A 55390-nucleotide genomic window follows, 5' to 3' on the forward strand; every position below is an offset into this window, starting at 1 on the left:
GGCCCAGCCGGGCCTTGGTGAACACGCCGACCGCCCCGGCGGCCAGGGCCTGGAGGTTGAGGTCGGTGCCGGCTTCGGTGAGGGTCGAGCAGATGATCGTCGGCGTGGGGCGCTCGGCCATGATCTGGCGCAGAAAGGTCAGGCCGTCCATGCGCGGCATCTCGATGTCCAGCACCAGCACATCGGGCCAGTCACGGCGCATCTTCTCGATGGCATACAGCGGGTCGGCGGCCATGCCGATCACGCGGATGCGCGGGTGGTCGTTCAGGCACTGGTTGAGCACCTGGCGCACCAGCGCCGAGTCGTCGACGATGAACACCCGCACCGGCGCCGCCGCACGCTCGGTCATACGCGCTCGAACACCGAGGGGTGCACCAGCCTGAGCGGCAGCTCGAAGCCGTGGATGCTTTCGGCGTGCCCGATGAACAGCAGCCCGCCGGGGCGCAGCTGGTTGACCAGGCGCTGCACGATCAGCTGTTTCTGCGGGGTGTCGAAGTAGATCAGGATGTTGCGCAGGAATATCACGTCGAACGGCCCCAGGCCTTCGGGCAGCGGCTGCACCAGGTTGATCTCGCGCAGGCTCACCCGCGCTCGCAGGTGCGCCTGCACGCGCAGGCGCCCGTGCATGTCGCCGACCCCGCACAAGCAGTGGCGCTGCATCCAGCCATCGGGAAAGTAGCGCGCCTGGGCGATGTCGTAGATGCCTTGCTCGGCCAGCGTCAGCATGCTCTGGCTGAGGTCGCTGGCCAGGATCGACCAGTCGCTGCCGGTGGCGTGCTCGGCCACGGTCATGGCCAGGCTGTAGGGCTCCTCGCCCGACGAGCAGGCCGCGCTCCACAGCCGCAGCGGCCCCTTGCGCCGGCCCAGCCACTGGCCAAGGAATTCGAAGTGCGGGAACTCGCGAAAGAAGTAGGTCTCGTTGGTGGTCAGCAGGTCGATCACCAGGCGCCGCTCGCGGCTGTGGGTCGGGCGCTCGATCAGGTGCAGGTAGTCGCGGTAGTTGTCCAGGTGGTAGTGACGCAGGCGTTTCATCAGGCGCCCGGCCACCAGCGAGCGCTTGTTGCTGGCCAGGTGGATGCCCGAGGCGCTGCTCATCAGCGTCTGCAGGCGGCTGAACTCCTGTTCGCCCAGCACCGGCAGTTTGAAGGTCGAGGGCATTCAGGAGCCCTTCGCCGCCTGGCTGAGGTAGCGGATATCTTCCAGCGACAGCACCTGGGGCATGTTCAGGATGATCAAAAAGCCCTGCTCCTGCTGGGCCATGCCGGCAATGAAGTCGGCACGGATGCCGGTGCCGAACGGCGGCGCCGGCACCACCCCGTGCGGGTCGATGTCGAGTACCGCGTCCACCGCATCCACCACCAGGCCGATGCGCTGCACGCCGTCCTCGAGGGGCAGGGCGATGATCACGATGCAGGTGCGCTTGCCGGCCTCGGTCAGTTCCATGCCGAAGCGTGCTGCCAGGTCCAGTACCGGCACCACGTTGCCGCGCAGGTTGAGCACGCCGTGAATGTAGGCGGGCATCATCGGCACGCGGGTGATCTCGGCGTACTCGATGATCTCGCGCACCAGTTCGATGGGCAGTGCATAGCCGGCCTCGCGCACGCGAAAGGTCAGGTGCTGGACACTGGTGGGCAGGTGCGGCGCGGGCGCCGCAGACTCTAGGGTGTGCATGGGGACGCCTCGGTCAAGTGAAGCTGACGAACTGGCCTTCATCGATCAGCGCCTTGTGGGTGGGCTTGTAGGCGCCGACTTGCGGTTCGCCCACCCGGGGCAGGGCACGCGCAGTGCTGCCGGCCTCGAAGCGGAAGAAGCCGATCAGCTCCTGCAACTGGCCGGCCTGGGCGTTCATCTCTTCGGCGGTGGCGGCCAGCTCTTCGGAAGCCGAGGCGTTCTGCTGGGTGATCTGGTTCATCTGGCCCATGGCGATGTTGATCTGCCCGGCGGCGCTGCTCTGCTCCTGCGAGGCGGCGGTGATTTCCTGCACCAGGTCCGAGGTCTTCTGGATGTTGGGCACGATCTCGCTGAGCAGGCTGCCGGCCTGTTCGGCCAGTTGCACGCTGCTGGAGGCCACCTGGCCGATTTCCTGCGCTGCCACCTGGCTGCGTTCGGCCAGCTTGCGCACCTCGGCGGCCACCACGGCAAAGCCCTTGCCGTGATCGCCGGCACGGGCGGCCTCGATGGCGGCGTTGAGCGCCAGCAGGTTGGTCTGGTAGGCAATGTCGTCGATGATGCCGATCTTCTCGGCGATCTGCTTCATCGCCAGCACCGTGTCGCCCACTGCGCCGCCGCCCTGCACCGCGTCGTTGGCCGCCTTGCCGGCGATGCCGTCGGTGACCTTGGCGCTTTCGGTGTTCTGCGCGATCGAGGCCGACATCTGCTCGACCGAAGCGCTGGTCTGCTCGACGCTGGCGGCTTGCTCGTTGGCCGCCTGGCTCAGCGATTGCGAGGTCGAACTGACCTGTTCGGAGGCCGACGACAGCGCATCGGCGGCGCTGCGCACATCGCCCAGGATGCTGCGCAGGCGCAGGGTCATGTTCTGCATCGAGCCCAGCAACTGCCCGGTCTCGTCCTTGTGGGTCACTACCAGGTCCTGGCTCAGATCGCCGGCGGCCATGCGGTCGGCGGCCTGCACTGCGCCTGCCAGCGGCCGGGTGATGCTGCGGGTGACCAGCACGCCGATCAGCATGCCGATCAGGGTTGCGGCGGCGACCAGGGCGATCATCTGCACCCGCGAGCGTTCGTAGATGACGCTGATCTCGGCGTTCGCCTCGCCGGCGCGCGCCTGCTTGGCAGCGCTGGCCTCACCCAGCAACTGGTCGACCACGTTGGCCGCCGCGACGTTCTGCGGCATCAGCGCCAGCGCTTCGGAAGCAATCTGCAGGTCGCCCGACTGCTGGTGCACCCCCAGCAACTGGTTGGCCACGCTGATGTAGGCCTGCAGCGGCGCGTCGATTCTTTCCACCTGGGCGCGGCCTTCCTTGGTGATGAAGTGCTCGCGCGCCTTGATCAGCAGTTCGCGGGTCTTTTCCATCGCCGCGCGGGCGGTGGCGGCCGACTGGTCGCGCTCCTGGGCGGTGGTGGAGAGCAGGCTCTGGCGCACGGCGCGGTTGGCCATCAGCAGCTGGATGTTGGCTTGCTGCAAGGTGCTCAGGCCGGCCACGTCCAACTCGTACATGCGGTCCGACAGGCCGTTGACCTGCTCCAGGTTGCGCAGGCCGATGACGCCGATGAGCGCGGTCAGCGCCACCACCAGCAGAAAGCCCAGGGTCAGGCGCACGCCTATCTTCATATTGCTGATCAACTGCATGTCTATTCTCCGGAAGGGCTTGGCAACAGGTGCGGCGTCTCGCCTTCGGCGCGTTGCTGCGACTGGCGGAACAGGCTGGGGATATCGAGTATCAGCGCCACCTGGCCAGAGCCGAGGATGGTCGAGCCGCTGATGCCACTGAGGTGTTGGAACAGTTGCCCCAAGGGCTTGATCACGGTCTGCAGCTCGCCGTGCAACTGGTCGACGATCAGCCCGGCATGCTGCCGGCCCTGGCTGACCACCACGATGTTGCGGCGCACGCAGGCGCTGCGCGGCAGGCCGAAATGCGGTTGCAGGTCGATGCACGGCAGCGGCCGCCCGCGCAGGTTCAGGTGGCCCTGCTCGGCCTGGTTGGCGGGGGCCTCCATGCATTCGGTGACCATGTCCAGCGGGATCACGAAGTGCTCCTCGCCCACGCTCACCAGAAACCCGTCGATGATCGCCAGGGTCAGCGGCAGGCGGATGCGGAAGGTGCAGCCATGGCCGGCCCTGGAGTCGATCTCGATGACCCCGCGCAACTGGTCGATGGCGCTGCGCACCACGTCCATGCCCACCCCGCGTCCGGACAGGTTGGACACCTGCTCGGCGGTGGAAAAACCCGCTTCGAAGATCAGCAGGTGGATGTCCTGTTCGCTCATCGGCGAATCGCTGTCGAGCATGCCGCGGGCGATGGCCTTCTCGCGGATCTTCGCGGTGTTCAGGCCGCGCCCGTCATCCTGGATCTCGAGCACGATCATGCCCGAGTCGTGGTAGGCGTTCAGGCGCAGCTGACCCTGCTCGGGCTTGCCGGCGGCGCGGCGCTCGGCAGGGGCCTCGATGCCGTGGTCGATGGCGTTGCGCACCAGGTGCACCAGCGGGTCGGCGATGCGGTCGATCAGGGTCTTGTCCAGCTCGGTGTCGCCGCCGCTGATGGTCAGCGCAATCTGCTTGTCCAGCGCCTGACTCACATCGCGCACCACGCGGTGGAAGCGGTTGAAGGTCTCGCCCACTTCGACCATGCGCAGTTTCAGCGCCCGCTCGCGGATCTGCTCCACATGCTGCTGCACCGCCTGCACGCTTTCGATGCAGGCGGCGTGGGCACTGCGCAGGGCCTGCATCTGGGCGCCGGCGGTGGCGATGACCAGCTCGCCGACCAGGTTGATCAGCTCGTCGAGCTTTTGCGCAGCCACCTTGACCTGGCTGCTGGAGGCAGTGCGCGGCTCGCCAGCGGGCATCGATGGCAAGGGTGTGGCGGTTGCAGGCGCCAACGTTTGCGCCGGCGCGCGGGGTTCGGCCGGCAAGGCGGTATCGGTCGGCTCCTGGGCCTGCAGGCGCAGGGTGCAGAAGTCCTGCACCAGGGCGAACACGTCTTCGAGCTGTTCGCGGCTGGCGTCGCTGTGCAGGCTCACTTCGAAGCCCAGGTAGCAGGCCTCCGGGTCGAGGCTGTCGAGCTCCGGCACGGCCCAGGTGAGGGTCTGCAGGCTGAGGATGTCGCCCAGCCGCGCCAGGTAGCGGATGAACGCCGCCGGGTCGAAGCCGTTGCTCAGCAGCTCGCTGGCAAAGCGGATCGACAGGTGCCAGGTACGCAAGCGGGGCGCACCGTGCGGGGCTGCCAGCGGGTTGTCCACGGACGCGGGCAGCTCGCCCTGATGCGCCTGCAATGCCGCCAGCAGGGCGGCCTGGCGTGGCGTGTGCGCTGGCATGCTGACCTGCTGCGGGTCGATGCTGTCGAGCATCACCCCCAGTTCGTCCATGCACTGCAGCATCAACGAGGTGAGCGGAGCGTCCAGCACCCGCGCACCGTCGCGTACCCCCATCAGCAGGTTTTCCAGCTGGTGCGCCAGCGCCACCAGTGGGTCGAGGGAGAAGATCCCCGCCGAGCCCTTGAGCGTGTGCACGGCGCGAAACAGCGCGTTGATCGCCGCGTCGTCATCGGGGCGGGTTTCCAGGCGCAGCAGGCTGTCTTCGGCTTCCTTGAGCAGGTCGCGGGCCTCTTCGAGAAAGCCCTGCAGCAGCTGGCTCCATTGCTCGGCGTCGAACATGCTCACTCCTCGCACGGCACGGGGGTACCGGCCGGGCACAATGCGGGCAGGCGCAGCAGCTCCAGCAACGCCCGGGCGTTGCCCGGCAGGGCGATCACCTCGGCGTCGTGGCCATTTGCGCAGAGGGTCTTGTGCAGGCTCAGCAGCAGTTGCACGCCGGCACTGTCGAGCTCGTCCAGGCCGCCCAGGTCCAGTTGCCAGGGCACTGGCTGAGCGGGCAACAGGGCCAGCAACTGCTCGCGTGCGGCGCGCACCTCATAGATGGTCAGGTCGCCGTCCAGGCGTAGCCGTGCGGGGGTGTCGGCGGTGGCTGCGGCGAGTGTGAACATGCGCGTCAGCCAATCAGCTTTTCGACAGCCGCCAGCAACTGCTGGGGCTGGAACGGCTTGACGATCCAGGCCCGCGCTCCGGCGGCCTGGCCCTCGGCCTTCTTGGCCTGCTCGCTTTCGGTGGTGAGCATCATGATCGGGGTGAAGCGGTATTCGTTGCGCGCCTTGAGCGCCTTGACCAGGCCGATGCCGTCCAGGTTGGGCATGTTCACGTCGCTGATCACCAGGTTGATCTTCTGCCCGGTGAGCTTGTTCAGCGCGTCGCGCCCATCACAGGCTTCGATGACCTGGTGGCCGGCGCTGGCCAGGCTGATTTTCACGAGTTGGCGCATCGAGGCGGAGTCGTCCACGATCAGGATGGTCTTGGCCATGTTCAGGGCTTCCGGAGTTAGAAAAAGGTCACGTCGCTGCTGGATGCCGACTGGCTGTGGCCAGCCCGTTCCTCGCTGGTGGTGAAGCGCTGGCGCAATTGCTGCAGCCAGCCTTGCGGGTCGTGCAGGCGCGGGTCGTCGTGGGCCAGGGCATCGAGCAGTTGCAGCAGGTCGGCCTGCAGGTGGTCGAGCATCTGGTCGGCGCGATCCTGGAACTGCAGGCTGACCATGATCGCGTGGATATCTGCCTGGGTGGCGCGGGCATCCTGTTGCAGCGCCCGCGAGGCGCCGCCGAGGGCGTCGAGGTTACCGCCCAGGTCGCTGATCACCTCGTCGAGCACCTGCTCCAGCTCGCGCAGGTTGGCCTGCTCTTCGCTGCCCAGCGCGGTGGCGGCATCGATGCTGGACTGGATCGACTGGTTGATCTCGCCCACCTTGGCGTCCATCGACTGGCCGGTCTCGGCCGACAGGCTGGAGAGCTTGCGCACCTCGTCGGCGACCACCGAGAAGCCGCGGCCGAACTCGCCGGCGCGGGCAGCCTCGATGGCGGCATTGAGCGCCAGCAGGTTGGTCTGGCTGGCAACTTCCTGCACGCGCTTGGCCATCTGCTGGAGCTGGCCGGCGTAGCTGCCCAGATGATTGATGGTGGTCAGAAATTCATGCTGGCGCTGGCTGCTGGCGGCGAAGCTTTCGGTGACCCGGCGCAGACGCTGGTTGGCCTCGCGCAGGTTCTCGCCCACGCCGCCATTGGCCAGCACGTTGTCGGCGTCGTTGAGGCTGTGTTCCAGGCGCTGGTTGATGGCGCCGAAGCGTTCGAGCAACTGGCTGATGTTGTCGCCCAGCAGGGTTCGGCTCTGTTGGAGGCTGTCGATCCAGCTGGGCGTCACCACCGGCAGCAGGGTGTGCAGTGGCGGCTGTTCGAGCACGATGGGCGCGTCGCTGACCGCAGCCACCTGTGCCACGGGGCGCGGGCGCAGCAAGGTGCTGGCAAGCAGCACCAGCGACAGCCCGGCCAGGCCCAGGGGCAGCAGGTCGAGCAGCAGGCCGCAGGCGCCGAGGGCCGTGCCGATCCATATTCCCAGGTACATCCGCATTCCGTGCGCCCACTGCGTCGCTTAAGGTGGGGCGGATCATAGCGATTGCTATTTGACGTCAAAATCGGGACGCCCCTTAAGCCGACCCATCAGTCACAAAACAGTCGACGCAAACAGGCCCCTGCCGATGTTGATCGGACAGTCAATATAAAAGGCTGGAAAGCTGGCCGAACAACAGGCTCGAAGGTTTTCGCACAGGGGCCGGGGCGGGGAAAGGCTTAGGTGAATGGCTTAAGCCAATGGCGTGATGGCACATGGCTTGATTGCTACGTTTGCGGGTACAACTGCGGCGCTGCCGGCGCGGGGCCGGCAGCGTCGATGGAATTCAGCGGTGACGCCAGCGTTTGTCGTGCTTGCGATGGCCGTAGTGGTGGCCGCGATCGCGGTAGTGGCGGCGGTCGTCGTAGCCGCGGCCGCGGTTGTTGTAGCGGCGGTCTTCGTCGTCGCTCTTGTTGCCCATGTAGTTGCCCAGTGCACCGCCCGCACCGCCGCCGGCTGCGGCGCCGATCAGGCTGCCGGTGTTGCCGCCCACGCTGCGGCCCACCACGTTGCCGCCGGCCGCACCCAGTGCGCCACCGATGGCCGCCTCGCCGCGGCTGCGCTTGTCGGCACCTACCGCGCTACCGGCTGCACCGCCCAGGCCGGCGCCGATGGCCGAACCGGTGCTGCCACCGATCGACTGGCCAACCACCGAACCCAATACCCCGCCCAATGCGCCGCCGATACCGGCTTCGGTGGAGCCACCTGCCGAGGCAACGCCACTGAGCAGGCCGAGAGACAACAGCAGAATCGAGGAGTACTTCATAAGGGAGCCTCAAAGGGATGACGAGGCGATCCTGAGGCTCTGCAACACGCGCTGGCAACGCAAATCCGACGATTGGCACGACGTGTATACAATTTTATAAGTTACTGTTTTTACAGTGAAACTTAATGCGTTTTTGCGGGTCTGAGCTTACTTGGGACGAAGGCCCTGGCAGTGATACCAGGGCCTTTTTCTTGCCCGCAGTTATGCGCTGAACGAACTGGCCTCTTCGCTGGCAAGCCAGCTCCCACAGCGTTCTGCATGCGCCGCAAGACCCTGTGGGAGCCGGCGTTGCCGGCGAAGGGGCCTAGATGATCCTGGCCGTGGCGCTGGCCGCCTCGATCCTGATAGCCACGAACTTCGACGTCGGCGTATGGCTGCCATCGCCCACGCTTTCCAGCGGCACCAGCGGGTTCACCTCGGGGTAGTAGGCTGCCGCCTGCCCCGCCGGAATGTCGAACGCCAGCAAGGTGAAGCCCTTGACCCGGCGCTCGCGGCCATCGCCCCACAACGACACGATATCGGCCTTGTCACCGGGGTTGAAACCCAGCCGGATGATATCCGCCTCGTTGGCGAACAGCACGTCGCGCTGCCCCTTGACCCCACGGTAACGGTCATCCAACCCGTAGATGGTGGTGTTGTACTGATCGTGGGAACGCATCGACTGCATGATCAGGTCCGGCACCTGGCCGCTGGCGCGCACGCTCTCGTGCAGCAGGTCGTCGGGCAACGCATTGGCCTTGAAGTTGGCCCGCCCGCTGGGCGTCTTCCACTGGCGCTGGCCGGCGCTGTTGCCCAGGTAGAAGCCACCGGGGTGCTGCAGGCGCTGGTTGAACCCCTCGAACCCTGGAATGGTGTCGGCGATCAGTTCGCGAATGCGCCCATAGTCGGCCACCAGCCAGTGCCAGTCCACCGGTTTGCTGCCCAGGGTGGCGGCAGCGATTCCGGCGATCACCGCCGGCTCCGAGCGCATCTGGCGCGACAGCGGTTTGAGCTGGCCGTTGGAGGCATGCACCATGCTGAACGAGTCTTCCACCGTCACTGCCTGCGGGCCTTCGCCCTGCAGGTCGATATCGGTGCGTCCCAGGCAGGGCAGAATCAGCGCCTGCTGCCCGTGGATCAGGTGGCTGCGGTTGAGCTTGGTGCTGATCTGCACCGTCAGCTCGCAGTTGCGCAGCGCCTGTGCAGTGCGCTCGGTGTCGGGGGTGGCCTGGGCGAAGTTGCCGCCCAGCCCGATGAACACCCGCGCCTTGCCATCGAGCATGGCGCGAATCGCCTCCACCGTGTTGTGGCCGTTGTGGCGCGGCACGGCAAAGCCGAAGCGGCGCTCCAGTGCATCCAGCAGCGCCACCGGCGGGCGTTCGTTGATGCCCATGGTACGGTCGCCCTGCACGTTGCTGTGGCCGCGCACGGGGCATAGCCCGGCCCCTGGCACCCCAAGGTTGCCGCGCAGCAGCATCAGGTTGGCGATTTCCTGGATGGTCGGCACCGAGTGACGGTGCTGGGTGATGCCCATGGCCCAGCACATGATGACTTTTTCGGCCCGCGCATACATGCGTGCGGCCTGCTCGATATCGGCCAGGCCCAGGCCCGACTGCTGCACGATCTGCTCCCAGCTGCTGGCCTCGACCACTTCAAGGTAGGCCTCCACGGCCGCAGTGTGCTCGGCGATGAAGGCATGGTCGAACACCGCTGGCGCACCTGTTGCCTGCGCCTCGCGCTCCCACTGCAGGAGGAACTTGGCCATGCCGCGCAGCAGCGCCATGTCGCCGCCCAGGGCGGGGCGAAAATAGGCGGTGTTGGTCGGACGATCACCGTTGGTGAGCATCTCCAGCGGGTGCTGCGGGTGCTGGAAGCGCTCCAGGCCGCGCTCCTTGAGCGGGTTCACGCACACCACCTGGGCACCGCGCTTGACCGCTTCGCGCAGCGGTTCAAGCATGCGCGGGTGGTTGGTACCAGGGTTCTGGCCCCACACGAAGATCGCGTCGGCGTGCTCGAAATCGTCGAAGGTCACCGTACCCTTGCCGACCCCGACGCTCTGGCCCAGGGCCACGCCGCTGGCCTCGTGGCACATGTTCGAACAGTCCGGGAAGTTGTTGGTGCCGTAGGCGCGCACGAACAGCTGGTAGAGGTAGGCCGCCTCGTTGCTGGCCCTGCCCGAGGTATAGAACTCCGCCTGGTCGGGGCTGGTAAGGCCGTTGAGGTGGCGCGCGATCAGGGCGAAGGCGTTGTCCCAGCTGATCGGCTGGTAACGGTCGTTGGAGGGGTTGTACACCATCGGCTCGGTGAGCCGGCCCTGGTACTCCAGCCAGTAGTCGCTCTGGCCCAGCAGCGAGGTGACGCTGTGGCGGGCGAAGAAGGCCGCATCGACCCGGCGCTTGGTGGCCTCCCAGTTGACCGCCTTGGCGCCGTTCTCGCAGAACTTGACCATGCCGCTTTCCGGCGAGTCGCCCCAGGCGCAGCCCGGGCAGTCGAAGCCGCCGTTCTGGTTGGTCTTGAGCAGGGCGCGGATGTTCTTCAGCGCGTTGTCGCTGCCGATCCAGGCCTGCGCCACACTGCGCAGCGCGCCCCAGCCGCCGGCGGCGCCGTGGTAGGGCTTGTAGCGGGGGACCGGCTTCTGGTCGGCTTGATGATGCAGGCTCACGGGCGACTCTCCTGCGCCGGGCTGTAGACCCTTGGCGCACTGTGGTGCGGCAGGTGGATAAGGTTGAGCTGGTGGCGGCGCGCCCATTGCAGCGCCAGGCCGGTGGGCGCAGACAGGCTCACCAGGGTCTGGATGCCGGCGCGCAGCACCTTCTGGATCAGCTCCAGGCTGCAGCGGCTGGTGACTACCGCCAGTCCGCCGTCGAGGGCGATGTGCTGACGCACCAGGGCGCCGATCAGCTTGTCCAGGGCGTTGTGCCGGCCGATGTCTTCGCGGCCCAGCAGCAGTTCGCCCTGATCGTTCATGAACAGTGCCGCGTGCACCGCGCCGCAGTGCTGGCCCAGTGGCTGGAAGGCGCTGATGCGCTGGCGCAGGCCGTCCAGCCAGTGCGGCGGCGGCAGGGGCGCGCCGGGCAGCACCTGCAGATCGGGCAGCGCCTGCTCCACCGCCTCGACGCCACACAGGCCGCAGCCGCTGGTGCCGGCCAGTTGGCGGCGCTGGTTCTTGAGGTTCCAGAAGGCGCGGCTGGCTATCTGCACCTCGGCATGGATGGCCGAGCCGCTGGCCGTGAAGCTCACGTCATAGATGTCGTCGGGGGAGGCGATGATGCCGCTGCCGATGCTGAAACCGACGATGAAGTCGTGCAGATCGGTAGGGCTCACCAGCATCACCGCCTGGCTGATGCCGTTGTAGGCGATCGCCAGGGCCACCTCTTCGGCGAGGTCGGCGCCACCCTGGCTGTTGTCGTCAAGCTGGCGGTAGTCGTAGCGGTTGCTGGCAGCGGGCGCGGCCAGGGGCGTGGACGCCCCGCAGGCCGGGGGTTTGATGGTCATCGGCAGGTACCGGCAGGCAGGTCAGCCTTAAGCCTAGGCCTGCACTCGGGTATCGTCTAATCGCTACTGCCGATGCATTGATAGAGCGCGTCGATCACGCCGGGTCGAGCGACAGGCGGTACTCGGCGATGCAGGCCTCGGCCAGGGCCGAGCGCGGCGCGCTGCGGCGCATGATCAGCCCCAGGGGCGCCAGCGTGGTGGCCTGGTCTATCGGTTGCAGGCGCAGGTGCCCGGTGAGTGCTTCGAGCCCGGCGTTCAGCGGCATCACCGCGCAGCACAGGCCACCCTCCACCGCTTGCACCAGCTGATGAACGGCGTCGGTCTGCAACAGCAACTGCGGGGCCAGGCCGCGGGTATGGAAGGCGTGGTCGATGGACTGGCGAAAGTGCATGCCGGCGGTCAGCAGGCCCAGCGGCAGCTCGGCCACGGCCTCCCAGCTCAACGGCTGTTCGGCGAATGCGAAGTGACGTGGGTCGAACAGCAGGCCCATGCGTGTGTCGCCCAGGGGCAGGGCCTCGAAGCGCTCGCTGTCGAGACGCTCCAGGTAAGACACGCCCAGGTCCAGGCGGTTGCTCGCCAGCTGGTCGAGAATCTGTTCGGAGCTCAACGCGCTCAGCTCGAAACGCAGCTCGGGGTGCTGGCGGTGCAGGCGCTGCAGCAGCGGCAGCGGGTCGAAGCTCGACAGCGGCACCACCCCCAGGCGCAGCGTGCCGGCCAGGTGCCCTCGACAGGCGGCGGCCTCGGCGTACAGGCCGTCGTAGGCCGAGAGTACCGAGCGCGCCCAGGCCAGCACGCGCTCGCCCTGGGCGGTGAAGCCCTCGAAACGCTGGCCGCGGTTGACCAGCGGCAGGCCCAGTTCGCGCTCCAGGTTGCGCAGGCGCATCGACAGCGTGGGCTGGGTCACGTGGCAGCGCGCGGCGGCCTGGCCGAAGTGGCGGGTTTCATCCAGGGCGATGAGGAATTTGAGTTGTTTGATATCCATCGTCGTTCCGGGGCATTGGCAGGCGAAGCATTCTATCTTGTCCTAGACTGCCTGCTCCGGTCATTGATACCTAAGGAGCACAGGATGAGCATTTTTAGTTTCGTGAAAGAAGCGGGTGAAAAACTGATCGACCTGCTCACCCCCGGCAACGCCAAGGCTGACGACCAGTTGAAGGAGCACGTGCAGAAGGTCGGCCTGGGCAACCCGAACATCCAGACCACCGTCGACGGCGACAAGGTCACGGTCAAGGGCGAGGTAGGCAGCCAGGAAGAGAAGGAGAAGATCCTGCTGGCGCTGGGCAACATTGTCGGCGTGGCGTCGGTGGACGACCAGCTCACCGTGACCGGCCCGGTCGTGGCGGCGGCGCGTTTCGTGGTGGTGAAGAAGGGCGACACGCTGAGTGCGATTTCGTTGGCTGTGTATGGCAATGCCAACCAGTACAACAAGATCTTCGAGGCCAACAAGCCGTTGCTGAGCCATCCCGACAAGATCTACCCGGGGCAGACGCTGCGTATTCCGGAGTAAGGCTCCAGCTTGGTGGTGCAGTCTTCGCCGGCAACGCCGGCTCCTACAGGTAAGGTGCCTTGTGTAGGAGCCGGCGAAGCGGCCTACAGCCCCTGCAACAAGTCCCGATAATCTTCCTGCGCCGCAAACTCCGCCGTATCCCGCGGCCCCTTGCGGCTGTCCGGCTGGCGCACTGCCAGCAGGTGCGCCACGCCAAAGTCGCGCGCGCTGCGCAGTATCGCCAGGGTGTCGTCGATGAACAGGCTGCGTGCCGGGTCGAACCCGGTATCCGCGTGCAATGCGCTCCAGAACTGCTGGTCTTCCTTGGGGAAGCCATAGTCATGGGAGCTGATCAGCCGCTCGAAATAGGGCGCCAGCGCCACCCGCTCCAGCTTCAACGACAACGAATCGCGATGGGCATTGGTGATCAGGATCACCCGCTTGCCGGCCTGGCGGATCGCCTGCAGAAAGGTGTCGGCGTCCGGGCGCAGCGCGATCAGGTCGGCCGTTTCCAGTTTCAGCTCGCGCACCGGCAGCTTCAGCTCGGCACTCCAGAAATCCAGGCAGTACCAGTTCAGCGAGCCGGCGTGGCGTTCGAACAGTGGCTGCATTTCCAGCTCGGCCATCGCACGGCTGATGCCATGCAGCTCGGCGTAGCGCTGGGGCAGGTGCTCCAACCAGAAGTGGTTGTCGTAGTGCAGGTCCAGCAGGGTGCCGTCCATATCCAGCAATACGGTATCGATGTCGTGCCAGGCCAGGGAGGGCATGTGAAATATTCTCGTTCGATCCAGACTCGGTGGACGGTATAGTACCCCGTTACCGCCAAGGAGCCGCCCCCTCATGCGCCAGAAACCCACTGTCCTCAGCCGCGAAATTGTTGCAAGCAGCCGCCTGTTCCGTGTCGAAGCGGTCGAGCTGCGCTTCAGCAACGGCACCGAACGTACCTATGAACGCCTGGTCGGGCGCGGCAACGGCTATGGCGCGGTGATGATCGTGGCGATGCTCGATGCCGAGCACGCGGTGCTGGTGGAGGAATACTGCGGCGGCACCGACGAGTACGAGCTGTCGCTGCCCAAGGGCCTGATCGAGCCCGGTGAAGACGTGCTGGCGGCGGCCAACCGTGAACTCAAGGAAGAGGCCGGCTTCGGCGCCCGGCAGCTGGAACACCTGACCGAGCTGTCGCTGTCGCCCGGCTACATGAGCCAGAAGATCCAGGTGGTGCTGGCCACCGACCTGTTCGAAGAGCGCCTGGAGGGCGACGAGCCCGAGCCGATGCGTGTCGACAAGGTCAACCTGCGCGAGCTCTCGGCCCTGGCCCAGCATCCGCAGTTCTCCGAAGGGCGGGCGCTGGCGGCGCTGTACCTGGTGCGTGACCTGCTGACCCAGCGCGGCGTGTTCGGCGCATGAACGACCGCGAACTGATGCAGCAGGTGGTGCAGCTGACCCGGCAGGCGGGCGCTGCCATCCTGCCCTTCTGGCGTGCGGACGTGGTTGTGCAGACCAAGCTCGATGCCTCGCCGGTGACCGCAGCCGATATCGCCGCCCACCACGTGATCGCCGCCGGCCTGCAGCGGCTGGCGCCCCATATCCCGGTGCTGTCCGAGGAAGACTGCGACATCGGCCTGGCCGAGCGCCAACAGTGGCAGCGCTGGTGGCTGGTGGACCCGCTGGACGGCACCAAGGAGTTCATCGCCGGCAGCGAAGAGTTCACCGTCAACATCGCCCTGATCGAACAGGGTCGGGTGGTATTCGGCGTGGTCGGGGTGCCCACCACGGGGCGTTGCTACTACGGTGGCCAGGGCCTGGGCGCCTGGCATGAAGACCCGCGTGCGCCGGCAGCGCCGATCAGCGTGCGTGCGGCGCCGCCTGCCGGCACCCCGTTCACCGTGGTCGCCAGCCGCCGCCACAGCAGCCCCGAGCAGGAGCGCCTGCTGGCCGGCCTGAGTGCGGCGGTGGGTGAGCTGGAGCTGACCTCCGTGGGCAGCTCGCTCAAGTTCTGTCTGCTCGCCGAAGGCGCCGCCGACTGCTACCCGCGCCTGGCGCCGACCTCGCAGTGGGACACCGCCGCCGCCCAGGGCGTGCTCGAAGGCGCCGGCGGCGAAGTGCTGGGCCTGGACGGCCAGCCGTTCGCCTACCCATCCCGCGAAAGCCTGCTCAATCCTTTCTTCCTTGCCCTGCCAGCCGCAGCGCCGTGGCGCGCCAGCCTGCTGGCGCTCGCCTCAGCGGTGTAGCACGTACTGCCCGCCGAACTGCACGGCGGGCGTTTCACTGCCTTCGTTGAACACCTGGGTGTGCAGGGTCAGGCGCGCGCGGCCGTAGCGCTGGTAGGTGGCCACGAAGCGCTCCCAGACCTTGGCCTCGGGCGCCGCGCACACCGCCACGCCGGCGCCGGTGACCGGCAGCGGGTAGCTGATCTGGCCTTCCTGGATGACGATATGCCCGTCGCCGATGCCCGCCTCGCGCAGGCGCAGGTGCAGCCAGCCCCAGCCTGCCAGCACGGCCGCGCAATACAGGCTGCCGCCGAACATGGTGCTCTTGTGGTTGACGTTGGCCGCCAGCGGCAATTGCAGGCGCAGCCGCTGGTGCTGCCAGTCGAGCACCTGCAGGCCCATCTCGCGGGTCAGCGGGATGTCGGCATGCAGCACGTCCTGCAGGTAATGGCTCGGGTTCATCAGCGGTTGTCCTCGGTGTCGTCGGTGCCACTGGCATTGCTGTCGGCAAAGCTCAGGCCGTGTTTGCGCAGCTTGTCGTGCAGGGTCTTGCGCGGCACGCCGAGGGCTTCGGCCAGGCTGCGCATCGAGCTGTGCGGTCGGGTCAGTTCGGCGGCGATCAGCGAGCGTTCGAACTGCTCGACCTGGTCGCTGAGGTTGCCGCTGCCCGGCGCTGCCTGCGCCTGATCGACCGGGCCTGGGCTGTCGCCGTCCAAGGCCAGCTCCAGGCCCAGGGCGAAGCGCTCGGCGGCGTTCTGCAGCTCGCGCACGTTGCCCGGCCACGCATGGCGCAGCAGCGTCGCACGTTGCGCCGGTTGCAGCACGTGGGGGGGCAGGCCGTGGCGTTCGCTGGCGGCGTCGGCAAAGTGCTGGAACAGCATCAGCACATCGTCGCCGCGCTCGCGCAGGGGGGGGATGCGCAGCGGCGCGACGTTTAGGCGGTAATACAGGTCGGCCCGAAAACGCCCCTGGTCGGCGGCCTGGCGCAGGTCTTCCTTGGTGGCGGCGATGATGCGGATATCCAGCGGGATCAGCTGGTTGCCGCCCAGGCGCTCGACCACCCGCTCCTGCAGCAGGCGCAGCAGCTTGACCTGCACATCCAGGCTCATGCTCTCGATTTCATCGAGAAACAGCGTGCCGCCATTGGCGAATTCGAACTTGCCGATGCGCCGCTTCTGCGCCCCGGTAAAGGCCCCGGGCTCGTGGCCGAACAGCTCGCTCTCGACCACCGATTCGGCCAGGGCACCGGCGTTGATCGCCACGAACGGGCCGTCGCGCCGGCTCGACAGGTCGTGCAGCGCGCGCGCCACCACCTCCTTGCCGGCGCCGGTCTCGCCCAGTATCAGTACATCGGCGCGGGTGCCGGCCAGCGCGCCGATCTGCTCGCGCAGCCTGGCCATCGGGGTCGACTGGCCCACCAGGCGCGTGCTCAGTTGCTGGCGGTCGCTCAGGGCCAGGCGCAGGCTGCGGTTGTCCAGCACCAGGCGGCGCAGCGCCAGGCCGCGGCGCACGCTGTCGAGCAGGGCGTCGCTGGCGAAGGGCTTTTCGAGAAAGTCGTAGGCCCCGGCGCGCATCGCCTGCACCGCCAGCGGCACGTCGCCGTGGCCAGTGATCAGCAGCACCGGCAGGTCCGGGTCCTGGGCATGCAGTTGTTCGAGCAGTTGCAGGCCGTCGATGCCGGGCATGCGGATATCGCTCACCACCACCCCGGGCCAGTCGCTTTCCAGGCGCGCGGCCAGGCCCTGAGCGTCGCTCAGGGGCAGCACGCGCAGGCCGGCGAGGTCCAGGGTCTGGCTCAGGGCCTGACGCAGGTGCGGGTCGTCATCGACCAGGACGACCTGGGTGCGGCTGTCGATCAGTGTGTCGGTCGTCATGCCGAGGAGTCCTCCGAGGTTTGAAGCGCGGCGCCGGGGGTGGCCACGCGCAGTTGCAGGGTCAGCAGCGCACCGCCTTCCGGGTGGTTGGCCAGCACCAGCTCACCGCCCAGCGCGTTGATCAGCGTATCGCAGATCGCCAGGCCCAGGCCCAGGCCCTGGGTGCGCGTCTTGGTGGTGAAGAACGGCTCGCGTGCGCGCAGCAGGGCCTGGCTGCTGAAGCCCGGGCCGTTGTCGCGAATGGTCAGGTAGACGCTGCCTTCGCGGCGTTCGGCACTTAGCCAGAGCTTGCGCGGGTTGGCCTTTTCGGTCAGTGCGTCGAGGGCGTTGGCCAGCAGGTTGCCCAGTACCTGGCGCAGGCGGGTTTCGCCGGCCTGCACCCACAGGGTGGCCTCGGGCAGGTCGCGCACCAGTTCCACCGCCATCGCCCGGCGCCGCTTGGCCAGCAGGGCCAGGGCGTCGTCCAGTGCCGGCTGCAGCGCCACGCTTTCCGGCGCATGCCGGTCACGCCGGGCGAAGGCGCGCAGGTGGGCGATGATCGAGGCCATGCGCCCGGTCAGTTCGCTGATCAACTTGAGGTTGCTGCGCGCATCGTCGGTGCGCTGGTGGTCGAGCAGGATCTCGGCGTTCTCGGCGTAGCTGCGGATCGCCGCCAGCGGCTGGTTGAGCTCATGGCTGATGCTTGCCGACATGGTGCCCAGCACCGACAGCTTGCCGGCCTGCACCAGCTCGTCCTGGGCGCGCACCAGTTCCTGCTGGGCCTGCTCGCGCTCCAGCACTTCGGTCTTGAGGCGGCTGTTGAGGCCTTCGAGGGCGGCGGTGCGTTCGGCCACGCGCAGCTCCAGCTCCTGGCGGGCGCGGGCCTCGAAGTCGAGGCGGTCCATGTAGTTGCGCCGGCGCTGCATCACCAGCCCGAGCAGCAGCATCACCACCAGCAGGGTGGCGGCGCCGATGAACAGCACCGTGCTCACCGAGCGGTCGACCAGGGTGCGCGGGGCCAGGATGCTGACCTGCCAGCCGGTCTCGGGGATGGCCTGGGTCTGGGTCAGCCAGGCATCGGGGTTGAGCCTGAGGGGCTTGGGCGTGGTGGTGGGGTAGGGCTGGATCGCCACGATCGCATCGCGCTCGGCCTCGCTGAGCGGGCGCGTGGCGCGAAAGCGCCAGTCGGGGCGCGAGGTGAGGATCACCACGCCGTTGTGGTCGGTCACCAGCAGTTGCTCGGGGGTCTTGCCCCACAGGGTTTCGGTGTGGTCCAGGTCGATCTTGGCCACCAGTACGCCGATCACCTGGTCGCCGTCGCGCACTGCTGCGGCGAAGAAGTAGCCGCGCTTGGCCGAGGTGGTGCCCTGGCCGAAGAAACGCCCCAGCCGGCCCTGCATGGCTTCGCTGAAGTAGGGGCGGAACGAGAAGTTGCGCCCGGCAAAGTTGTCGTGCTTGTTCCAGTTGGAGGCCGCCAGGGTGTTGCCGTTGACGTCCATCAGGTACATCACCTCGGCGCCGGTCTGCGCGCAGATGTCGTCGAGCAGGCGGTTGGCGTTGGTCAGGGTCTCGAGGCGTATCGGGTCGGCCAGCACCGCGCGCAATGCCGGCAGGTCACCGAGGATCTGCGGCAGGGTCTCGTAGCGGTGCAGGGTGCCCAGCAGGTTGGCCACGTACAGGTCCAGGGTCTGGCGGTTCTGGCTGGCCAGTTCCTCCTGGTAGTAGTGCTCGGCCAGGCGTTGCAGTGGCCACAGCAGCGGCGCCAGGCACAGCGCTAGGAGGGCCAGGCTGCGCCAGCGCGGACGGCGGGGTAGGGTCGGGGTCATGGTCATCGCAAACCGGGCTTTGGTGGGGGGGCGCGTTGCAGCCCATCGCGGGTCAAGCCCGCTCCCACAAGGCCACTGATTATCCCGTGGGAGCGGGCTTGACCCGCGATGGCGTCGCAAAGGGCGCAGAAACGTTGGGCGCATTATGCGCTACTTCAGGCACTCGATCAGCGCTTGACGCCAGTCTGGCTGCTCCACCTGCCACTGCTGGCGCAGGCGGCTGCAGTCCAGGCGCGAGTTCAGTGGGCGCTGCGCCGGGGTCGGGTATTCGCTGGACGGGATCGGCAGCAGCTGCGCGCAGGGCCTGCCCTGAGCCTTCAGATGCTCGCCGATGGCCTGGGCGAAACCGAACCAGGAGGTCTGGCCCTGCGCGGTCATGTGGTAGGTGCCCCACGCACCCGCCTGCCCGGCCTGCCAGCGCTGGATCAACGCCAGGGTGCTGGCGGCCAGGCTACCGGCCCAGGTCGGTGCACCGATCTGGTCGGCGACCACGCGCAGCTGCGGTTTTTCCTGCAGCAGACGCTGCATGGTCAGCAGAAAATTGCGCCCGTGCAACGAGTACACCCAGCTGGTGCGCAATGTCAGGTGCGCGCCGCCCACGGCATGGATGGCCTGCTCGCCAGCCAGCTTGCTGCGTCCGTACACGCTCAGGGGGTTGGGCGCGTCGTCTTCGGTGTAGGGCGTGGCCTTGCTGCCGTCGAACACGTAGTCGGTGGAGTAGTGCAGCAGCGGTACGCCCAGCCGTGCGGCCTCCTCGGCAAGTACACCGGGTGCAGTGGCGTTGATGGCGAAGGCCAGCGCAGGTTCGTTTTCGGCCTGGTCGACTGCGGTATAGGCGGCGGCGTTCACCAGCAGGTCGGGGCTCAGCTCGCGTACTACCTGGCGGATGCGTTCGGGCTCGGCCAGGTCAAGCTGTTCGCGGCCCAGTACATGCACCTGGCCCAACCCGGCCAGGCGCTGCTGCAGGGCCTGGGCGAGCTGGCCATTGCGCCCGGTGATGAGGATTTTCATGGGAACAGGTCGGCGTCCTTGAGCAACTGGCCGACCTGATCCTTGGCCGACAGCTGCGGCGGTGCGTCCAGTTGCCAGTCGATGGCCAGCTGCGGGTCGTCCCAGCGAATGCAGCGCTCGGCGCTCGGGTTGTAGTAGTCGGTGGTCTTGTACAGGAACTCGGCGCTGTCGCTGAGCACCCGGAAACCGTGGGCAAACCCCTGGGGGATCCACACCTGCCGGTGGTTGGCGGCCGACAGGTGTACCGCCACCCATTGCCCGAAGGTCGGCGAGCTGCGGCGGATATCCACCGCCACGTCCAGCACCTCGCCCTGGGTCACGCGCACCAGCTTGCCCTGGGGGTTGTGCACCTGATAGTGCAGGCCGCGCAGCACGCCGCGCAGCGAGCGCGAATGATTGTCCTGCACGAACTGTGCATCGATGCCGGTTGCGGCCCTGAAGGCCTGGGCGTTGAAGCTCTCGTAGAAGAACCCGCGGTCATCGCCGAACACCCTGGGCTCGAGGATCAGCACGTCCGGTAGCGCGGTGGCGATCACTTCCATTGCTGGTCTCCGGTCAGGCCGTACAGGTACTGGCCGTAGCCGGTCTTGCCGAAGGCCTTGGCCCGTTCCAGCAGACGCTCCTGGCAGATCCAGCCCTGCTGGAAGGCGATCTCTTCAAGGCAGGCGACCTTCAGGCCCTGGCGATGCTCGATGGTCTGCACGTACTGCGAGGCCTCCAGCAGGCTGTCGTGGGTGCCGGTGTCGAGCCAGGCGAAGCCACGCCCGAAGCGCTCCACGCGCAGGTCGCCACGGCGCAGGTAGGCATTGTTGACATCGGTGATCTCAAGCTCCCCACGCGGCGAAGGCTTGATGTCGCGGGCGATGCGCACCACGTCGTTGTCGTAGAAGTACAGGCCGGTGACCGCGTAGCTGGACCTGGGCTGCGCGGGCTTTTCTTCGATCGACAGGGCGTTGCCTGCCGCGTCGAACTCGATCACGCCGAAACGCTCCGGGTCCTTGACCCAATAGCCGAACACCGTTGCGCCGCTGGAGTGGGCGGCGGCGCGCAGCAGTTGCTCGGTGAAACGCTGGCCGTGGAACACGTTGTCGCCCAGGATCAGGCACACCGAGTCGTCACCGATGAACGATTCGCCGATCAGGAACGCCTGGGCCAGGCCGTCGGGCGAGGGCTGCTCTGCATACTCGAAGTGCACCCCGAACTGGCTGCCGTCGCCCAGCAGCTGGCGAAAGTGTGGCAGGTCGTGAGGGGTGGAGATGATCAGGATCTCGCGGATGCCGGCCAGCATCAGCACCGAGATCGGGTAGTAGATCATCGGCTTGTCGTATACCGGCAGCAGCTGTTTGGAAATGCCCAGGGTGATGGGGTGCAGGCGCGTGCCGGAGCCGCCTGCCAGTACGATGCCTTTGGTCATGCAATCAGGTCCTTGAAATCGCTGTTGCCCAGGCGCTGGCCCTGGTAGCTGCCGTCCTGCACATGGCGGCACCATTCCAGGTTATCCAGATACCACTGCACGGTCTTGCGCAGGCCGGTGGCGAAGGTTTCTTCAGGGCGCCAGCCCAGCTCGCGCTCGATCTTGCCGGCGTCGATGGCGTAGCGCAGGTCGTGGCCGGGGCGGTCCTGCACGAAGGTGATCAGGTCGGCATAGCGCGCCACGCCCGCCGGGTGTGCGGGGGCCAGCTCTTCGAGCAGAGCGCAGATGGCGTGCACCACCTCGAGGTTGGTCTGCTCGTTGTGCCCGCCGATGTTGTAGGTCTGGCCCACCTCACCTGCGGTGACCACCTTGAGCAGGGCGCGGGCATGGTCCTCGACGAACAGCCAGTCGCGCACCTGCTGGCCGTTGCCGTACACCGGCAGCGGCTTGCCCGCCAGGGCGTTGAGGATCACCAGCGGGATGAGTTTTTCCGGGAAGTGGTACGGCCCGTAGTTGTTCGAGCAGTTGGTCAGCAGCACCGGCAGCCCGTAGGTGCGCTGCCAGGCGCGCACCAGGTGGTCGGACGCGGCCTTGCTCGCCGAGTAGGGCGAACTGGGTGCGTAGGGGGTGGTTTCGGTGAACAGGTCGTCGACCCCATGCAGGTCGCCATACACCTCGTCGGTGGACACGTGATGGAAGCGAAACGCCTCGCGCTCGGCGGCCGGCAGCGTGCCCCAGTAGGCGCGGGTGGCTTCGAGCAGGCTGTAGGTGCCGACGATGTTGGTCTGGATGAACGCCGCCGGCCCGTCGATGGAGCGGTCGACATGCGACTCGGCTGCCAGGTGCATGATCGCCTGGGGCCGGAAGCGCTCCAGCACCGCGCTCACCGTGGCCTGGTCGACAATATCGGCCTGCACGAACTCGTAGCGGGTATTGCTGGCGATGCTGTGCAGCGACTCCAGGTTGCCGGCGTAGGTCAGCTTGTCCAGGTTGAGCACGTGGTGGTCGGTGTGCTCGATCAGGTGGCGGACCAGCGCCGAACCGATGAAGCCGGCACCGCCGGTGATGAGTATGCGCATGTCGAATGGCCTTTGGTGCAGCGGGTGGTGTTCAGGTGGCTCGTAGCTTGTCGCCAGGCGCCGGCCGGTGCAAGGGCAACGCAGCGCTGGCCGACGTCAGGCTATCGGCCGGATGCCCGCGTAGTTAATAGTGGCTGATCCTGCCGCCGATCTGCGCGCCGAGGGGCAGGTTGTCGGAAAAGTACGCGGTGAACCCGGCGTCGCTCATCGCCTGCTGCATGCGCGGGATGTCGTAGGCCACACGGTGCAGGGTGAACTGGCCGGCGTGCCAGGTGGCGAAGGCCGCACGCGGGTCGCCGTCGCGTGGCTGGCCGACCGAGCCGGGGTTGCAGTAGACCTTGTCGCGGCCCTGCCAGAGCATCTGCACATGGGTGTGGCCCGAGGCGAAGTGCGTGCCGGGCAGCGCCTCGAAATACGCCTGCGAGGGGCGCAGGTACTCTTCGATGGGGTCGTTCCAGCCGCCGTGCACCAGCTCGATGCCGTGTTGCCGGCCGCGTGCGGGCAATGCCGCGAGCCATGCCGCGTTGGCGGCCGTGAGGATGCCCTTCTGGTAGTCCAGGCAGGCGTTGGCACTGTTGGAGCGTGGGCAGGGCGTGTTGCTCGACAGGTACCAGTCGTGGTTGCCCATCAGGCTGAAGATGCCGCGTTCGCGCAGCGCGTCGCAGCACTCGTTGATCTGGCAGTAGTACCCGGCCGTGTCGCCCAGGCAGATGATCTGCGACACGCCCAGGCGCTCCAGCTCGTCGAGCACCGCCGAGAGTGCGACGAAGTTGCCGTGGATATCAGAAATGATCCCGATCATGGACCACGAGCTCCTCGATGTAGCGCACCGCGAACCCCGGTCGGATCTCGGGGGTAGGGGGCGCCTTGCGGTTCAGGAAGAAGTCCAGGCACATGGCCGCCTCGTTGTAGCCGAAGGCCCGGCGCATGGAGCTGGTGGAGGAGATACGCGGGTTGATCTCCAGCAGTTTCCAGCTGCCGTCGGCGTCGCGGCGAAACTGCAGGTTGGTCGGGCCCACGGGCCTGAAGTGTGCACACAGGCGCGCCACCACTTCATCCAGCGAAGCCTCCTGGCGCACCCAGGCCTTGGCGGTTGAACCGTCGGCGGCCAGCTTGCGCTGCAGGGTGATCGACCCGAAGCTGCCGCCTTCGCCATCGCCGAACACCGCCACGGTGAACTCCTGCTCGGCGCTGCCGATGATCGGTTGGGCCATCAGCACCTCGCCCAGCAGGTGCGCATGGGGTTCGAAGTCGCTGGCGCTTTGTACCCACACCAGGCCCTTGGAGGCATAACTGCGACGTGGCTTGAGCAGGAATGGCAGGCCCAGGGTCCGGACCAGCTCGGCGAAACTGCCCGACAGGTAGCTGGGGATTCGCGCCGGCTCGTCGGCGGCGGCCAGCGCCTGGTCCATTGCCCACTTGTCGCGGGACAGATCGATCAGCGCTCGGCTGTTGAGCACCACGCCACAGCCCAGTTGCGCCACCTGTTCACGGTGGTCCGAAAACCAGTGCAGGTCCTGCTCGATGCCAGGTATCACCAGGTCGACCGCGTGCTGCCTGACCACCCGTTCGAGCCACGCCGGGTAGTCGGCGCTGGCGGTCAGGGGCGCCTGCGCGAAGGCGTCGCACCAGGCCCTGCCGGCGGCATCGTCGTAGATATCGGTGCCTACCAGCACCACGGCCGGGTCGCTGGCACGCAACGACTTGAGCAGGCCGTAGCCCATGATGGCGCCCACGCCGGTAACCATGACCGTGCTCATGCCGTGCACTCCCGATGCTGTCGGATCATTTCGAAACCCTGGTGGATATTCACCTGCGGCATGAAGTCGATGGCGGCGTGCAACGCCGGGTCGAGCAGCTGCGCTGGCAGGTCGGGCACATCCGGCTTGTCGCGCAGAAAGCGCACTTGGCCCTGCTGGCCGAAGGCGGACAACGCGGCCTGGGCGATTTCGCTCAGTGCAGGGCTGTCGGGGTGGACGCAGTTGAACAGCCCGGTGGTCGTGGTGGCGGCCACACGGGTGCAGATCTGCACCAGGTCGTCCAGGTGCAGGTAGTTGCGCCGCGCGTCGTTGTTGCCGAACAGGCTGATGTCGTTGCCGGCCTGGGCCTGGTCGGCGAAGGCATACAGCAGCGGCTGATGGGTGCGGCAGGCACCGGCGGCGTCATACACCTGGCTGGGGCGCAGGATGGTCAGGGCGATGCCGTGCGCGCTGCATAACAGGCTGGCGAGCTCCTCGGCGTGGCGTTTGGACAGCGAGTAGATGCTGTAGTGAGGGTCGCCCGGGACGTGGCTGGCAAACACCGACGAAATCAGTATCAGGTGCCTGGCCCCGCTGCGTTGTGCCAGTTGGCAGGCGGCCAGCGTGCCGACCGCGTTGACCTGCTCGGCGCGGATCAGGTCGTCGATGCCGGGGCCGCCAAAGTCGGCGGCGGCCAGTACCACCACGTCGAACGGCGGCACGCTGGCGGGTACGCGGTCGGGCTGGCTCAGGTCGAAGAACACGTCGGCATCACGCCGCCCTGCGGTCTGCACCGGGCCCAGTTGCGCCAGGCCGTGGGCGATGGCCTGGCCGATCACGGAGGTGCTGCCGATGACCAGGCTGGCGAGAGGTGGACGTGGGGTGGAAATATCGCGAGTCATCGTGGGGCATACCTCATGTAGTGCGCGGCGCGGGGCCCGCAGTTGAACAGCAGGTCGAGAATGCTGACCGCGTGACTGAATTCGCCCCATTGCTGTGGATAGGCGGGATAGCCGTCATAGTCGAACCAGCTGAGCTCGATGGCGCTGTCGGCGAACTGTCGTTCATCAAGGTAGTCCCTGGCTGCCGGCCCGGACACATAGTGCGTGGCTCCGGCCTGCTGGCACAGATCGACCAGACGTTCGGTCTTGCCTTCGCCCAGGGTGTAGTCCCACGAGCGGGTGATGCGCGTGGTGATGCCCAGGTAGTCGCACACGGCCTGTATCAGCAGCACGTTGAGCTCGCTCAGGTTGCGGTGCTGGCGGTCCAGGTACAGCGGTTGCAGCCATGCGGCCACTTCGTGCCAGCAAGGCGCCTTGGCGTAGTTGGCCACCAGGCTCTTCCAGTGCTTGGCCTGCCAGTTGCCCGGGGCCAGCTCGACGTCGCGGATGCGCCGGTTGATGTTCTGCCCTGTCGGGATGGTCAGCCACTCCAGGCCGTTGGGGGTCTTGATGCGGTTGCGGTTGCGCCAGTCGTTCTTGGTGTACTGCATGTCGTCGTAGACGATGAACTCGTCCACGGCCGCAATCAGGTCGAAGTACCCCTTCCAGGGAATGTAGTTGGATTGGAGGATGGCAACCTGCTTCAAGCGTCTGTCCCGGGGTTGGAGGGCGAAATCGACGGCGGGTCAGAATACGTTCAATTCTTTCCCTTCGTCACTCCCCTTGCTTATCGGCAGCAGCGGTGGCGATATAAGCGACAAAAAAAATCGAGGCCTTCTCCATGTCGCTGAACACCCTCATTCACCGCGCCAGCCTGCCATGCCCCGATCTCGACCCGGCCCAGGCGGCGCAGCTGCTGCAGGCGCATTACGGGCTGCAAGGCACGCTGCAGCCGCTGGGCAGCCAGCAGGACCTGAACTTTCGCGTCGATACGCCCCACGGGCGCTTCGTGCTCAAGGTCTGTCATGGCGACTATGCGCAGCAGGAGCTTGAAGCCCAGCATGCGGCGCTGGAGCACCTGCACCGTCAGGGTGTACCGGTACCGGCCGTTCGTCGTGCCAACGGTGGCGAGCCGCTGCTGGCACTGACGATCGACGGCCAGCCGGTGCGCGCACGGGTGCTCACCTACATCGAGGGCCAGACCCTGACCCGCCTGCCGTACATGGCGCCGCGCCTGATGCACGCGCTGGGGGCGCTGTGTGCACGGGTCGACCTGGCGCTGGCGGACTTCACCCACCCCGGGCTGGAGCGCACCCTGCAATGGGACCCGCGCCATGCCCAGGCGGTGATCGCCCACCTGCTCCCGGTGCTGGCCGACGGGCCGCGCAAGGTGCGGGTGCAGGCCATTGCCGAGCAGGCCCGCGTGGCGCTAGAGCCGCTTCTGGCGCAGCTGCCGATGCAGGCGGTGCACCTGGACATTACCGATGACAACGCCGTGTGGCAGCGCGATGGCGCACGCGAGTGGCAGTTGCAGGGGGTGATCGATTTCGGCGACCTGCTGCACACCTGGCGCATCGCCGACCTGTCGGTGACCTGCGCGGCGCTGCTGCATCATGTCGACGGCGACCCGCTGCGCATCCTGCCGGCCATCGCTGCCTATCATGCGCTCAACCCGCTGCACGAGGCCGAGCTGCGAGCGCTATGGCCGATGATCGTGGCGCGCGCGGCGGTGCTGGTGCTCAGTGGCGAGCAGCAGGTGGGCGTCGACCCCGGCAACAGCTACAGCCGCGACAACCTGGCCCATGAGTGGCAGATCTTCGAGGTGGCAGCCGGTGTGCCGTTTGCATTGATGGAGGCGGCGATCATGCAACTGGCCGGCCTTGCGCCCGAGCCGCTGCCGGCCACCGGCATGCTGCTGCCGGGGTTGCGCGACCAGGCTGTGGCGCGGGTCGATCTTGGCGTGCTGAGCGAGCACTTCAGCGCCGGCAACTGGGAGCAGCCCGGCATCGACCAGCACCTGCTGCGTACCCATGCGGCGCCGGCCAGCACGTTGTATGCCCAGTACCGCCTGTCGCAGACCCATATCGACAACCCGCTGGAACCGCGCACCTGTGCGCTGCACGTGGAGCTGCACCTGCCCGTGGACAGTGCGCTGGTGGCGCCGTTTGCCGGCACCTGGCGCCACGGCGAGCAGGGCTGGGCGTGCCTTGAAGGTGACGCCTCCAGCCTGTGGCTGCGCGGGGTGGTGCAAAGCCCCGCATCGGGCGCGGTCATCGCCCAGGGCGAGCCGCTGGGGCACGCCACCGAGCTCAAGGTGCAGCTGTGCCGCGTGGCCGGCCTGCAACCGCCGAACTTCGTCGCGCCTTCGCGTGCGCTGGCGTGGCAGGCGCTGTGCCCTTCGCCGGCTGCGCTGCTGGGCTTTGACTGCGACGCCGCGCCACTGCCCGACCCGCATGCCCTGCTGGCGCGTCGCGACGCCAGCTTCGCGCGCTCGCAGAAGCACTACTACCAGCAGCCGCCACATATCGAGCGCGGCTGGCGCAACTACCTGATCGACATGCAGGGGCGCTCGTACCTGGACATGCTCAACAACGTCGCGGTGCTGGGCCATGGGCACCCGCGCATGGTGAGCGAGTCGGCGCGCCAGTGGTCGCTGCTCAACACCAACTCGCGCTTTCACTATGCGGCCATCGCCGAGTTTTCCGAGCGCCTGCTGGCGCTGGCGCCGCCGGGGATGGACCGGGTGTTCCTGGTCAACAGCGGCACCGAGGCCAACGACCTGGCGATCCGCCTGGCGTGGGCGGCCAGCGGCGGGCGCGACATGCTCAGCGTGCTGGAGGCGTACCACGGCTGGTCGGTGGCCACCGATGCCATCTCGACCTCCATCGCCGACAACCCGCAGGCATTGAGCACCCGGCCCGACTGGGTGCACCCGGTGACCGCACCGAACACCTACCGTGGCAAATACCGTGGGCAGGACACCACCGCCGACTATGTGCGCGATGTCGACGAACGCCTGGCCGAGATCGGTGAGCGTCAGCTGGCGGGGTTCATCTGCGAGCCTGTGTACGGCAATGCCGGCGGCATTCCGTTGCCGGCGGGGTATCTGCAGCAGGTGTATGCCAGGGTGCGCGCGCGGGGCGGGGTATGCATCGCCGACGAGGTGCAGGTGGGCTATGGGCGGCTGGGCGAGTACTTCTGGGGCTTCGAGCAGCAGGGTGTGGTGCCGGATATCATCACCATGGCCAAGGGCATGGGCAACGGCCAGCCGCTGGGCGCAGTGATCACCCGGCGCGAGATCGCCGAGGCGCTGGAGGCCGAAGGTTACTTCTTCTCGTCGGCCGGTGGCAGCCCGGTGAGCTGCCGTATCGGCATGGCGGTGCTGGACGTGATGGAAGAGGAGGGCCTGTGGGACAACGCGCGCGAGGTGGGTGGGTACTTCAAGGCGCGTCTGCAGGCGCTTGTCGATAAGTATCTGCTGGCAGGTGCGGTGCATGGGTCGGGGTTCTACCTGGGCCTGGAGCTGGTGCGCGATGCCGCCAGCCTGGAACCGGCCACCGAAGAGACGGCGGCGCTGTGCGAGCGTCTGCGCGAGCTGGGCATCTTCATGCAGCCGACCGGTGACTACCTGAACATCCTCAAGATCAAGCCGCCCATGTGCACTACGCGGACGAGCGTGGATTTCTTTGTGGACAGTGTGGAGCGGGTGTTGACGCAGGGGGTGTAGCGGCGGAGTCGGGAGGGCGCTGTCCTGCATTCGCTGGCTTGCCAGCGAAGCAGTCAACGAACCCTCCCTTGAGTCGATTAATATCGGTTAATAATCGGACGAACCTGAGGGATTTAATTATTTTTGGCTTTTAAAGTCGATATTTATCGGCTATAAAGTGCTCATCGTCTTCCCTTGTACCTTCCCAAGGAGGTTCCCATGAGCCGTACCGTCACCGTCGCCGCCACCCAGATGGCTTGTTCCTGGGACCGCCAGGCAAATCTCGCCACCGCCGAAAAGCTGGTGCGCGAAGCCGCCGCCAAGGGCGCGCAGATCATCCTGATCCAGGAACTGTTCGAAACCCCGTACTTCTGCCAGAAGCCCAATGCCGACTACCTGCAACTGGCTACGCGCACCGAAACCAACGCCGCCATCGCGCACTTCCAGACGCTCGCCAGGGAGCTGCAGGTGGTGCTGCCCATCAGCTACTACGAGCTGGCCGGCCGCGCCCGCTTCAACAGCATCGCGATCATCGACGCCGACGGCAGCAACCTGGGCGTGTACCGCAAGAGCCACATCCCCGACGGCCCCGGCTACCACGAGAAGTACTACTTCAACCCCGGCGACACCGGCTTCAAGGTGTGGCAGACCCGCTACGCCAAGATCGGCGTGGGCATCTGCTGGGACCAGTGGTTCCCCGAGTGCGCCCGCAGCATGGCGCTGCTGGGCGCGGAGATTTTGTTCTACCCCACCGCCATCGGCAGCGAACCGCACGATGCCAATATCCTCTCCCGCGAGCACTGGCAGCGTGTGCAGCAGGGGCACGCCGGCGCCAACCTGATGCCGCTGGTGGCCAGCAACCGCATCGGCCGCGAAGAACAGGACGGCTACGCCATCACCTTCTACGGCTCGTCGTTCATCGCCAACCAGTTCGGCGAAAAGGTCGAGGAACTGGACCAGACCGAAGAGGGCGTGCTGGTGCACAGCTTCGACCTGGACAAACTGGAACACGTGCGCAGCGCCTGGGGCACCTTCCGTGACCGCCGTCCGAACCTGTATGGTGCGATCAAAACCCTCGACGGTTCACTGGAATCCTGACCATGAAGACCCTGAACACTACCCCGCGCGCCGACGGCTTCCACATGCCTGCCGAGTGGGCACCGCAAACCCAGGTATGGATGCTGTGGCCCGAGCGCCCGGACAACTGGCGCCTGGGCGGCAAGCCGGCCCAGGCCGCCCACGTGGCGGTGGCCAAGGCCATCGCGCGTTTCGAGCCGGTCACCGTGGGTGTGTCGGCCGGCCAGTACGAAAACGCCAGTGCGCAACTGGACATGCCCAACATCCGTGTGGTGGAAATCAGCAACGACGACGCCTGGGTGCGTGACACCGGCCCGACCTTCGTGATCAACGACAGCGGCGAAGTGCGCGGCGTGCACTGGGGCTTCAACAGCTGGGGCGGCTTCGAGGGCGGCCTGTACGCGCCGTGGAACCGCGACGAACAGGTGGCGGCCAAGGTGCTGGAAATGGAGCGCTGCCAGCGTTACCGCACCGAGGGCTTCGTGCTCGAAGGCGGCTCGATTCACGTGGATGGGGAAGGCACCCTGATCACCACCGAGGAGTGTCTGCTCAACCACAACCGCAACCCGCACCTGAATCGCGAGCAGATCGAGGCGATCCTGCGCGATCAACTGGCGGTGGACACCATCGTGTGGCTGCCCGAGGGCCTGTACAACGACGAAACCGACGGGCATGTGGACAACTTCTGTTGTTACGTTCGCCCGGGCGAAGTGTTACTGGCCTGGACCGATGATTCGCAAGACCCCAACTACGCACGCTGCCGCGCCGCCCTGGCGGTGCTGCAAAGCCAGCGCGATGCCAAGGGCCGTGAATTCGTGGTGCACAAGATGCCGATCCCGGGCCCGTTGTACGCTACCGAAGAGGAGTGCGCCGGGGTCGATCTGGTGGCCGGCAGCCAGGAGCGCAACCCGTCGGTACGCCTGGCCGGTTCCTACGTGAACTTCCTGATCGTCAACGGCGGGATCATCGCGCCGAGCTTCGACGACCCCGCCGATGCCGAGGCCAGAGCGGTCCTGGCGCGTCTGTTCCCCGATCACGAAGTGGTCATGGTGCCGGGCCGCGAGCTGTTGCTGGGCGGTGGCAACATCCATTGCCTGACCCAGCAGCAACCCGCCCCTGCCAAGCGCTGAGAGCGGCCTGGCAAATCAAGCCCGTCATCGACGGGCTTTTTTTTGCCTGCGCGATGGCCGGCGACGCAACTGGCACACCTCTTGTATTCGTTTTGCCTTGTATTTCAAGCAAGTACGACGGCGCAGTTCTGTCACAAAGTTTGATTAAGGTAGCCGCTCACACTTCTGGGGAGTACGTGTGGAAATGAATGCGACAAGTGAACCGGTTTCTCACCCGTCGGTGGTGAACCTCGAGGCGCTTGAGGCAGTGGCGCAGTGGTTGAAACACCATGGAACCCTCCGGGTCAGGAAGACCGATCCACGACGTGCACTGGTGGAACGTTATCCACAGGGGTTGATCACCGAGGCAGAGCTCGATGCGCTGCTGGGGGTGTGCTACCGCTGAACTGGAAAGGGCGCCACCGATTGCGGTGGTGCCCTTTTTTGTGGAGGCTGTACTGGCCTCATCGCGGGTCAAGCCCGCTCCCACAGGGGGTGGCGCGGTCTTTGTGGGAGCGGGCTTGACCCGCGATGGCAGCACCGCAGTTCTAGAAGTTGTAGGTACCCGTCACCACCAGGCTGCGCGGATCACCGAACTGGATCTGCCCGGCACTGGTCGCCGAACTGTAGTAGGTCTTGTCGGCAATGTTGCTCAGCGCCGCGCGCACATCCCAATCCTGCGTGCGCCAGCCCACCAGCGCGTCCCAGCTGCCATACCCCGGCAGCACGATGGTGTTCCTGGTATCGGCATAACGCTGCCCCACCAGTGTCACACCCGTTTCGGCGTACCAGCCCATTTCCGGTTTCCAGGTGACGAACAGGCTGGCGTTGCGCCGCGCCACGTCGTTGATGCGGTTGCCGGCATTGCCTTCGGTGTCCTCGACGATGGTGGCGTCCTGCAGGCCGATGCCCCCGCGCACATACCAGTTGCCTCCCAGCTTGCCGGTGGCGGTCAGTTCGACCCCGCGCGAGCGCTGCAGGCCGGTGAGGATGTAGCGGTCGGCGTTGTCCGGGTCGCGGCTGCGGCGGTCGTACAGCTCCAGCTCGTACACCGCCAGGGTGGTGCTCAGGCGCTCGTCCAGCCACTCGCTCTTGACCCCGATCTCCTTCTGCCGTGTATGTTCAGGCCCGGTTTCGTTGGCGTTGCCCGCCGCCCCCGGGGTGATGCCGATCAGGCCGCCGCCCACCGGCGAAAAGGTCTTGCTCCACGAGGCATAGAAAGCGTGGTCCCTGAGCGGCGTCCACACCACGCCCAGGCGCGGGCTGGTGCTGTTGCTCTGCTGCTTTTCGCTCAGGCCGCTGACCTTGCTGGTGGTGTCCACCTCGAACCGGTCATGGCGCAGGCCCACGAGCAGTTGCCACTGATCGTTCAGGCGGACCTGGTCCTGCACATACAGGCCACGGCTGTGCACGTCTGTATGGTTGTTGCTGGACACCGCCAGCACGCCATTGTGTTGCTGGCCGCGGTCCGGGTTGAACAGGTCGACGCCCGGCACGCCCTTGCCGCTGCGCAGCAGCGAGTGACGGCGCTGCTCGCCCAGTTCGAGCCCCGTGAGCAGGGTGTGCTCCAGGCCGAAGGTCGACACGTTGCCTTCGATTTCCACGGTGTTGAACAGGTTGCGCGTGTTCAGGTCCTGCTGCCAGCGCTGGCGCCCGACCAGGCCGGTGCTGGCGTTGTAGCCGGTGAGGTAGGTGTTGTCGAAGTCGCTGTCGAGCTGGAACAGGCCCAGGGTATGGCGCAGTTGCCAGGCATCGTTGAGCTGGTAGTTCAGGCGCGAGCGCAGCGACTGCGCGGTGTCGTCGATGTAGTCGCGCTGCGGGTCGCCATAGGTGGTGCTGCGCCTGACATCCACCGGGCGACCGGTGCGCGGATCGCCTGGGATACCGCGGTCGGGCGTGCGGTTGTAGCGGCTGTATTCGTACTGCACCAGCCAGTTCAGGTCCGGGCTGAGCTGCCAGCTCATCGAAGGCGCGAACAGCTGGCGGCTGCCGTCGATGCCGTGGCGGAAGCTGTTGTTGTCGCGGTTGCCCATGTTCAGGCGCAGGCTGAGGGTGTCGCTGGGGTCGGCACTGAGGTCGGCATACAGGCTGCGCAGGTCGTCGCTGCCGCCCTGGGCCTCGATGCTGGAGTGTCGGCCGGCTTCGGGCGCCTTGCTCACGCGGTTGATGATACCGCCCTGGCTGCCGCGGCCGTACAGCACCGCCGCCGGCCCCTTGAGCACCTCGATCCGTTCGATGTTGTACAGGTCGCGCACGTACTGGCTGTCGTCGCGGATGCCGTCCAGGTAGAAGTCATTGCTGGCGTCGAAGCCTCGGATGCGCAGGCTGTCGAAGCGGGTGTCGGCGCTGTTGCTGACGTTGGGGATGCCGCTCAGGGCCTTGCCCAGGTCATGGGTGCCGTAGTCGTGCACGCTGGCGGTCTTGATCGAATCGATGGCCTGGGGCACGTAGCGCGCCGGGGTGGAGGTGCGGGTGGCGGTGGTCACTTCCTTGACCCGGGGGTCATCCCGGTCGCTGTCGGCGGTTACCGACAGCTCGGGCAACGTGGTGCTGGCAGCACACGCCAGGCTGGAGCTGAACAGGGCGCAAAGCCCCAGAGACACAGGGGAAAGACGGCAAGGGACGGGCGTGGCACGCATCGGCAAAGTTACTTGGTGATGAAAAGGGTGCGAATGGTAATGCTTTGCATTCCCAAATGTTAGCGCTATTTACGCACCGTTGTGGTGCGGTCGTATCCAGGTATTTCCACCGGGGCGCAACCGATTGCGGGTTGCCTTGTCTGCGCCGCTGAAGACGGCGTAATGGCCATATGACTTGTCGTTTTCACGAATTTTTGACATGGCCTTGTACGCACGGCTAGGATCGGACCCAACGCCTGTAGGCCCATCGGCCAAGAGTCCCAAGAAAAGGCCCGCTGCACCCTTGTTGCAGGCGGGCTTTTTGTTTGCAGACCCGTGAGCGTCAACCCACGCAGGGGGCGTGGTTCCTGGCGTTGGTCGCAGAGCGTAAAACACTCCGAAATAAGGAAAATAACATGTTGAAAACACGGATCAGTCTGATCGCGCTGGGGCTTATGGCGGCGACTCAGGCAATGGCCAACGACCAGGCCGCGTCGAACGGTTTCCAGGAAGACAGCAAGGCCAGCGTTCTGCTGCGCAACGCGTTCATCAATCGTGACAAGAAGCATGGCAGCAGTGACCAGTCCGAGTGGGGCCAGGCCTTCATCGGCAAGTTCTCGTCGGGCTTCACCCAGGGCACCGTGGGCGTGGGCGTCGACGCCTTCGGCCTGTATGCCATCCGCCTGGACGGCGGCAAGGGTCGTAACGGCGGCGCCGGTATCGACTTCTTCAAGCCAAGCGATACCGAACCGAGCAACTCCCCGCACAACCTGGCGCGTGCCGGTGCTGCGATCAAGTTCCGCGTCTCCAATACCGTACTGGCATACGGCGACCAGATGCCGACCCTGCCAGTGCTGAACTATGACGACGGCCGCCTGCTGCCAGAGAGCTTCACTGGCACATCGATCACCTCCAAGGAGATCAAGGGCCTGGAACTGAACGCCGGTCGCTACACCCAGGAAGCGCGCAAGAGCGCCGAAGGTCGCGATAGCGGTGGTCTGAAGTCGATCAACGTGTTCGGCGGCAAGTACCAGTTCACCGAGAATTTCACCGGTGCGCTGTACACCTCCGACGTCGAAGACGTACTGAAGAAGCACTACCTGGGCCTGAACTACGTCCACGCCATCTCCGACGACCAGTCGCTGACCCTGGATTTCAACGGCTACAAGTCGGACATCGACAAGAAGTACGTCAACCGTGCAGGCTTGACCGGTGACCGCAACACCATCTGGAGCCTGGCGGCCACCTACGCCTTCGGCCCGCACTCGATCACCCTGGCGCACCAGCGCAACACCGGCGACACCGGCTACCAGTACGGCTGGTACCAGAACCGCCGCGGCGTGGGTGACGGTGGTTCGACCATCTTCCTGGCCAACTCCTACTGGTCCGACTTCAACGCCGAAGACGAGCGTTCGTGGCAGATCGGCTACGGCCTGGACTTCAGCGCCTTCGGCGTACCGGGTCTGACCTACAACTTTGCATACGTAGCGGGTGACAACATCAACACCCACGGCTTCGGCGAAGGCAAAGAGCGCGAAATCTTCAACCAGTTCAAGTACGTGGTTCAGGAAGGCCCTGCCAAGGACCTGTCCGTCAAACTGCGTAGCTCGTTCCTGCGTGGCACCAACAACCTCAACGCTATAGACTACACCGCAGACGGCAACGAAGTCCGCGTATTCGTCGAGTACCCGATCAGCATCCTCTGATCGATTCGACCTTCAAACAACCCCGGCCTAGGCCGGGGTTGTTTGTTTTCGGCGTACCGCATTCGCCGGCGCCACGGGCGCATCCTGCAGTTGCGGCGCGAAGCTGTCGCTGCGGGCCATCCGCCACATCCGTGCATAGAATTCGCTATCGATCGAGCCGCTGAGCAATTCGCCGGGCTTGAGGAACACGTGCAACTGCGAAAACAGCCGGATCTCGCTGGCGCTGACGCGGCGCACCAGGTGCTTGGGCTTGAGTTCGCTGGGGTGCTCGAGACCGGCGGCCGCGAGCATCTCGGCCAGCGCATGCAGGGTATTGCGATGAAAGCTGAACACCCGTTCGGCCTTGTCGGGCACCACCAGTGCACGCTGGCGCAACGGGTCCTGGGTGGCCACGCCGGTGGGGCACTGGTTGGTGTGGCAGCTTTGTGACTGGATGCAGCCGATGGCGAACATGAAGCCGCGCGCCGAGTTCACCCAGTCGGCGCCCAGGGCCAGCACGCCGGCGATGTCGAACGCGCTGACGATCTTGCCGGCGGCGCCGATGCGCACCTTGTGGCGCAGGTTCAGGCCCACCAGGGTGTTGTGCACGAACATCAGGCCCTCGCGCATGGGCACGCCGATGTTGTCGCTGAATTCGCGTGGCGCAGCGCCGGTGCCCCCTTCCTTGCCGTCGACCACGATGAAGTCGGGCACGATCTGGGTGGCCAGCATGGCCTTGGCGATGCCCATGAACTCCCAGGGGTGGCCCAGGCAGAACTTGAAGCCCACCGGTTTGCCGCCGGACAGCTCGCGCAACTGCGCCACGAACTCGAGCAACCCCACCGGCGTGCTGAAGGCGCTGTGGGCGGCGGGCGAGATGCAGTCTTCGCCGGGCGCCACACCGCGCGTGGCGGCGATCTCGGCGCTCACCTTGTGCCCCGGCAGGATGCCGCCGTGGCCGGGCTTGGCGCCCTGGCTGAGCTTGATCTCGATCATCTTCACCTGCGGGTCGCGGGCCTGTTCGGCGAAGCGCTGCGGGTCGAAGCGGCCGTGGGCGTCGCGGCAGCCGAAATAGCCGCTGCCGATTTCCCAGATCAGGTCGCCGCCATGTTCGCGGTGGTAGGGGCTGATGCTGCCCTCGCCGGTGTCGTGGGCAAAACGGCCAAGGCTGGCGCCCTTGTTCAGCGCGCCGATGGCGTTGGCGCTGAGGGCGCCGAAGCTCATGGCCGAAATGTTGAAGATCGACGCCGAGTAAGGCTGGCGGCATTGCGGGCCGCCGATGGCGATGCGAAACGAGGCCGGGTCGGGGGTGTTGACCGGCAGCATCGAATGGCTGATGAACTCGAAGCCCGGGCGGTACACGTCATTGAGCGTGCCGAAGGCTTTCTCGGCGCTTTCGTTCTTGGCCCGTGCGTACACCAGCGAGCGCTGCGCGCGGGAGAAGGGCAGCTTGTCGTCGTCGCCTTCGAGCAGGTACTGGCGGATCTCGGGTCGGATGGTCTCGATCAGGTAGCGCAGGTTGCCCAGGATCGGGTAGTTGCGCCGCACTGCGTGCTGGCGCTGGCGCAGGTCGTTCAGGCCCACCAGCGAGAGCAGCGTGCCGATCAGGGTCAATGGCCAGAGCCAGGCGTGAGTGGCAAGAAACGGCAGGCTGGCCAGGCTGAACGTGAGGCACGCCGCCAGGCAGGCATAACGGCTGGGAAACGAGAGGCGCATGAACTTCCGCTGATGGTGTTTGTCGCGCCTAGGATAGGCAAAGCACCGCGGCGGAAAACCCGTGGTTTCGGTAAAACAGTTTTATCCGCGCCGTGCTTGCCAGGCGCCGGGGCTCATGGGCCCGGCTGGTTGATGATCGCCAGGAACGCCTCGGCCGCCCGCGAACGGCCGTGCCGGCGGCTGATGGCATGCAGCGCGATGTGTGCATCGACATCGCTCAGCGGGCGGTAGCACACGCCCTTGCGTTCCAGCGCGCTGGTGCAGGCCGGCACCACCGCCACGCCCTGGCCGGCGGCGACCAGGGCGATGATGGTGGTGGTCTGCTGGCCGCTGGGGCCGCGGTGCAACGGCAGGCCGGCGTTGGCGAACAGGGTCTCGATGGCCAGGTTGAGGCCGGTGCCGTGCTGCTCGGGGTAGAGGATCACCGGGCGCTGCTGCAACTGCGCCAGGCTGACCTGCGCCTGGTCACTGAGCGGGTCGCTGACCGGCAGCGCCAGCAGCAGGGGTTCGTGCTCCAGGGTGTCGGTGTGCAGGTTGTGCTCGGCGGGGGGCGGCAGGCGGCTCAGGCCGATGTCCAGGGTGCCGTCGCGCAGCTGCGCCCACTGGTTCATCGACGCCTGTTCGATCAGGTTCAACTGCACCTCGGGGAAGGCCTGGGCGAAGCGCTGGATGGCCTGGGTAAAGCGGTCGCTCAGGGCTACGGAGCTGGCATAGCCCAGGCTCAGGTGGCCGGCCATGCCGCTGGCGAGCCTGGCGGCCATGGTTTCGGCCAGCGCCAGTTGCTCGATCACGTTGCGTGCATAGGGCACGAAGGCCTGGCCCTGCACGGTGAGGCTGACGTTGCGGCTGCTGCGCTCGAACAGGCTGAACCCCAGCTGGGCTTCCAGCGCCGAGATCTGCCGGGTCAGCGCGGGCTGGGCCAGGTGCAGGGCCTGGGCGGCGCGGCCGAAATGCAGGGCCTGGGCCACGGCCAGGAAATAGCGCAGTTTGCGGAGGTCGAGCATGGTGCACCTTGAGGTATCGATCGGTCCGAAATCGGTATTGGCCCGGGGCGAGTGGGGCGCCGTATAAAGGGCGCCACACACTTTAACGAGTTTTGCCATGCAGGCGCCTTCTTCGGCTGCGCGGGTCGCGATGTTGTTGTGCGGCTGCGCGGCGTTCCTCCCCTTGTACGCCACCCAGGGCATCCTCGCGCAACTGGCCCGGCAGTTTGCCGTGCACATTGGCCAGGTGAGCTGGAGCCTGACCATCACCACCCTGATGGTGGCGTTGACTGCGCCCTGGGTCGGCTGGCTGGCGCGGCGCTGGTCGCCGGTGACGCTGATCGTGGTGGCGGCGTTGCTGCTGGCCACCCCGGTGCTGCTGATGGCCACGGTGGGCAGCTTTGCCGAGCTGCTGCTGTGGCGGGCGGTGCAGGGCTTGCTGATACCGGTGATCTTCGCCTGCAGCGTGGCGCTGATTGGTGAGCGGTGGCAGGGCGCGAGCGTGACCGAGGTCACCAGCCTGTACGTGACCGGCACCATCCTGGGCGGCTTTGCCGGGCGCTTCGTGGTGGCGTGGGTGACCGAGTACTGGGGCTGGCGCGAAGCGTTCGAGGTGCTGGCGCTGGTGGTGCTGCTGATGGGGCTGGGGATTCGCTGGCTGCTGGTGCTCGAACCGGTGCCGGCGAGCACACGCAGGGCCAGTGCGCCGCCACGGTTTGGCTGGCCATTGTGGTCGGCGTGCGCGGTGGGGTTCTGCGTGCTGTTTTCGCAGGTGGCGTCGTTCACCTATGTGGGGCTGCACCTGAGCCGGGCGCCGTTCGGGCTGGGGGCGGCGGCGCTGGGGTCGATCTATGCGGTGTTTCTGCTGGCGCTGGTGGTCACGCCGATTGCCGGCCGCCTGGCCAGGGCTCGCCCGCCGTTGCACCTGCTGATGGTGGCGGGCGTTGTCGGCGCGGTGGGCATCGGCCTGACGCTTGTGCCCACGCTGTGGGTGATCGTGCTGGGGCTGGCGTTGAGCTCGACGGGGGTGTTCCTGGCGCAGGCGGCGGCCAACACTTTCATTGCGACCACGGCCGGCGCGAACAAGGCCGGGGCAATCGGGCGCTACCTGACCTGCTACTACCTGGGCGGGAGTGCCGGCGCGCTGTTGCCGGCGGTGCTGTGGCAGCAGTGGGGCTGGACCGGGTGCGTGGTGCTGATTCTGGGGTTTCAGGCGGTGTTCATGTTGATCGGGCGGGTGGGCTGGCGCTGAACCCTTCGGCCCCTTCGCGGGTCAAGCCCGCTCCCACAAGGACAGCGGGGATCCTTGTGGGAGCGGGCTTGACCCGCGATGCGTTAGTCCGGTCGGCACAGATCCCAACTCCGGTACATCCACAACTGCCACCGCCAATCCCCATGCTAAAACAGCCATACCCATCGGCGGACCCACCATGACAAAAACAACCACCCCACATTTCGGCCTGCTGTGCCTGGCCAGCTACCTGCTGTCGCTGTCCTACGGCTCGACCTTTCTGCTCTCGCTGCTGGTCACTTCCCGAGGTGGCAATGAACAGGACGCCGGCAGCATCATCGCCATCGCCATGCTCAGCACCGTGATCGCCGTGCTCGGCAGCGGCCATCTCGCCGACTGGCTCGGCACCGCCCGCGCCATCGCGCAGTCGGCGCTGTGCCTGATCGGCGCCTGCCTGGGCTTTGCCCTGGTACCCGGTGTCGACTTCAGCCTGTGGCTGTGCGGCCTGCTGCTGGGCCTGGGCTGGGGCGCGTTCTACACCCTGGGCCCGATCCTGGTTGCCGCGCTGGTCGAGCCGGCCCGGCGCACCCACTGCTTCGCGCTGCTGTCAGGCAGCATGATGAGCGGCATCGGCTCCGGCCCGCTGGCCGGCAAGCTCGCCTCGCTGCTGCACCTGCCACTGGAAACCGCGTTCTACACCGCCGCCCTGGCCGCCGCTGTGGGTATGCTGGTCTTCGCCTGGCTGGCCCGCCAGCACCCGGCACAGGCGGCCAGCGCCCGCATCAGCCGCCACGCCGGCATCCAGGTGCTGCGCTCGTCGGCGCGCTGGCCGATCCTGATGGTGGGCCTGGGCGGCGCGGTGTTCGGCGGGCTGGGCAGCTTTCAGACCACCTACGCGGCCAGTCGCGGGCTGGACTATTCGCTGTTCTTCGTCGGCTTCATGCTCGCCGCCATCGGCTGCCGGCTGCTGATCGCCGGCTGGGTAGTGCGGCATGACGCCTACCGCACCTCGTGCCTGCTGACCGGGCTGATGGTGCTGGCCGTCATCGCACTGGGCTGGTGGGTGCAGGACGCCCTCAGCTACCTGCTGGCGGCGGCGTTGCTGGGGGTGGGTTACGGGCTCAACTATTCGGTGATCAACGGCCTGGCGGCCAACGAAGCGCCCACCGGCTACACGCCGCAGGCACTGCTGCTGTTCAGCCTGGGGTACTTCATCGGCGTGTTCGGCTTCCCGCTGCTGGCCGGCACCCTGATCGTGCAGGGCGGCCCGCATGCGCTGCTGCTCAGCGTGCTGTGCGTGGCGCTGCTCAACTGGCTGGTGAGCGTAGGCCGGCTGCTCGGGCGCTGGCGGGCCCGAGCGTTGCCACAGGGTTACTGATCCGGGGCGATGGCGAACATCAGCTGGTTCTCCTGCACATACACCAGCGCTTCGCGGCCATTGATGTCCACCGGGCGGGCCGACACCGCCTCGTGCTCGGGCACGACCTTGGACAGCACCTTGTTCACCAGGTCGACCCGCCAGACGCAGGCCATGCCGCCACTGTTGTCGAAGTACAGCACCGGGCGGTGTTCGCTCCAGGTCGGGTTGACCAGGCTCCAGCCACTGGAGTCGGGCGCCATCACGCTCTCGTAGCCGCGCGAGTTGCCGTCGCTTTCGTAGGCCAGGCGCAACTGGTCGTTGGCCACGTTGAGGTCTTCGAGCACACGCGCCTTGGCAAAGCGCACGGTGTTGGAGCCGGCGTGATAGCCCTGGGTGGTCGGTTGCGGCGGCTGCTGGCTGCCCACGGCATACACCATCGACTGCTCCAGCTCGCCGTTGCTGCGCTGGCGGTAGTAGAACGCGCCGTCCTGCACCCCGGCATAGCGCTCGCGCTGGTCGTTGAAGCCGCTGTGGGACCAGCCGGCAAAGCGCACGTTGCGCGCGATCACATGCCAGCCGGGGTGATCGTCGGCGTATTCGAGCAGGGTACCGGAGGTGGCCCGCATCACGTGTTTGTCCTGCACGTAGGTGGGCCCGTCAGGGTCGCCGGAGACGTACACGAACGCGTGCAGTACGCCGTCCTTGACGGTCACATCGATCAGTTGCGCCACCGAGTCCTCGCTCATGCCGATGAACGGGGCCAAGGCAAAGCGCTGCCACGGCGCGTCCTCGACCTTTGCGTACACCTCGCCCTTGGGCAGAGGTGCGAGGCTGTCGGAGGCAACCGGCGCCGGTGCCGGCACGGCGGTCAGCCGGCGGATCTGGCGGTCGTAGGCGCTCTCCAGGCACTCGGGGGTCTTGCACTGGTTACGCACGTTCTTCAGCCAGTCGGTTTCCAGCTCGCGGAATATCTTCTGCGCCTTGAGCGGGGTGTACAGCGCATTCAGCTGGTCGTCCTTGGCCGACAGCGAGGGCGTGTTGCAAATCGCGGTTTCCAGAATCGTGTTGGCCCTGCTGCAATCGAAACCGGCGGCCGAGGCCACCGGCGCGTGCAGGGCCAGGGCCAGCAAGGCGGGCAGGGTGAGCAGGCGGGTCACGGTGTGCATGGGGGTGTCCTTACAGGTCGGGCGACAGGGCGAACATCAACTGGTCGTGCTCGACGTACATGATCGCCTCACGGCCGTCGAGCTCCACCGCCAGCGGTTGCCCGGCCGTGTGTTCGGGCACGATCTTGGACAGCACCTTGCCGCTCAGGTCGACCCGCCAGATGCAGGCCATGGCGCCGCTGTTCTCGAAGTACAGCACCTGGCGGCGCTCGCTCCAGGCCAGGTTGGACAGGCTCCAACCGCCGCTCTCGGGGTCGAGCACGGTTTCGCTGGCGGGGCGCGGCAGGGCGTGTTCGTAGTTCAGGCGCAGGTCGCTGTTCTCGTCGTTCATGTTGCCCAGCACCCTTGCCTTGGCAAAGCGCAGCGTGCGCGACTGGGCGTGGAACACCGTGGTGGTGGCCTGCGGCGGCTGGCGGCTGCCCAGGGTGTAGACCATGGCCTGCTGCAGCTCGCCCTCGGTGCGCTGGCGGTAGTAGAACGCGCCGTCCTGGATGCCGGCATAGCGTTCACCCTGGTCCATCAGCTCGCTGATGCGCCAGCCGGCAAAGCGCACGTCGCGGTCGATCACATGCAGGCCGGGGCGGTTGTCGGCGTATTCGAGCAGCACGCCCGAAGACGGCTGCACCGACCAGTTGTCCTGGTTGTAGCCGGGGCCGTCGGACGAATTTGCCACGTAGAGCAGTGCGTACAGCACGCCGTCCTTGATGCCCACATCGATCAGCTGGGCCAGCGAATCGGGGTACATGTCCGGGATAGCCGCCAGCGCAAAGCGCGGCCACGGCTCGTCCTGCAGGGTACGGTAGGCGCTGCCCTGGGGCAGCGGCACCGCGTCGCGCAGGCCGGGCACGGGCGGTGGCGGCAGCGCGGTCAGGTTGCGGATCTGCAGGTCGTAGGCGCGCTCAAGGCAGGTGGCGGTCTGGCAGCGGTCGCGCACCTCGTTTACCCAACGGGTTTCCAGTTCGCGATAGATGCGCCGGGTCATCAGTGGCTTGTACAGCGCGTTGAGCTGGTCGTCCTTGGCCGACAGCGTTGGCGTGTCGCACACCGACTTTTCAATGAGGGTGCGTGCCTTGCTGCAATCGAAGCCGGCGGCGACGGCGGCCGGAGTGTGCAGGGCAAGGGCAAGCAGGGTGCTGGAAGCCAGCAGGGTGAACAGGCGGGCGGCGGGGGTCATCGGACGTCCATGTGGGCCGGGGCAGGGGGCGGATGATACGTGAGCGCCACGGGCGACGGAAAGGCACCTGCGTGTCGATCTCGACGCTTCTGCACAAATCCGGTTACGCAAGTAGACTGCCGTGTTTCAGGCCTTGCAGGAGCTTGCCATGACAGTCCGATTCCGCTGGTGGAGGTACACCGCTTTGCCCGCGCTGTTGCTGCTGCAAGGCTGCATGCCGCGCTCGGTGATCGTGCACGACGGGCTCGACACCACGGTCGTCGATCAGCACACCCGGCAGCCACTGGCCGGGGTGAGCATTATTGATGCAGGGGTGGTGGTGGCCCGCAGCGACGCGCAGGGGAGGGTACAACTGGCGCCCAGGCGCACCCTCAAGCTGGAGCCGCTGATGGGCGAGGCGAACGTGATGCTCCACCTGCTGGCCTGCAAGGACGGCTATACGCCGCAGCCGGTGGCCGAACGCCGTGGCTGGAATGCCGACTACGGGCCCAGCCAGGTGCATCGCGAGGTCATCGGCCTGCAGCGGGGGCAAACCGGTTACCAGTGCCCGCAGTAGAGGCCGCGCCGGCAAGGGCCGGTCTTGTGGGGGCACCGGTTTCGGGCGTGGGCGGGGCTACCCGCGCAGTGCTTTCACTTCGCCCTTCTTGCCGTCCGTTTCGCGCAGGTACTCCTCCAGCGAATCGTCCATCGCCTTCAGCCACCGCGTATGGTGCGGCACCGCTGCCGTGCCGGTGATCACCGAACGGTACGACTTGTCGCGATAGCCCATGATGTCGCTCTTCTTGTCGCTCTTCCACTTGAGGAAGATGCGGTTCACGGCATCGATATCGAAGCTGGGGTAGTCGGTCTGCGCGATCAGGTGCTTGATGTAGCGGCCCTGGAATTCGTACATCGAGGCGGTGGTGTCCAGGGCCTCTTCATCGGCGCGCCAGCTGGCACTGTCGGCCTGCATGTCGGCCTTGGCCGGCAACTTGATGCGCCCCAGCATGTAGTCGCGGGCGAACCAGGCCTGGGCGTCGAACAGGTTGAAGCTGTACCACAGGTCCTGCATGCCCAGGTAGATCAGCTGCGGGTTCTGCTCCCACACCACGCCCTGGTACAGGCCGGTTGGCCACAGGCGGTTGTTGGTCTTGAGGGTCAGTTCGTCGGGCAGGAACGGGAAGTGATGCTGGTAGCCGGTGCACAGGATGATCGCATCCACGCGCTTGTTCGAGCCGTCGGCGAAGAACGCCAGGTTGCCCTCGACACGCACCAGCTGCGGGCGCTCCTCCCAGCCCTTGGGCCATTTGTAGCCCATCGGCTGGGTGCGGTAGGCCGTGGTGATCGAGCGCGCGCCGTACTTGTAGCACTGCGAGCCGATGTCTTCGGCCGAGTAGCTGCTGCCGACGATGAGCAGGTCCTGGCCCTTGAACTCCATCGCCTCGCGAAAGTCGTGGGCGTGCAGGATGCGCCCGGCGAAGCGCTCGAACCCTTCGAATTCCGGCACGTGCGGCGTGGAGAAGTGCCCGCTGGCGACCACCACGTAATCGAACACCTGCTCGATGCCCTGCCCGGCGCTGTAGTCGTAGGCGCTGACGGTGAACTCGCGGGTGGTTTCATCGAAGCGGACGTTCTTGACCGCGGTGTTGAAGCGGATGTAGTCGCGCACCCCGGCTTTTTTCACGCGGCCCTGGATGTAGTCCCACAGCACTTCGCGCGGCGGGTACGAGGAGATCGGCCGGCCGAAGTGTTCGTCGAAGCTGTAGTCGGCGAATTCAAGGCATTCCTTGGGGCCGTTGGACCACAGGTAGCGGTACATGCTGCCGTGCACCGGTTCGCCGTGCTGGTCGAGGCCGGTGCGCCAGGTGTAGTTCCACATGCCGCCCCAGTCGGCCTGCTTTTCGAAGCAGACGATTTCGGGCATGGGGGCGCCCTGGGCATGGGCGGATTGGAAGGCACGCAGTTGCGCAAGGCCGGACGGGCCGGCACCGATGATGGCTACACGAAGAGTCATAGAGATTCCTGAACAGTTGAACGCTGAAAAAATGCAAAGGCTCCCCAACCCCGAGCGGCAAAAGCCGAGGGTGGTGGAATTCAGGCGCTACGGTGCAGGTGGAGGGACGGGACGCTTGCGCATCTGGGCCAGCAGGATGTTGCCTGGCGGAATCGACAGTGCGTGGAACAGGGTCGAGAGCGGGGAAGGGGTGACGGTGTTCGGCCCGTAGCCATCAGCGCAGGGCGCAAAATGGGGGCCTGAAGGGCGAAAGATGCGTGTGATCTCGTTCATGGGGGGCTGGAATGGCCTCTTTTCGTTATGGTTTCCTTTTTATCTATAACGGATGGGGGTGGGGATATCAAGGTCGGCGACCCCACCGCCCGCCAGTGCGCAAACTCAATCAAGGCGCCCGAGCAAGGGTTTGCACCAGCGCGAGGGGGTGATGCCGTAGGCGTTCTTGAAGTGCCTGGACATATGGCTCTGGTCGAAGAAACCGGCCTCTACGGCTGCGTCCGCCAGGCACTGACCGGCGAACACCGAGGCCTTGAAGCGGTCGAGGCGGCGCAGGGTCAGGTAGCGGTGGGGGCTGGTGCCGAAGTAGGCGCGAAAGTCCTTGGACAGGCTCCAGCGGTCGCGGTTGGCGCAGGCGGCCAGGTCATCCAGGGTGATGGGCTGCTCCAGGCTGTCATCCATGTACTCGCGGGCACGACGGGCGGCGGCGTAGTCGTGGGCCTGCCTTGATGCCGGGCGCCCGCACACGGCCTGCAGCGCGCTTACCAGGCCCAGCAGCGCGTCGTCCTCTTCGAGCGGGTCTAGCCTGTCGTCCATGCTCGCGAGCATCGCGTGGGTGGCGGCCGCCAGGCGCGGGTCGCGGGAGATGCCGCCCTTGAGAAACGGCAACGGCTGGCCCCCGAGCACCTCCTGCACCAGCGCCGGGGTGAGGTAGAGCATGCGATAGCGAAACCCCGACGCCGAGCCCGCATGCCCGTCGTGGACCTCGTCCGGGTGCAGCACCAGGATCTCCCCCGGCAGGCTGTGCCGGCTTGCGCCGCGGTAGCTGAAGCTCTGCACCCCGGCCAGGGTGCGGCCGATGGCATAGGTATCGTGGCGGTGCGGGTCGAAACCGTGGGCGCTGAAGAAGGCCTCCAGGCGTTCGACCCTGGGGGACGGTGGGGCGTGTTTCACCCAGTCTTGCGGTGACGGTAGATCGAGCATTCTGCTCACCTTTCGAGCGATAGAGTCAGGCCGGCGACAACACAGGTTACAGCGTGCCGGCGTTTGCCTGAATGTGAATGTAGAAATCATGGAACATGAAGGCGGCGCACACGGCCAGGGCGATGCCCATCAGGCGGTTGAACAGGTTGAAGTACACCTCTTTGCTGATGCGCTTGCCCAGCACGGCGCCCAGCAAGGCGTAGAGGCCCGGCGCCCCGGCAGCGCCCAGGGCTATCAGCGCCGACACGGCGGCGATGCTGGCGCCGCTGAGGTGCGCGGCGGGGAACATCACGCTGGTGATCGGCAGCACCACCATCATGCCCTTGGGGTTGAGGGCCTGGATCAGAAAGCCGTTCCACAAGGTCAGCGCCTTGGCGGGGGCATCGGACGATTGGGTGAGCTGGACCCTGGCGGTGTAGACCTTGAAGGCCAGGTAGCTGGTGTAGAGCCCGCCGGCCAGGGCGAGGTAGGGCAGCGCGGCCTTGGAGATGATGGCTTCGCCGGTGTAGCCGAACAGGATGAACAGCACGAACATTGCGCCGCCCACGCCGACGAAGAAGCCTGCGGTGCGGCGGAACTGGCCTGTAAGGCCGGCGTTCAGGCCCATCACGTTCACCGGGCCGGGGCTGTACATCACGCTGAAGGCGTAGAGAAAGATTTCCATTGTGTCCCCTGCGAGTGTGGGTAGGTGGTGTGCAGGTGACGTTAAACGGCCAGCCTTCGGCTGGCTTGTACGTTTGTGGGTGCCACCCTGCAGGAGCCGGCCTTGCCGGCGAAGAGGCTGTCCACTGCGGCGCAGGGCTGCGTTTACACACGCTTGGCCAGACACGTCTGAAGGACTGTAATATGCGGACAGATTTTGCGTGGGCGGTGCGCCTTGCTGGGGTTCAGGCAGGCCGTTAGGCTCCTGCGGTCGCTGAGCATCAGCGATCGGGTTTGGTCGCCCGAAACCAGTACGCAATTCTATGCAGTCAATCGACGTGACGGCGTTAGTTCGCCAGTTATCTCGAGTTATGACGGCTGTACGTGGGAGGCATTCGTGCCTGCCGGTTTTGCCTGCTGATCCGGTCGACCAACCTGCGTACAGCTGTCACCTATTTGTTTGGTCGCAGTGGGTGATGGCTCCTTCCAGCAGGAGTTTCATCGTGAAAAAACTTGTTCCCGATCCCCCGACTTCTCCCCGTTGCAACACTGGTGTCTTCTGTACCGGGCATGCCCCATTCTTCCTGGTACGCGCAGACATACCCGAAGAAGACGCCCTGATGCATGCCTCGCTGTTGCTCAGAGGCATCTTCGACACCCTCCAGAAAGCCTGTTTGCACCCCGAGGACTCCACCAGCAAAGTTCTGCTGTGGGTTTCGTTGCATTCGACGGAATTAGCCAAGGTGCTGGTGGATGCGGTGCTCGACGGCATGGGCAATCGCAAGGCCACTGCGTAGAGGGAGCAACAGGGGCCGACCTGTTCAGCCCCTGTTGTGACAGACTTTCCGATCATGCACGGAGCGCGATGCCGATGACCCCATTTGAAACCCAATCCACCTCACCCGACGGCCGCTATCGCATCGAGGCGGCGCCGTGGGAAGCCGGCAACTCGCACTGGGTGTATCCGCCACGGATTATCGATGCCGTGTCGGGTGCCTGCCTGTTCGAGTTCCAGGACCAGCGCTGGTCCCTGGACCGCGCGGCATGGTTGAGTGATACGCAGGTCGAGCTGATGTTGCGCAAGTATCCAGGGCAACTCACAGGGCAAGGCTTACGGGTGAGGGTTGATTGCGCGGGGCGTGTCGCGAGGTGCGGTGAGGGTGCAGGTGTTGAATTGGCTGACCTTGAGACTGCACTCGAGCGCCATGCTTGTGGGTAACTGAAAAACCATCGGCTACCAGCGATTCGAAGTGCAGGGCTTGATCAAGCCATGGCCGGATGTTGGGTCTTTCTGGATGACGACCGGGATTTCATTGTTCGGGCGAATACCCGGCGTGGGTGCGCCTGGGTATTCGTTTCATGTCAGGGCTGTACGCGACTGTCGAACGGTTCGAAGTGGCGCTCGGTGAACGCTTCGGTCAGCACATTCGAACTGCACAGCCATTCGATCGCTTCCACCAGCCCGTTACCCGCGACGAGGGCGGCTTCACTGTGACGTGGCAGCACATAGATGCGCTCCGGGTCGCTGGGGTGAATGATGAGTTCGTCGCCGTCGTAGGTGTCGCCAATGATGATGCACTGCAAGGCCTTTTCCTTGGGCATCAGCTCCTTGTCGTCGTCCCAGAACCAGTACTGGTTGATGCGCTCAACCCACTGGGCCTGGCTGTTTTCGCCGTGCAGCAGTTGATGGGGCGGGTAGATGCGCACGTACACGCCGCCAAGAATGCCTTCGCCGAACTGCGTGACGTACTCGCGGTAGCCAGTGGGGAAGCGGGTACCCAGCACAGCTTGTGCCTGGTCCACTTCGGCGTCTGTGGACAGCACCAGCGGGCTGCCGGTAACAGTGATGTTTTCAAACATTGGGCCTGTCCTTTTGCGTGGTATCCAAGGGTGCAGGTTTTTAGCGTAACGGGGGCTTGGGGGCAAGGCTGCCACGTTCGCTGGATCAGGTTATCCTGCTCCCGTTTTTCAAGTGGCGGCACAGGCCGCAAGTGCTCTGGCTTGAGCATTTCAGTGAACCAGGCGATGGAACGATTTACCTATGACCGAACAGATCATCTACGGTGTTGAAGGCGAAAGCGACGAGTTCAAGGCCGCCGTGGCCAGTGCTCAGGCGACGTTCAAGTATTTCTGGCGAGAGCTGTCGTGGGAGGCACGCAGGATCGTGAAGGGCCTGGACATGGCGGCTGTAAAAATGTCCTTCCCCATCGAGAGCGACGACCCCGAGGTACCCAGCGTCGAGAACATGTGGGTGAGCGAGATCGAGTTCGATGGGCAGTCCATCACCGGCGTGCTGATGAATGAACCAAGCTGGGCCACCTCGTTCAAGGCCTGGGAGCCTGTGACGCTGCCGTTGGCCTTGCTGAACGACTGGATGTACGTGCGCCAGGGCCATGTATACGGCGGCTTCACCGTCGATGCGATACGCGCGGCCATGCCCGAAGACGAGCGCCAGGAGCACGATGAGGCCTGGGGTATGGATTTCGGTGAGCCGGGTTTGGTCGAAGTCGTCCCGGCTGCAGAAGGTCAGCAGCCTTGGCTGCTCTCCCGTACGTTGAACCGTGCTGAAGACCAACAGACGCTGGCGGTGCTGGAATGCACCGAGCACCCGATGGCCTTGAACATGCGCGACAAGATCGAGGAGGGCGTGAGCGCACAGCCGCAGGTGGCCCGAGACTCGGATGACGAGGGATGGCTGATGCTGCACCGCGAGGTGCTGGCGGGCAATTACACGGTGGTGGATGCGCTGTTGCGTCATGGCGCTGACCCGTTGCTGCCCAACGGCAACGGCCAGACTTCGCTGGCGTTGGCAGGCATTGCCGGTTGGCCGCGGATTCTGGCGTTGCTTGAAGGGCAGAGCGCCCACTAGCGTGGGGTGCCATTCGCCAGCAAGGCTGGCTCCTACCGACGGCGTGGTCCTTTGTAGGAGCCGGCCTTGCCGGCGAAGAGGCCCGCCAACTCGCGTACAGCTGCCACCCCATGAGCGATACGTAGCTCGAGCTGATGTTGGGCAAGTATCCAGGGCATCTGACAGGGGAAGGGTTACGGGTGAGGGTTGATTGCGCGAGGCGTGTCGCGAGGTGCGGCGAGGGGGCAGGTGTTGAGTTGGCTGACCTTGAGCGTGCGCTCGAGCGCCATGCTTGTGGATAACTGAAAACCATCGTCGTCGGCTTTTTCAGTATCACGCGATAGACGCAAAGCGCTCGATCACAGGTTGTTCGCGATGCTCGGCCTGCCACAGATCCCAGTCAGCCTGAATGGCCAGCCAGGTTCGAGCCTTGCCGATGCCGGCCCGCTCAAGCCGGACGGCGAGGTCCGGGCTGACAGGTGCATGGCCGTGAAGGATTCGAGACAGTGTTTCTCTGGCGTAACCGAGCCGACGTGCAAACTCGGCCACCTTTATATCCAGGGCGGGCAACACATCTTCGCGCAAGGTTTCGCCTGGGTGCGGGGGGTTGAACATGGCCATTTGGGGAACTCCTCAGTGGTAGTCGAGGTAATCAACCAGTTCAACGTCTGTGCCGTCGAATCGGAAAATTACCCTCCAGTTTCCGCTGATGGTCACTGACCAATACAAGGTCAAGTCGCCTTTGAGCGGGTGGAGCCTCCAACCGGGCATGTCGATGTCGCCCGCACAGGTTGCGCGATCCAGAAATGGAAGCAGGCGCGCAAGCCGCTTGGCATGGTCGGCCCGGATCCCTCGAGTCGAGCCGGTTTCGTAAAACGCCTTGAGGCCTTTGTGTTGAAAGCTCTTTATCATCGATAAAGTGTGATGCATTACATCACACTCTACAATCGCCCTGCAATATCAAGGCACAAAGAGAAATCTGCTTCAATTTGGGCTCCGGTTCAGGACGACTACCCTGTAGCCGTGCACGAGGGAGACGGTGGCCCACAAGTGAGGTGCGCCGACGTGCCTGTAATGGCCTGTGCCGGTGATACGGTTGAAGCAGCGCTTTTCGGTGCGGTAGATGCCCTGGGGTCGGCGCTTTCCTTTTATGTGGATCAGCGTATTGCCATACCGCTACCATCGCCGGCGGCACCCGGCCAGCTTGGACGGCGGCTAAAGCATCGAACTGTCGGTGGCTACAGCTTCGTAGGAAGGGGCCGCTGCACACAGTACGTCAAAAACGAAAGAACCCGCCAAAGCGTGTTTTTCGTGGTTCCAGAAACACTGAAAATTGTCTCTGCAACCTTGTGATGGTGCGGCACCAGGAGTCGAACTTCATATCAGGTTATTGTTTTTATTAAGGTTTTTTTGCTTTGTGGCGCCATTATATCCCTAAAAGTATCCCGGTGTGCTCGGTGAGTTCCTAAGCGCTTGGGGATCTACTGCTAGTCTAGGGGAGTAACGCCTATCGCGATTTTCTTTTAGTAGACTGGCTGCGTCGACCAGAATTTCAATCGTGGAAATTTAAGTATGGATAACAAATTCCCTCCGCAGAGTATTAATGTCGAAGCTCTGCTGCAGGAGCTGGAGCGGGACAAGAATATGTTAATTAGATTCGGTATGGATGTTATGGGTCCTTCTGGTAGCCCTATGTATCCATTAGACTGGATGGTCTTTGCCGCCATAAAACGAAGTATTAGTACTTCAAGTGCACTTGCATCAATGGTCCGTACATGGAATATGGTTTGTGCGCGCTCGCTGTTGCGGATGCATATAGACACGGCTCTACGATTCTCTGCCGCCTGGCTTGTACCCGATCCGCATGAATTTGCTCTCAATGTAATGAAAGGGACGCCAATCAACAAGATAAAGGCAAGAGATGGAAAGCAACAGCTATCAGATGCATTTCTCGTTGAGACTCATAAAGATGAGTATCCGTGGCTTCCTGATGTTTACAAAAACCTCTGTGGGTATGTGCATTTTTCAGGCTCGCACATCATCGATTCTATCTCTGGTATTGGAGATGAGGTCGGAAATATCGAGTTTGAAATTTCTGCGACTGATTTAAAATTTCCTGAGTTCAGTTGGGTTGAGGTGCTGGAATGCTTTAGGAAGTCAACCTCTATCCTGTCATGGTATTTACAGGGATATTCGAATACGAAAAAGCTAACTCCGGCGGAGCTGGAAGCGTTGCGTAAGGAGAGAAATTGACACTTGATTTAAGCAGGCAAAATTAACCTGAAAATTGTATCTTTCAGGTATGGTTCAGGTAGAGATATTCCTATAAGGGTGTAAGCGGGGCGCAGTCGGATCATCTGAGTAGAGCCGGTTTTTGGTAGGTAGAGAGATTTTAGACAGCTGTTAAGGTTGGTACAAGTAGCTTGGTCTCTGATTTGATCGGGAAATCGGGCTGCACTTTGTGCAGCCCGATTATACTAGTCAAACCCTTGAGAAAGGAACCGCGTCTTTAATGTATGTATGGAAAAATTGACCCTTCGAAGGAGCTGCTTTGAATTGTTCATAAAGATGCTCGCTCACGTTGTAATACTGGTAAACGGCTCCGCTTTTGAACTCGATTTCTAAGGTCTCACTCCCTGGGTCATAGCCGGCAGATATAATGTTTGACGAAGATACGGCATCACGGTTCATTTTCAGCCTTCCTCAGAATCGTTTTCTATGGGGGAACGGGTTATATCAAGCTTTTGGACAACTGCTGTAGTTTGCTGACTACGCCATGACGCAACAACTCGATCATATCCCTCTGCTGAGCGCCGCCTAGCCCAAGCGTGAGTCACCTTCGGATCATTGCTACGAGGTAAATGTTCTTGGCGAGGTAATGCAATTCGGCAGCGAATAGGAAGGCGTGCTGCTTCACCCGTGATAATTGCTTCTCCTGTTCTTAAGACTGGCAGCAAATCCATCAGACCGGCTAAATTATCCGGTAAGGTCCCCTTCACACGTGCTCGGTCTACAGGGTTAGACAGACGGAGTGCGATAATCGTGCCGCATTGCGATAGAACTGTTTCATCAACCTCTGCTGGGCGTTGAGAAACAACCATCGCTCCAACACCGTATTTTCGGCCTTCTTTAGCAATACGCTTTACTACTTCTGAAGCTACTGTTCCGGCGTCAGGACCCAAGTAGCGATGAGCCTCCTCCATTACTACTAGGAGAGGGCGCTCTACGCCGCCTTCTGATTTTTCCCGGCTCCAAAAAAGGGCTTCATAAACAATGCGTAGAATAGAGCCGATAAGGCGTGTGAGGACAGTGCTTGGAACTCCCGATAAGTCTAATATCGTGATTTGTTTATCGTGGCCAAGCCAGCCCTTCAGCAATTGGTCGAGGTCATTCTTTACCGCGCCGGTGAGCTCTGGCTCCCAATCTCCTGGATGAAGTAAGAAGTCAAAGCGTCGATCTAGCAAGCGGGATCGAAGCAGATTCAGCGGCCTACGGATTCCCTTTGCCGCTGTATTGGTAAATGGACCCTTGGTACCCATAGCGTGAGGTTGATATTTTGGTGCTATAAGAGTATCTGCGGCGCCAGCCTCATCTAAAGCAGGCTCATCACGATTCGCGCCGATGTAGGTAGTTGTTTCAAAATCGATCAACTCGTACCAGAGCTGCTTCAGGCTGAATGGTACAGGGCTGTCCACTGTCAATGTTCTTGAGTCAACGCCTGCTTTGGGATGCGCCCTAATCGCCTTTTCCTTTAACTCCGCAATCTTATCCGTAAATGCAATTTCATGGGCGTCGGAAAGCCCGCCGGTAACGAAGTCGAGAAGCTCTCCAGCCTCTAAGGCCCAATAAGGAACGAACAGTGACTCTTGGCCTTGACCAGGTGTAGCACTAAAAACTGTCGCCACATCCTCAAGCGCTTTTGTGTATTCCCCATGGATGTCGAGCATGAGGATACGTGCACCTGGAGAACCCGCTACTTGATCTTTTCGAATTATTGACCTTAAAAGACTTGCAACTGTTGTGGATTTCCCTGCTCCTGTTGAACCAAGTATGGCAGAGTGACGCGTTACTAGGGCGTCCAAAGATAGCCGCACCTCAATATTCTCAGCGCTAGCTAGGTGGCCTATAACCACTTGGTCATCGCCAACTGATCCGTATATTCTCCTCAAGTCGGCTTCGGTTACCAAATGTACAGAGTCATTTATGTTCGGGTGCTGGCTTAAACCCCTTTCGAACTGTCCCCCAATGGTTTCACCGGCCAACTGGACCGTCATCCACCTCCCTGAATCGATGCCTGATGCAATAGACTGTACCGGTGCCGCAGTCGCGCCAACCTCAGAGACGATACCAAATAGGTCTTGGTAGCCTTGAGGGATTCTGACAAAGCTTCCTACTTGCCCTACCCGATATGTATGACCTCTGATGACAGCAAATCCTGAGTCTAGAGACTCTGCGAGCTTAACAGTAAGAGTAGCGCCAGATACGGCGCTGACGACACCTAGATAGGTAGGATCATTGCCACTCATCCATTAGAGTCCTCTGATTTGCCACTACTGAAGTCGGAGCTTTCAACTTCTTCTTTTGGGGCTTCTGGTTCGTCTCTTTTAAGAGACTGGACTACCAAGTCAGTAGCCTGAGCTAATGCGCAAAAACGTGCAAATGCTGAGAAGTCTCCCAGCAAGAACAGATCAGGCTCTTTCGGCCAACGTGGTGCCCAAAAGCTTTCACGTATACTTCCCCAGTTTTTTGGGAGCTCACCTGGACGCCATTTTCCAGGTACACCTCCTATCACAGCCCCGTCAGCTGCGTAGACACTAAGGTTTGGCCTGTCGCTTGCTAACTTAACAGCGGGTTCTTCATTTACGAGATTTTGGTACTGGAAAGCCAAAACTGCCGAGTTTGCGTTCATCGCCAAGCTTTCATCAAGAACTGCACATATATGAGCGTCCCTAAAGGAAAACCCTATTGTAAGTAACAAGGAGTCTGGGGTTAGTAAAAAGCGCTTAAGCCTTTCAAAAAGTGCTGAGTAGGGCTGTTTTTGCGTTAGGTCATACTTTAAGTGGTCTGGATAGACTAGCTCGGCTGCTTCCCTGCCATGTCCACGGACGACGGCTCCGTCCTCCAATGCCCAACCGAGAGATCCATGCATTTTCCAAAGCTTTGCCCATCGTGGAGGCAAGTCATCACCAGCGACTGAAACCGGATCGAAAAACGGTTTGCCACCGCCTGAAAATCCGTCGAAGTAGGGGCTCCGAACTCTCTCAAATGCTTCCTCAAACAAAAAGTCGTAGTTTGTGGTGAATATTTCTACAGAGTTTGTGCGGACCGTTCCCGTTATCCAGGCGATCAAGTCAGAGTAGGCATTCCGTTCTTTTGGTAAATAAACCCCTACGATTTTTGCAATATTCTTGCAAATATCTCTGCCGAGATCTTTATAACCATTAGAGTCTAGTCCTTGAACTACAGTCTTTCCCAAGGCCTGTTCTAGCAAACGAATGTGGGAAAGAATAGATTCGATGTTGGCATTGCTGCCTAGGCTTTCCTTTATCGAATTAACCGCCAATGTCTGCGTCTCTGTAAGCCCAGTGGTAGCTTGCGAAGTCAGTGCTTCAACACCCGGGATTAGCGACTTGCCTTTAGGGTCTATTTCATTCTTCTCGTTAACACGAATCGCGAGGGGAGCTCCTGCGCCGACAAGAATCCCGATACGCTTTCTTCCCTGAGATAGCACTTGCCGTAGATCGGACATAAACCGATCCGGATTGTGGAACGTTTCCATCGTTCTCCCCCCCTGAGGATTTTTTACCGAGATCCTTCATTAGGACCTCAACGTTCTATACCAGCTTCCTGAATGGCAGACTACCCGAGCCAGACAATCTCTGATGGATCGTCATTTCGAGGGTAGGTGCGTCGTCTCCCGCAGTGTGAAAGACACATTGCTTCGGTCGGTGTAGCTAGCGAGCAAGAAAATTAGATCCTAGATCA

General features: G+C 64.4%; 54 protein-coding genes (2 of these 54 running past the window's edge). 15 read left to right on the forward strand and 39 right to left on the reverse strand.

The window, feature by feature from the left end; translation table 11 throughout:
- The 12 genes from DN387_RS06465 to DN387_RS06520 all read right to left on the reverse strand — a co-directional run.
- Positions 1–349, reverse strand: the beginning of a protein-coding gene (locus DN387_RS06465) for a chemotaxis response regulator protein-glutamate methylesterase (RefSeq protein WP_054915916.1). It extends 719 nt beyond the left edge of the window; 349 of the gene's 1068 nt are visible here — the first part of the coding sequence; the start codon lies at positions 347–349; its stop codon lies beyond the left edge, outside the window.
- Positions 346–1158, reverse strand: a complete 813-nt coding sequence (locus DN387_RS06470; protein WP_043861632.1) for a protein-glutamate O-methyltransferase CheR — start codon at positions 1156–1158, stop codon at positions 346–348. Before DN387_RS06470 ends, DN387_RS06465 begins: the two co-directional genes overlap by 4 nt.
- Positions 1159–1671 (reverse strand): chemotaxis protein CheW, encoded by a 513-nt coding sequence (locus DN387_RS06475; RefSeq protein ID WP_043861633.1) that lies wholly within the window; start codon positions 1669–1671, stop codon positions 1159–1161.
- A 13-nt stretch (positions 1672–1684) separates the two neighbouring features.
- On the reverse strand, positions 1685–3307 hold the full coding sequence (locus DN387_RS06480) for a methyl-accepting chemotaxis protein (protein WP_043861634.1): 1623 nt from the start codon (positions 3305–3307) through the stop codon (positions 1685–1687).
- A gap of 2 nt (positions 3308–3309) precedes the next feature.
- Positions 3310–5328 carry a chemotaxis protein CheA gene (locus DN387_RS06485; RefSeq protein WP_043861635.1) on the reverse strand — a complete coding sequence of 673 codons (2019 nt, stop codon included), beginning with the start codon at positions 5326–5328 and terminating at the stop codon, positions 3310–3312.
- 2 nt (positions 5329–5330) lie between these two features.
- Complete coding sequence (locus DN387_RS06490; protein WP_054915917.1) at positions 5331–5657, reverse strand: lipid asymmetry maintenance protein MlaB; 327 nt, start codon at positions 5655–5657, stop codon at positions 5331–5333.
- A gap of 5 nt (positions 5658–5662) precedes the next feature.
- Complete coding sequence (locus tag DN387_RS06495; RefSeq protein ID WP_043861637.1) at positions 5663–6028, reverse strand: response regulator; 366 nt, start codon at positions 6026–6028, stop codon at positions 5663–5665.
- A gap of 17 nt (positions 6029–6045) precedes the next feature.
- Entirely contained in the window at positions 6046–7116 is a 1071-nt protein-coding gene (locus DN387_RS06500) for a methyl-accepting chemotaxis protein (RefSeq protein WP_236171971.1), read from the reverse strand.
- Between the two features lie 331 nt (positions 7117–7447).
- Complete coding sequence (locus DN387_RS06505) at positions 7448–7927, reverse strand: glycine zipper domain-containing protein (protein ID WP_043861639.1); 480 nt, start codon at positions 7925–7927, stop codon at positions 7448–7450.
- A gap of 304 nt (positions 7928–8231) precedes the next feature.
- Complete coding sequence (locus DN387_RS06510) at positions 8232–10568, reverse strand: FdhF/YdeP family oxidoreductase (protein ID WP_054915919.1); 2337 nt, start codon at positions 10566–10568, stop codon at positions 8232–8234.
- Positions 10565–11401 (reverse strand): formate dehydrogenase accessory sulfurtransferase FdhD, encoded by an 837-nt coding sequence (gene fdhD, locus DN387_RS06515; protein ID WP_054915920.1) that lies wholly within the window; start codon positions 11399–11401, stop codon positions 10565–10567. Before fdhD ends, DN387_RS06510 begins: the two co-directional genes overlap by 4 nt.
- Before the next feature lie 94 nt (positions 11402–11495).
- The gene (locus DN387_RS06520; protein WP_054915921.1) at positions 11496–12383 is read right to left on the reverse strand and encodes a LysR family transcriptional regulator; all 888 of its coding nucleotides are present in this window, start codon (positions 12381–12383) and stop codon (positions 11496–11498) included.
- Positions 12384–12467: 84 nt separating this feature from the next.
- Here DN387_RS06520 and lysM point away from each other — a divergent pair, with 84 nt between their 5' ends.
- Positions 12468–12908 carry a peptidoglycan-binding protein LysM gene (gene lysM / locus DN387_RS06525; protein WP_043861643.1) on the forward strand — a complete coding sequence of 147 codons (441 nt, stop codon included), beginning with the start codon at positions 12468–12470 and terminating at the stop codon, positions 12906–12908.
- An 83-nt stretch (positions 12909–12991) separates the two neighbouring features.
- Here lysM and yrfG read toward each other — a convergent pair whose 3' ends face one another.
- A complete protein-coding gene (gene yrfG, locus DN387_RS06530; RefSeq protein WP_043861644.1) occupies positions 12992–13654 on the reverse strand; it encodes a GMP/IMP nucleotidase in 663 nt (220 codons plus the stop codon).
- A gap of 73 nt (positions 13655–13727) precedes the next feature.
- Between yrfG and nudE the strand changes: the two genes are divergently transcribed.
- A complete protein-coding gene (nudE, locus tag DN387_RS06535; protein ID WP_043861645.1) occupies positions 13728–14294 on the forward strand; it encodes an ADP compounds hydrolase NudE in 567 nt (188 codons plus the stop codon).
- On the forward strand, positions 14291–15118 hold the full coding sequence (cysQ, locus tag DN387_RS06540; protein WP_054915922.1) for a 3'(2'),5'-bisphosphate nucleotidase CysQ: 828 nt from the start codon (positions 14291–14293) through the stop codon (positions 15116–15118). The genes nudE and cysQ overlap by 4 nt, the downstream gene beginning before the upstream one ends.
- Here cysQ and DN387_RS06545 read toward each other — a convergent pair.
- From DN387_RS06545 to DN387_RS06595, 11 genes are all read right to left on the reverse strand, one after another.
- A complete protein-coding gene (locus tag DN387_RS06545) occupies positions 15107–15559 on the reverse strand; it encodes a YiiD C-terminal domain-containing protein (protein ID WP_043861647.1) in 453 nt (150 codons plus the stop codon). The two genes, cysQ and DN387_RS06545, sit on opposite strands and share 12 nt — an antisense overlap.
- On the reverse strand, positions 15559–16971 hold the full coding sequence (locus tag DN387_RS06550) for a sigma-54 dependent transcriptional regulator (RefSeq protein WP_043861648.1): 1413 nt from the start codon (positions 16969–16971) through the stop codon (positions 15559–15561). Before DN387_RS06550 ends, DN387_RS06545 begins: the two co-directional genes overlap by 1 nt.
- Positions 16968–18782 (reverse strand): ATP-binding protein, encoded by a 1815-nt coding sequence (locus DN387_RS06555; protein ID WP_081315192.1) that lies wholly within the window; start codon positions 18780–18782, stop codon positions 16968–16970. The genes DN387_RS06550 and DN387_RS06555 overlap by 4 nt, the downstream gene beginning before the upstream one ends.
- Positions 18783–18926: 144 nt before the next feature.
- Positions 18927–19787, reverse strand: coding sequence for a dTDP-4-dehydrorhamnose reductase (gene rfbD / locus DN387_RS06560; protein WP_054915923.1), 861 nt, complete (start codon positions 19785–19787; stop codon positions 18927–18929).
- Positions 19784–20329 carry a dTDP-4-dehydrorhamnose 3,5-epimerase gene (gene rfbC / locus DN387_RS06565; RefSeq protein WP_043861650.1) on the reverse strand — a complete coding sequence of 182 codons (546 nt, stop codon included), beginning with the start codon at positions 20327–20329 and terminating at the stop codon, positions 19784–19786. Before rfbC ends, rfbD begins: the two co-directional genes overlap by 4 nt.
- Positions 20320–21201, reverse strand: coding sequence for a glucose-1-phosphate thymidylyltransferase RfbA (gene rfbA, locus DN387_RS06570; RefSeq protein ID WP_054915924.1), 882 nt, complete (start codon positions 21199–21201; stop codon positions 20320–20322). The genes rfbC and rfbA overlap by 10 nt, the downstream gene beginning before the upstream one ends.
- Positions 21198–22280, reverse strand: a complete 1083-nt coding sequence (gene rfbB / locus DN387_RS06575; protein ID WP_043861652.1) for a dTDP-glucose 4,6-dehydratase — start codon at positions 22278–22280, stop codon at positions 21198–21200. Before rfbB ends, rfbA begins: the two co-directional genes overlap by 4 nt.
- A gap of 124 nt (positions 22281–22404) precedes the next feature.
- Positions 22405–23082: a metallophosphoesterase gene (locus DN387_RS06580; RefSeq protein WP_054915925.1), complete on the reverse strand. Its 678-nt coding sequence runs from the start codon at positions 23080–23082 to the stop codon at positions 22405–22407.
- On the reverse strand, positions 23063–24040 hold the full coding sequence (locus DN387_RS06585; RefSeq protein ID WP_054915926.1) for an ATP-grasp domain-containing protein: 978 nt from the start codon (positions 24038–24040) through the stop codon (positions 23063–23065). Before DN387_RS06585 ends, DN387_RS06580 begins: the two co-directional genes overlap by 20 nt.
- The gene (locus DN387_RS06590) at positions 24037–24921 is read right to left on the reverse strand and encodes an NAD(P)-dependent oxidoreductase (RefSeq protein ID WP_054915927.1); all 885 of its coding nucleotides are present in this window, start codon (positions 24919–24921) and stop codon (positions 24037–24039) included. The genes DN387_RS06585 and DN387_RS06590 overlap by 4 nt, the downstream gene beginning before the upstream one ends.
- Entirely contained in the window at positions 24918–25607 is a 690-nt protein-coding gene (locus DN387_RS06595; protein ID WP_054915928.1) for a WbqC family protein, read from the reverse strand. Before DN387_RS06595 ends, DN387_RS06590 begins: the two co-directional genes overlap by 4 nt.
- Positions 25608–25741: 134 nt before the next feature.
- Between DN387_RS06595 and DN387_RS06600 the strand changes: the two genes are divergently transcribed.
- From DN387_RS06600 to DN387_RS06615, 4 genes are all read left to right on the forward strand, one after another.
- Entirely contained in the window at positions 25742–28627 is a 2886-nt protein-coding gene (locus tag DN387_RS06600) for an aminotransferase (RefSeq protein ID WP_054915929.1), read from the forward strand.
- A 198-nt stretch (positions 28628–28825) separates the two neighbouring features.
- A complete protein-coding gene (gene aguB / locus DN387_RS06605) occupies positions 28826–29704 on the forward strand; it encodes an N-carbamoylputrescine amidase (RefSeq protein WP_054915930.1) in 879 nt (292 codons plus the stop codon).
- A 2-nt stretch (positions 29705–29706) separates the two neighbouring features.
- The gene (gene aguA, locus DN387_RS06610; RefSeq protein WP_054915931.1) at positions 29707–30813 is read left to right on the forward strand and encodes an agmatine deiminase; all 1107 of its coding nucleotides are present in this window, start codon (positions 29707–29709) and stop codon (positions 30811–30813) included.
- 184 nt (positions 30814–30997) lie between these two features.
- Entirely contained in the window at positions 30998–31198 is a 201-nt protein-coding gene (locus tag DN387_RS06615) for a hypothetical protein (protein ID WP_078481589.1), read from the forward strand.
- 142 nt (positions 31199–31340) lie between these two features.
- Here DN387_RS06615 and DN387_RS06620 read toward each other — a convergent pair whose 3' ends face one another.
- Complete coding sequence (locus DN387_RS06620; protein ID WP_054915932.1) at positions 31341–33431, reverse strand: TonB-dependent siderophore receptor; 2091 nt, start codon at positions 33429–33431, stop codon at positions 31341–31343.
- Positions 33432–33826: 395 nt separating this feature from the next.
- Between DN387_RS06620 and DN387_RS06625 the strand changes: the two genes are divergently transcribed.
- Positions 33827–35116: an OprD family porin gene (locus DN387_RS06625; RefSeq protein ID WP_043861662.1), complete on the forward strand. Its 1290-nt coding sequence runs from the start codon at positions 33827–33829 to the stop codon at positions 35114–35116.
- A 27-nt stretch (positions 35117–35143) separates the two neighbouring features.
- Here DN387_RS06625 and DN387_RS06630 read toward each other — a convergent pair whose 3' ends face one another.
- Together DN387_RS06630 and DN387_RS06635 are read right to left on the reverse strand one after the other, a co-directional pair.
- Positions 35144–36811 carry an FMN-binding glutamate synthase family protein gene (locus DN387_RS06630; protein WP_054915933.1) on the reverse strand — a complete coding sequence of 556 codons (1668 nt, stop codon included), beginning with the start codon at positions 36809–36811 and terminating at the stop codon, positions 35144–35146.
- 113 nt (positions 36812–36924) lie between these two features.
- Entirely contained in the window at positions 36925–37815 is an 891-nt protein-coding gene (locus DN387_RS06635; RefSeq protein ID WP_054915934.1) for a LysR family transcriptional regulator, read from the reverse strand.
- Between the two features lie 97 nt (positions 37816–37912).
- Here DN387_RS06635 and DN387_RS06640 point away from each other — a divergent pair, with 97 nt between their 5' ends.
- Entirely contained in the window at positions 37913–39046 is a 1134-nt protein-coding gene (locus DN387_RS06640; protein WP_054915935.1) for an MFS transporter, read from the forward strand.
- A 178-nt stretch (positions 39047–39224) separates the two neighbouring features.
- Positions 39225–40403, forward strand: coding sequence for an MFS transporter (locus tag DN387_RS06645; RefSeq protein ID WP_043861666.1), 1179 nt, complete (start codon positions 39225–39227; stop codon positions 40401–40403).
- Here DN387_RS06645 and DN387_RS06650 read toward each other — a convergent pair.
- A complete protein-coding gene (locus DN387_RS06650; RefSeq protein WP_054915936.1) occupies positions 40397–41551 on the reverse strand; it encodes a lysozyme inhibitor LprI family protein in 1155 nt (384 codons plus the stop codon). The two genes, DN387_RS06645 and DN387_RS06650, sit on opposite strands and share 7 nt — an antisense overlap.
- 10 nt (positions 41552–41561) lie before the next feature.
- Positions 41562–42725: a lysozyme inhibitor LprI family protein gene (locus DN387_RS06655; RefSeq protein WP_054915937.1), complete on the reverse strand. Its 1164-nt coding sequence runs from the start codon at positions 42723–42725 to the stop codon at positions 41562–41564.
- Between the two features lie 148 nt (positions 42726–42873).
- Between DN387_RS06655 and DN387_RS06660 the strand changes: the two genes are divergently transcribed.
- On the forward strand, positions 42874–43281 hold the full coding sequence (locus DN387_RS06660; RefSeq protein WP_156326236.1) for a hypothetical protein: 408 nt from the start codon (positions 42874–42876) through the stop codon (positions 43279–43281).
- Positions 43282–43338: 57 nt separating this feature from the next.
- On the opposite strand, the gene DN387_RS06665 is transcribed toward DN387_RS06660, so the two are convergent.
- The 3 genes from DN387_RS06665 to DN387_RS06675 form a co-directional block, all read right to left on the reverse strand.
- Positions 43339–44718, reverse strand: a complete 1380-nt coding sequence (locus DN387_RS06665) for an NAD(P)-binding domain-containing protein (RefSeq protein ID WP_054915939.1) — start codon at positions 44716–44718, stop codon at positions 43339–43341.
- A 378-nt stretch (positions 44719–45096) separates the two neighbouring features.
- The gene (locus DN387_RS06670; RefSeq protein WP_054915940.1) at positions 45097–45915 is read right to left on the reverse strand and encodes an AraC family transcriptional regulator; all 819 of its coding nucleotides are present in this window, start codon (positions 45913–45915) and stop codon (positions 45097–45099) included.
- Positions 45916–45961: 46 nt separating this feature from the next.
- Positions 45962–46579: a LysE family translocator gene (locus tag DN387_RS06675; protein WP_236171635.1), complete on the reverse strand. Its 618-nt coding sequence runs from the start codon at positions 46577–46579 to the stop codon at positions 45962–45964.
- A gap of 481 nt (positions 46580–47060) precedes the next feature.
- Between DN387_RS06675 and DN387_RS06680 the strand changes: the two genes are divergently transcribed.
- Together DN387_RS06680 and DN387_RS06685 are read left to right on the forward strand one after the other, a co-directional pair.
- On the forward strand, positions 47061–47354 hold the full coding sequence (locus DN387_RS06680; protein ID WP_082405771.1) for a DUF3077 domain-containing protein: 294 nt from the start codon (positions 47061–47063) through the stop codon (positions 47352–47354).
- Positions 47355–47428: 74 nt separating this feature from the next.
- Complete coding sequence (locus DN387_RS06685) at positions 47429–47776, forward strand: hypothetical protein (protein WP_082405772.1); 348 nt, start codon at positions 47429–47431, stop codon at positions 47774–47776.
- 143 nt (positions 47777–47919) lie between these two features.
- On the opposite strand, the gene DN387_RS06690 is transcribed toward DN387_RS06685, so the two are convergent.
- Positions 47920–48417, reverse strand: a complete 498-nt coding sequence (locus DN387_RS06690; RefSeq protein ID WP_054915942.1) for an SMI1/KNR4 family protein — start codon at positions 48415–48417, stop codon at positions 47920–47922.
- Between the two features lie 181 nt (positions 48418–48598).
- On the opposite strand from DN387_RS06690, the gene DN387_RS06695 reads away from it, so the two are divergent.
- Positions 48599–49426: a DUF2314 domain-containing protein gene (locus DN387_RS06695; RefSeq protein WP_054915943.1), complete on the forward strand. Its 828-nt coding sequence runs from the start codon at positions 48599–48601 to the stop codon at positions 49424–49426.
- A gap of 312 nt (positions 49427–49738) precedes the next feature.
- Here the strand turns inward: DN387_RS06695 and DN387_RS06700 are convergent, their stop codons facing one another.
- Together DN387_RS06700 and DN387_RS06705 are read right to left on the reverse strand one after the other, a co-directional pair.
- Positions 49739–50026: a HigA family addiction module antitoxin gene (locus tag DN387_RS06700; protein ID WP_043859808.1), complete on the reverse strand. Its 288-nt coding sequence runs from the start codon at positions 50024–50026 to the stop codon at positions 49739–49741.
- Positions 50027–50038: 12 nt separating this feature from the next.
- On the reverse strand, positions 50039–50317 hold the full coding sequence (locus DN387_RS06705) for a type II toxin-antitoxin system RelE/ParE family toxin (RefSeq protein ID WP_043859809.1): 279 nt from the start codon (positions 50315–50317) through the stop codon (positions 50039–50041).
- Positions 50318–50977: 660 nt separating this feature from the next.
- On the opposite strand from DN387_RS06705, the gene DN387_RS06710 reads away from it, so the two are divergent.
- Positions 50978–51658, forward strand: coding sequence for a hypothetical protein (locus tag DN387_RS06710; RefSeq protein ID WP_236171637.1), 681 nt, complete (start codon positions 50978–50980; stop codon positions 51656–51658).
- A gap of 228 nt (positions 51659–51886) precedes the next feature.
- On the opposite strand, the gene DN387_RS06715 is transcribed toward DN387_RS06710, so the two are convergent.
- From DN387_RS06715 to DN387_RS06730, 4 genes are all read right to left on the reverse strand, one after another.
- A complete protein-coding gene (locus DN387_RS06715) occupies positions 51887–52096 on the reverse strand; it encodes a KTSC domain-containing protein (RefSeq protein WP_082405765.1) in 210 nt (69 codons plus the stop codon).
- A gap of 2 nt (positions 52097–52098) precedes the next feature.
- Positions 52099–53931, reverse strand: a complete 1833-nt coding sequence (locus DN387_RS06720; protein ID WP_082405764.1) for an ATP-binding protein — start codon at positions 53929–53931, stop codon at positions 52099–52101.
- Positions 53928–55154: an SIR2 family protein gene (locus DN387_RS06725; RefSeq protein WP_218186783.1), complete on the reverse strand. Its 1227-nt coding sequence runs from the start codon at positions 55152–55154 to the stop codon at positions 53928–53930. The genes DN387_RS06720 and DN387_RS06725 overlap by 4 nt, the downstream gene beginning before the upstream one ends.
- Before the next feature lie 233 nt (positions 55155–55387).
- Positions 55388–55390: the final stretch of a hypothetical protein gene (locus DN387_RS06730; RefSeq protein ID WP_082405762.1), read on the reverse strand. Its footprint extends 273 nt past the window's final position; 3 of the gene's 276 nt are visible here — the last part of the coding sequence; its start codon lies beyond the right edge, outside the window — the gene reads right to left on this strand; its stop codon occupies positions 55388–55390.

Source organism: Pseudomonas sp. FBF18, assembly GCF_024261405.1.
GTDB lineage: Bacteria > Pseudomonadota > Gammaproteobacteria > Pseudomonadales > Pseudomonadaceae > Aquipseudomonas > Aquipseudomonas palmensis.

Excerpts from the sequence above, each read along its gene's own strand:
- DN387_RS06470 (WP_043861632.1), bottom strand. The coding sequence starts at position 1,158 with ATGCCCTCGACCTTCAAACTGCCGGTGCTGGGCGAACAGGAGTTCAGC.
- DN387_RS06475 (WP_043861633.1), bottom strand. The coding sequence starts at position 1,671 with ATGCACACCCTAGAGTCTGCGGCGCCCGCGCCGCACCTGCCCACCAGT.
- DN387_RS06480 (WP_043861634.1), bottom strand. The coding sequence starts at position 3,307 with ATGCAGTTGATCAGCAATATGAAGATAGGCGTGCGCCTGACCCTGGGC.
- DN387_RS06485 (WP_043861635.1), bottom strand. The coding sequence starts at position 5,328 with ATGTTCGACGCCGAGCAATGGAGCCAGCTGCTGCAGGGCTTTCTCGAA.
- DN387_RS06490 (WP_054915917.1), bottom strand. The coding sequence starts at position 5,657 with ATGTTCACACTCGCCGCAGCCACCGCCGACACCCCCGCACGGCTACGC.
- DN387_RS06495 (WP_043861637.1), bottom strand. The coding sequence starts at position 6,028 with ATGGCCAAGACCATCCTGATCGTGGACGACTCCGCCTCGATGCGCCAA.
- DN387_RS06500 (WP_236171971.1), bottom strand. The coding sequence starts at position 7,116 with ATGTACCTGGGAATATGGATCGGCACGGCCCTCGGCGCCTGCGGCCTG.
- DN387_RS06505 (WP_043861639.1), bottom strand. The coding sequence starts at position 7,927 with ATGAAGTACTCCTCGATTCTGCTGTTGTCTCTCGGCCTGCTCAGTGGC.
- fdhD (WP_054915920.1), bottom strand. The coding sequence starts at position 11,401 with ATGACCATCAAACCCCCGGCCTGCGGGGCGTCCACGCCCCTGGCCGCG.
- DN387_RS06520 (WP_054915921.1), bottom strand. The coding sequence starts at position 12,383 with ATGGATATCAAACAACTCAAATTCCTCATCGCCCTGGATGAAACCCGC.
- lysM (WP_043861643.1), top strand. The coding sequence starts at position 12,468 with ATGAGCATTTTTAGTTTCGTGAAAGAAGCGGGTGAAAAACTGATCGAC.
- yrfG (WP_043861644.1), bottom strand. The coding sequence starts at position 13,654 with ATGCCCTCCCTGGCCTGGCACGACATCGATACCGTATTGCTGGATATG.
- nudE (WP_043861645.1), top strand. The coding sequence starts at position 13,728 with ATGCGCCAGAAACCCACTGTCCTCAGCCGCGAAATTGTTGCAAGCAGC.
- cysQ (WP_054915922.1), top strand. The coding sequence starts at position 14,291 with ATGAACGACCGCGAACTGATGCAGCAGGTGGTGCAGCTGACCCGGCAG.
- DN387_RS06545 (WP_043861647.1), bottom strand. The coding sequence starts at position 15,559 with ATGAACCCGAGCCATTACCTGCAGGACGTGCTGCATGCCGACATCCCG.
- DN387_RS06550 (WP_043861648.1), bottom strand. The coding sequence starts at position 16,971 with ATGACGACCGACACACTGATCGACAGCCGCACCCAGGTCGTCCTGGTC.
- DN387_RS06555 (WP_081315192.1), bottom strand. The coding sequence starts at position 18,782 with ATGACCATGACCCCGACCCTACCCCGCCGTCCGCGCTGGCGCAGCCTG.
- rfbD (WP_054915923.1), bottom strand. The coding sequence starts at position 19,787 with ATGAAAATCCTCATCACCGGGCGCAATGGCCAGCTCGCCCAGGCCCTG.
- rfbC (WP_043861650.1), bottom strand. The coding sequence starts at position 20,329 with ATGGAAGTGATCGCCACCGCGCTACCGGACGTGCTGATCCTCGAGCCC.
- rfbA (WP_054915924.1), bottom strand. The coding sequence starts at position 21,201 with ATGACCAAAGGCATCGTACTGGCAGGCGGCTCCGGCACGCGCCTGCAC.
- rfbB (WP_043861652.1), bottom strand. The coding sequence starts at position 22,280 with ATGCGCATACTCATCACCGGCGGTGCCGGCTTCATCGGTTCGGCGCTG.
- DN387_RS06580 (WP_054915925.1), bottom strand. The coding sequence starts at position 23,082 with ATGATCGGGATCATTTCTGATATCCACGGCAACTTCGTCGCACTCTCG.
- DN387_RS06585 (WP_054915926.1), bottom strand. The coding sequence starts at position 24,040 with ATGAGCACGGTCATGGTTACCGGCGTGGGCGCCATCATGGGCTACGGC.
- DN387_RS06590 (WP_054915927.1), bottom strand. The coding sequence starts at position 24,921 with ATGACTCGCGATATTTCCACCCCACGTCCACCTCTCGCCAGCCTGGTC.
- DN387_RS06600 (WP_054915929.1), top strand. The coding sequence starts at position 25,742 with ATGTCGCTGAACACCCTCATTCACCGCGCCAGCCTGCCATGCCCCGAT.
- aguB (WP_054915930.1), top strand. The coding sequence starts at position 28,826 with ATGAGCCGTACCGTCACCGTCGCCGCCACCCAGATGGCTTGTTCCTGG.
- aguA (WP_054915931.1), top strand. The coding sequence starts at position 29,707 with ATGAAGACCCTGAACACTACCCCGCGCGCCGACGGCTTCCACATGCCT.
- DN387_RS06615 (WP_078481589.1), top strand. The coding sequence starts at position 30,998 with ATGAATGCGACAAGTGAACCGGTTTCTCACCCGTCGGTGGTGAACCTC.
- DN387_RS06620 (WP_054915932.1), bottom strand. The coding sequence starts at position 33,431 with ATGCGTGCCACGCCCGTCCCTTGCCGTCTTTCCCCTGTGTCTCTGGGG.
- DN387_RS06625 (WP_043861662.1), top strand. The coding sequence starts at position 33,827 with ATGTTGAAAACACGGATCAGTCTGATCGCGCTGGGGCTTATGGCGGCG.
- DN387_RS06630 (WP_054915933.1), bottom strand. The coding sequence starts at position 36,811 with ATGCGCCTCTCGTTTCCCAGCCGTTATGCCTGCCTGGCGGCGTGCCTC.
- DN387_RS06635 (WP_054915934.1), bottom strand. The coding sequence starts at position 37,815 with ATGCTCGACCTCCGCAAACTGCGCTATTTCCTGGCCGTGGCCCAGGCC.
- DN387_RS06640 (WP_054915935.1), top strand. The coding sequence starts at position 37,913 with ATGCAGGCGCCTTCTTCGGCTGCGCGGGTCGCGATGTTGTTGTGCGGC.
- DN387_RS06645 (WP_043861666.1), top strand. The coding sequence starts at position 39,225 with ATGACAAAAACAACCACCCCACATTTCGGCCTGCTGTGCCTGGCCAGC.
- DN387_RS06650 (WP_054915936.1), bottom strand. The coding sequence starts at position 41,551 with ATGCACACCGTGACCCGCCTGCTCACCCTGCCCGCCTTGCTGGCCCTG.
- DN387_RS06655 (WP_054915937.1), bottom strand. The coding sequence starts at position 42,725 with ATGACCCCCGCCGCCCGCCTGTTCACCCTGCTGGCTTCCAGCACCCTG.
- DN387_RS06660 (WP_156326236.1), top strand. The coding sequence starts at position 42,874 with ATGACAGTCCGATTCCGCTGGTGGAGGTACACCGCTTTGCCCGCGCTG.
- DN387_RS06665 (WP_054915939.1), bottom strand. The coding sequence starts at position 44,718 with ATGACTCTTCGTGTAGCCATCATCGGTGCCGGCCCGTCCGGCCTTGCG.
- DN387_RS06670 (WP_054915940.1), bottom strand. The coding sequence starts at position 45,915 with ATGCTCGATCTACCGTCACCGCAAGACTGGGTGAAACACGCCCCACCG.
- DN387_RS06675 (WP_236171635.1), bottom strand. The coding sequence starts at position 46,579 with ATGGAAATCTTTCTCTACGCCTTCAGCGTGATGTACAGCCCCGGCCCG.
- DN387_RS06685 (WP_082405772.1), top strand. The coding sequence starts at position 47,429 with ATGACCCCATTTGAAACCCAATCCACCTCACCCGACGGCCGCTATCGC.
- DN387_RS06690 (WP_054915942.1), bottom strand. The coding sequence starts at position 48,417 with ATGTTTGAAAACATCACTGTTACCGGCAGCCCGCTGGTGCTGTCCACA.
- DN387_RS06695 (WP_054915943.1), top strand. The coding sequence starts at position 48,599 with ATGACCGAACAGATCATCTACGGTGTTGAAGGCGAAAGCGACGAGTTC.
- DN387_RS06700 (WP_043859808.1), bottom strand. The coding sequence starts at position 50,026 with ATGGCCATGTTCAACCCCCCGCACCCAGGCGAAACCTTGCGCGAAGAT.
- DN387_RS06705 (WP_043859809.1), bottom strand. The coding sequence starts at position 50,317 with ATGATAAAGAGCTTTCAACACAAAGGCCTCAAGGCGTTTTACGAAACC.
- DN387_RS06710 (WP_236171637.1), top strand. The coding sequence starts at position 50,978 with ATGGATAACAAATTCCCTCCGCAGAGTATTAATGTCGAAGCTCTGCTG.
- DN387_RS06715 (WP_082405765.1), bottom strand. The coding sequence starts at position 52,096 with ATGAACCGTGATGCCGTATCTTCGTCAAACATTATATCTGCCGGCTAT.
- DN387_RS06720 (WP_082405764.1), bottom strand. The coding sequence starts at position 53,931 with ATGAGTGGCAATGATCCTACCTATCTAGGTGTCGTCAGCGCCGTATCT.
- DN387_RS06725 (WP_218186783.1), bottom strand. The coding sequence starts at position 55,154 with ATGTCCGATCTACGGCAAGTGCTATCTCAGGGAAGAAAGCGTATCGGG.